This window comes from Streptomyces sp. NPDC030809 (assembly GCF_055572195.1).
Genome location: NZ_JBVIDV010000025.1, coordinates 1 through 41,203, shown reverse-complemented (window position 1 = coordinate 41,203; position 41,203 = coordinate 1). Strand labels below are relative to the sequence as shown.

42 protein-coding genes and 1 riboswitch are annotated in these 41,203 nt (G+C 73.0%); of the genes, 21 read left to right on the top strand and 21 right to left on the bottom strand.

The window, feature by feature from the left end; all coding sequences use genetic code 11:
• Nucleotides 1-530: 530 nt before the first annotated feature.
• Nucleotides 531-1,013: a GNAT family N-acetyltransferase gene (locus tag ACZ407_RS28445; protein WP_468133156.1), complete on the top strand. Its 483-nt coding sequence runs from the start codon at nucleotides 531-533 to the stop codon at nucleotides 1,011-1,013.
• On the opposite strand, the gene ACZ407_RS28440 is transcribed toward ACZ407_RS28445, so the two are convergent.
• Together ACZ407_RS28440 and ACZ407_RS28435 are read right to left on the bottom strand one after the other, a co-directional pair.
• Nucleotides 1,003-1,530, bottom strand: coding sequence for a hypothetical protein (locus ACZ407_RS28440; protein ID WP_468133154.1), 528 nt, complete (start codon nucleotides 1,528-1,530; stop codon nucleotides 1,003-1,005). The genes ACZ407_RS28445 and ACZ407_RS28440 overlap by 11 nt on opposite strands.
• Before the next feature lie 219 nt (nucleotides 1,531-1,749).
• Nucleotides 1,750-2,739, bottom strand: coding sequence for a zinc-binding dehydrogenase (locus ACZ407_RS28435; RefSeq protein ID WP_468133152.1), 990 nt, complete (start codon nucleotides 2,737-2,739; stop codon nucleotides 1,750-1,752).
• A gap of 174 nt (nucleotides 2,740-2,913) precedes the next feature.
• Between ACZ407_RS28435 and ACZ407_RS28430 the strand changes: the two genes are divergently transcribed.
• Nucleotides 2,914-3,594: a pentapeptide repeat-containing protein gene (locus ACZ407_RS28430; RefSeq protein WP_468133150.1), complete on the top strand. Its 681-nt coding sequence runs from the start codon at nucleotides 2,914-2,916 to the stop codon at nucleotides 3,592-3,594.
• A gap of 55 nt (nucleotides 3,595-3,649) precedes the next feature.
• On the opposite strand, the gene ACZ407_RS28425 is transcribed toward ACZ407_RS28430, so the two are convergent.
• From ACZ407_RS28425 to ACZ407_RS28415, 3 genes are all read right to left on the bottom strand, one after another.
• Nucleotides 3,650-4,153, bottom strand: coding sequence for a hypothetical protein (locus ACZ407_RS28425; RefSeq protein WP_468133148.1), 504 nt, complete (start codon nucleotides 4,151-4,153; stop codon nucleotides 3,650-3,652).
• A gap of 658 nt (nucleotides 4,154-4,811) precedes the next feature.
• Entirely contained in the window at nucleotides 4,812-5,435 is a 624-nt protein-coding gene (locus ACZ407_RS28420) for a response regulator (RefSeq protein ID WP_468133146.1), read from the bottom strand.
• Nucleotides 5,432-6,652, bottom strand: coding sequence for a sensor histidine kinase (locus ACZ407_RS28415; protein ID WP_468133144.1), 1,221 nt, complete (start codon nucleotides 6,650-6,652; stop codon nucleotides 5,432-5,434). Before ACZ407_RS28415 ends, ACZ407_RS28420 begins: the two co-directional genes overlap by 4 nt.
• 314 nt (nucleotides 6,653-6,966) lie before the next feature.
• On the opposite strand from ACZ407_RS28415, the gene ACZ407_RS28410 reads away from it, so the two are divergent.
• Together ACZ407_RS28410 and ACZ407_RS28405 are read left to right on the top strand one after the other, a co-directional pair.
• Entirely contained in the window at nucleotides 6,967-7,509 is a 543-nt protein-coding gene (locus ACZ407_RS28410) for a GlcG/HbpS family heme-binding protein (RefSeq protein WP_468133142.1), read from the top strand.
• Between the two features lie 96 nt (nucleotides 7,510-7,605).
• Nucleotides 7,606-9,012: a M1 family metallopeptidase gene (locus tag ACZ407_RS28405; RefSeq protein ID WP_468133275.1), complete on the top strand. Its 1,407-nt coding sequence runs from the start codon at nucleotides 7,606-7,608 to the stop codon at nucleotides 9,010-9,012.
• A gap of 517 nt (nucleotides 9,013-9,529) precedes the next feature.
• Here ACZ407_RS28405 and ACZ407_RS28400 read toward each other — a convergent pair.
• A complete protein-coding gene (locus ACZ407_RS28400) occupies nucleotides 9,530-10,042 on the bottom strand; it encodes a GNAT family N-acetyltransferase (protein ID WP_468133140.1) in 513 nt (170 codons plus the stop codon).
• A 120-nt stretch (nucleotides 10,043-10,162) separates the two neighbouring features.
• Nucleotides 10,163-10,738 carry a TerD family protein gene (locus ACZ407_RS28395; protein ID WP_468133138.1) on the bottom strand — a complete coding sequence of 192 codons (576 nt, stop codon included), beginning with the start codon at nucleotides 10,736-10,738 and terminating at the stop codon, nucleotides 10,163-10,165.
• A 150-nt stretch (nucleotides 10,739-10,888) separates the two neighbouring features.
• Here ACZ407_RS28395 and arfB point away from each other — a divergent pair, with 150 nt between their 5' ends.
• Nucleotides 10,889-11,314, top strand: coding sequence for an alternative ribosome rescue aminoacyl-tRNA hydrolase ArfB (arfB, locus tag ACZ407_RS28390; RefSeq protein WP_468133136.1), 426 nt, complete (start codon nucleotides 10,889-10,891; stop codon nucleotides 11,312-11,314).
• Nucleotides 11,315-11,459: 145 nt separating this feature from the next.
• Here arfB and ACZ407_RS28385 read toward each other — a convergent pair whose 3' ends face one another.
• Nucleotides 11,460-12,083, bottom strand: coding sequence for a flavin reductase family protein (locus ACZ407_RS28385; RefSeq protein WP_468133134.1), 624 nt, complete (start codon nucleotides 12,081-12,083; stop codon nucleotides 11,460-11,462).
• Nucleotides 12,084-12,506: 423 nt separating this feature from the next.
• On the opposite strand from ACZ407_RS28385, the gene cdgB reads away from it, so the two are divergent.
• Both cdgB and ACZ407_RS28375 read left to right on the top strand, forming a co-directional pair.
• Nucleotides 12,507-14,207, top strand: coding sequence for a diguanylate cyclase CdgB (cdgB, locus tag ACZ407_RS28380; protein WP_468133132.1), 1,701 nt, complete (start codon nucleotides 12,507-12,509; stop codon nucleotides 14,205-14,207).
• 68 nt (nucleotides 14,208-14,275) lie between these two features.
• Nucleotides 14,276-15,292, top strand: coding sequence for a CBM35 domain-containing protein (locus ACZ407_RS28375; RefSeq protein WP_468133130.1), 1,017 nt, complete (start codon nucleotides 14,276-14,278; stop codon nucleotides 15,290-15,292).
• A 55-nt stretch (nucleotides 15,293-15,347) separates the two neighbouring features.
• Here ACZ407_RS28375 and ACZ407_RS28370 read toward each other — a convergent pair whose 3' ends face one another.
• The 3 genes from ACZ407_RS28370 to ACZ407_RS28360 all read right to left on the bottom strand — a co-directional run bounded on the left by ACZ407_RS28370 (nucleotide 15,348) and on the right by ACZ407_RS28360 (nucleotide 18,506).
• A complete protein-coding gene (locus tag ACZ407_RS28370; RefSeq protein ID WP_468133128.1) occupies nucleotides 15,348-16,283 on the bottom strand; it encodes a 1-phosphofructokinase family hexose kinase in 936 nt (311 codons plus the stop codon).
• Nucleotides 16,284-16,422: 139 nt separating this feature from the next.
• Nucleotides 16,423-17,574, bottom strand: a complete 1,152-nt coding sequence (gene nagA / locus ACZ407_RS28365; protein ID WP_468133126.1) for an N-acetylglucosamine-6-phosphate deacetylase — start codon at nucleotides 17,572-17,574, stop codon at nucleotides 16,423-16,425.
• Nucleotides 17,574-18,506, bottom strand: coding sequence for an ROK family protein (locus tag ACZ407_RS28360; protein ID WP_468133273.1), 933 nt, complete (start codon nucleotides 18,504-18,506; stop codon nucleotides 17,574-17,576). Before ACZ407_RS28360 ends, nagA begins: the two co-directional genes overlap by 1 nt.
• A gap of 200 nt (nucleotides 18,507-18,706) precedes the next feature.
• On the opposite strand from ACZ407_RS28360, the gene ACZ407_RS28355 reads away from it, so the two are divergent.
• The 3 genes from ACZ407_RS28355 to otsB all read left to right on the top strand — a co-directional run bounded on the left by ACZ407_RS28355 (nucleotide 18,707) and on the right by otsB (nucleotide 21,312).
• Complete coding sequence (locus ACZ407_RS28355; RefSeq protein ID WP_468133124.1) at nucleotides 18,707-19,984, top strand: ABC transporter substrate-binding protein; 1,278 nt, start codon at nucleotides 18,707-18,709, stop codon at nucleotides 19,982-19,984.
• A 96-nt stretch (nucleotides 19,985-20,080) separates the two neighbouring features.
• Complete coding sequence (locus ACZ407_RS28350) at nucleotides 20,081-20,332, top strand: DUF3263 domain-containing protein (protein ID WP_468133122.1); 252 nt, start codon at nucleotides 20,081-20,083, stop codon at nucleotides 20,330-20,332.
• 176 nt (nucleotides 20,333-20,508) lie between these two features.
• Nucleotides 20,509-21,312, top strand: a complete 804-nt coding sequence (gene otsB, locus ACZ407_RS28345) for a trehalose-phosphatase (protein ID WP_468133120.1) — start codon at nucleotides 20,509-20,511, stop codon at nucleotides 21,310-21,312.
• Here otsB and ACZ407_RS28340 read toward each other — a convergent pair.
• Together ACZ407_RS28340 and ACZ407_RS28335 are read right to left on the bottom strand one after the other, a co-directional pair.
• The gene (locus ACZ407_RS28340; protein WP_468133118.1) at nucleotides 21,281-22,648 is read right to left on the bottom strand and encodes an alpha,alpha-trehalose-phosphate synthase (UDP-forming); all 1,368 of its coding nucleotides are present in this window, start codon (nucleotides 22,646-22,648) and stop codon (nucleotides 21,281-21,283) included. The genes otsB and ACZ407_RS28340 overlap by 32 nt on opposite strands.
• A 162-nt stretch (nucleotides 22,649-22,810) precedes the next feature.
• The gene (locus tag ACZ407_RS28335; protein ID WP_468133116.1) at nucleotides 22,811-23,776 is read right to left on the bottom strand and encodes a glucosyl-3-phosphoglycerate synthase; all 966 of its coding nucleotides are present in this window, start codon (nucleotides 23,774-23,776) and stop codon (nucleotides 22,811-22,813) included.
• 185 nt (nucleotides 23,777-23,961) lie between these two features.
• A riboswitch (SAM riboswitch) is annotated at nucleotides 23,962-24,118 on the top strand.
• A gap of 17 nt (nucleotides 24,119-24,135) precedes the next feature.
• Between ACZ407_RS28335 and thrC the strand changes: the two genes are divergently transcribed.
• The 4 genes from thrC to groL all read left to right on the top strand — a co-directional run bounded on the left by thrC (nucleotide 24,136) and on the right by groL (nucleotide 28,329).
• On the top strand, nucleotides 24,136-25,419 hold the full coding sequence (gene thrC, locus ACZ407_RS28330) for a threonine synthase (RefSeq protein WP_468133114.1): 1,284 nt from the start codon (nucleotides 24,136-24,138) through the stop codon (nucleotides 25,417-25,419).
• A gap of 34 nt (nucleotides 25,420-25,453) precedes the next feature.
• Nucleotides 25,454-25,732: a MoaD/ThiS family protein gene (locus ACZ407_RS28325; RefSeq protein ID WP_468133112.1), complete on the top strand. Its 279-nt coding sequence runs from the start codon at nucleotides 25,454-25,456 to the stop codon at nucleotides 25,730-25,732.
• Nucleotides 25,733-26,131: 399 nt separating this feature from the next.
• On the top strand, nucleotides 26,132-26,338 hold the full coding sequence (locus tag ACZ407_RS28320; protein ID WP_030009783.1) for a cold-shock protein: 207 nt from the start codon (nucleotides 26,132-26,134) through the stop codon (nucleotides 26,336-26,338).
• Between the two features lie 371 nt (nucleotides 26,339-26,709).
• A complete protein-coding gene (gene groL, locus ACZ407_RS28315) occupies nucleotides 26,710-28,329 on the top strand; it encodes a chaperonin GroEL (protein ID WP_226734284.1) in 1,620 nt (539 codons plus the stop codon).
• Between the two features lie 88 nt (nucleotides 28,330-28,417).
• On the opposite strand, the gene ACZ407_RS28310 is transcribed toward groL, so the two are convergent.
• Nucleotides 28,418-28,654 (bottom strand): hypothetical protein, encoded by a 237-nt coding sequence (locus tag ACZ407_RS28310; RefSeq protein ID WP_468133110.1) that lies wholly within the window; start codon nucleotides 28,652-28,654, stop codon nucleotides 28,418-28,420.
• A complete protein-coding gene (locus tag ACZ407_RS28305; RefSeq protein WP_468133108.1) occupies nucleotides 28,651-29,568 on the bottom strand; it encodes a hypothetical protein in 918 nt (305 codons plus the stop codon). The genes ACZ407_RS28310 and ACZ407_RS28305 overlap by 4 nt, the downstream gene beginning before the upstream one ends.
• Nucleotides 29,569-29,908: 340 nt before the next feature.
• Between ACZ407_RS28305 and ACZ407_RS28300 the strand changes: the two genes are divergently transcribed.
• Nucleotides 29,909-30,382, top strand: coding sequence for a carboxymuconolactone decarboxylase family protein (locus ACZ407_RS28300; protein WP_468133271.1), 474 nt, complete (start codon nucleotides 29,909-29,911; stop codon nucleotides 30,380-30,382).
• 66 nt (nucleotides 30,383-30,448) lie between these two features.
• Here ACZ407_RS28300 and ACZ407_RS28295 read toward each other — a convergent pair whose 3' ends face one another.
• Entirely contained in the window at nucleotides 30,449-31,552 is a 1,104-nt protein-coding gene (locus ACZ407_RS28295; protein ID WP_468133106.1) for a helix-turn-helix domain-containing protein, read from the bottom strand.
• Between the two features lie 129 nt (nucleotides 31,553-31,681).
• Between ACZ407_RS28295 and ACZ407_RS28290 the strand changes: the two genes are divergently transcribed.
• Both ACZ407_RS28290 and ACZ407_RS28285 read left to right on the top strand, forming a co-directional pair.
• Nucleotides 31,682-31,981 carry a hypothetical protein gene (locus tag ACZ407_RS28290; protein WP_468133104.1) on the top strand — a complete coding sequence of 100 codons (300 nt, stop codon included), beginning with the start codon at nucleotides 31,682-31,684 and terminating at the stop codon, nucleotides 31,979-31,981.
• 22 nt (nucleotides 31,982-32,003) lie between these two features.
• Nucleotides 32,004-32,639, top strand: coding sequence for a mycothiol-dependent nitroreductase Rv2466c family protein (locus ACZ407_RS28285; RefSeq protein ID WP_468133102.1), 636 nt, complete (start codon nucleotides 32,004-32,006; stop codon nucleotides 32,637-32,639).
• Here the strand turns inward: ACZ407_RS28285 and ACZ407_RS28280 are convergent.
• Nucleotides 32,626-33,474 carry a LuxR family transcriptional regulator gene (locus ACZ407_RS28280; protein WP_468133100.1) on the bottom strand — a complete coding sequence of 283 codons (849 nt, stop codon included), beginning with the start codon at nucleotides 33,472-33,474 and terminating at the stop codon, nucleotides 32,626-32,628. The genes ACZ407_RS28285 and ACZ407_RS28280 overlap by 14 nt on opposite strands.
• 191 nt (nucleotides 33,475-33,665) lie before the next feature.
• Between ACZ407_RS28280 and ACZ407_RS28275 the strand changes: the two genes are divergently transcribed.
• The 3 genes from ACZ407_RS28275 (at nucleotide 33,666) to ACZ407_RS28265 (ending at nucleotide 36,264) form a co-directional block, all read left to right on the top strand.
• Nucleotides 33,666-35,135, top strand: coding sequence for a hypothetical protein (locus ACZ407_RS28275; RefSeq protein WP_468133098.1), 1,470 nt, complete (start codon nucleotides 33,666-33,668; stop codon nucleotides 35,133-35,135).
• Nucleotides 35,136-35,201: 66 nt separating this feature from the next.
• Nucleotides 35,202-35,537, top strand: coding sequence for a thioredoxin family protein (locus ACZ407_RS28270; RefSeq protein WP_468133097.1), 336 nt, complete (start codon nucleotides 35,202-35,204; stop codon nucleotides 35,535-35,537).
• A 124-nt stretch (nucleotides 35,538-35,661) separates the two neighbouring features.
• A complete protein-coding gene (locus ACZ407_RS28265) occupies nucleotides 35,662-36,264 on the top strand; it encodes a Uma2 family endonuclease (RefSeq protein ID WP_468133096.1) in 603 nt (200 codons plus the stop codon).
• Nucleotides 36,265-36,290: 26 nt separating this feature from the next.
• On the opposite strand, the gene ACZ407_RS28260 is transcribed toward ACZ407_RS28265, so the two are convergent.
• From ACZ407_RS28260 to ACZ407_RS28245, 4 genes are all read right to left on the bottom strand, one after another.
• Nucleotides 36,291-37,238, bottom strand: a complete 948-nt coding sequence (locus tag ACZ407_RS28260) for an FG-GAP-like repeat-containing protein (protein WP_468133269.1) — start codon at nucleotides 37,236-37,238, stop codon at nucleotides 36,291-36,293.
• 88 nt (nucleotides 37,239-37,326) lie between these two features.
• Nucleotides 37,327-38,850: a PTS transporter subunit EIIC gene (locus ACZ407_RS28255; protein ID WP_468133094.1), complete on the bottom strand. Its 1,524-nt coding sequence runs from the start codon at nucleotides 38,848-38,850 to the stop codon at nucleotides 37,327-37,329.
• 208 nt (nucleotides 38,851-39,058) lie between these two features.
• Complete coding sequence (locus ACZ407_RS28250) at nucleotides 39,059-39,328, bottom strand: DUF4031 domain-containing protein (RefSeq protein ID WP_468133092.1); 270 nt, start codon at nucleotides 39,326-39,328, stop codon at nucleotides 39,059-39,061.
• A 7-nt stretch (nucleotides 39,329-39,335) separates the two neighbouring features.
• Nucleotides 39,336-39,707, bottom strand: coding sequence for a hypothetical protein (locus tag ACZ407_RS28245; RefSeq protein WP_468133090.1), 372 nt, complete (start codon nucleotides 39,705-39,707; stop codon nucleotides 39,336-39,338).
• Between the two features lie 272 nt (nucleotides 39,708-39,979).
• Between ACZ407_RS28245 and murQ the strand changes: the two genes are divergently transcribed.
• Nucleotides 39,980-40,897: an N-acetylmuramic acid 6-phosphate etherase gene (gene murQ / locus ACZ407_RS28240; RefSeq protein ID WP_468133088.1), complete on the top strand. Its 918-nt coding sequence runs from the start codon at nucleotides 39,980-39,982 to the stop codon at nucleotides 40,895-40,897.
• Nucleotides 40,898-41,203: the final 306 nt, after the last annotated feature.

Below are 41,203 nucleotides of genomic sequence, written 5' to 3'. Positions count from 1 at the left end.
CCCCCCTCCTCCTCTCCCCCCCCCCCCCCCCCCCCCCCCCCCTCTCTCCCCCCCCCCCCCCCCCCCCCCCCCCCCCCCCGGCGAGGCTGGAAGCGTGCCCCGCGAGTCTGGAGCGTGCCCCGCGAGGCTGGAAGCGTGCCCCGTGAGGCTGGAAGCGTGCCCCGCGAGGCTGGAAGCGTGCCCGGCGGGGCTGGGATGCGCCCGGCTGAGGCTGGAATTTGCCCCGTAAGGCTGGGATGGGCTCGGCGAGGCCTGGGTGGGCTCGGCGAGAGCCCGGGATGGGCTCGGCGAGGCCTGGGTGGGCTCGGCGAGAGCCCGGGGTGGGCTCGGCGAGGCTGGGATGGGCTCGGCGAGGCCGGGGTGGGCTCGGCGAGGCTGGGGGCGTGCCCAGCGGCGAGGCGAACGCGGCACACAGGGACGGCGCGCGGGGTGGTACGCAGGGGCGCACAGCCCCGGCTGTCCACCCGTCAGCCCACGACGCCGGAGCGGCTGTTGCACCGCACACCCCGCCAAGACCTAGGGTGCGGCCCGTGATCAGGCCCGCAACCCCCTCCGACATCCCCGAGATCCGCGCGATGATCCGCGAACTCGCCGCGTACGAAAAGTCCCTGGACGAGGTGCACGTCACCGAAGGCCAGTTGCGCACCGCGCTGTTCGGCCCGGAGCCGGCCGCCTTCGCGCACATCGCCGAGACGGACACCGGCGAGACCGCCGGCTTCGCGCTGTGGTTCCTGAACTTCTCCACCTGGCAGGGAGTCCACGGCATCCACATGGAAGACCTGTACGTACGCCCGCAGTTCCGCGGCGGCGGCCACGGCCGGCAGCTGCTGGCCGCGCTCGCCCGGATCTGCGTGGAGCGCGGTTACGGCCGGCTCCAGTGGATGGTGCTGGACTGGAACGAGCCGACGATCCGCTTCTACGAGTCCCTGGGCGCCGTACCGCAGGACGAGTGGCAGCTGCACCGGCTGACGGACGGCGCCCTCAAGGAACTCGGCGCGCCGGTCAGCCCTTGATGCCGGTGATCTTCTTGGTGGCCAGGTCGGCCTGGACGTAGACCTTGGTGGTGTCGTGGCCCCAGGTCAGGGTGACCGTGGCGTTGGCCTTGCCCATGCCGTTGCCGGTGGAGGTGACCTTCCACTTGAGCGGGACGTCCTGGGCGCGGAGCACCCCGTCGGCGTGGTTGCGCTCCTCCCATGCCTTCAGGCTGCGCTGGAGCGGCTTGGAGAGGTAGAAGCTGCGCAGCTGCTCGGCGGTCCGGCCGTCGTGCGCGTACACGGCGTCGGTGTAGGCCCCGTAGAAGTCGGCGATCCGGGTGAACGCGCCGGCCGGGCTGCCGGAGACGGAGGGCGCGGCGGCCGCTGCCGCCGCCGGGGCGGCCTGGGCCGCGGTCCCGGCGGCGGCGTCGGACCGGCCGGCGGCCGGGGACCCGGTGGCGGTGACGGCGACGAAGGCGAGGGCCGCGGCGGCGGTGGCGGTGATCGCCGCGGTGCGGGCCGTGCGGGCGGTGCGGGTGGTGATGCGGACGGACATCGGTGGCTCCCCCGGGGGTGCGTGGCGGTGAGTGGTCGTGCAGGGCGGCGCGGCGCCTGGCGGCGCGTGACGTGGCCTCGGTGGAGGGGACGCGCGCGGCCTCCTCTCCGGTTCGCCCCGCAGCCCCTTACGCCGCTTCACCCCTTCGGGCTTCCCCCTATGCCCCTCGGCCCCTTCGGTGTTCGCCCCTACGGCCTTCCGCCCCCTCGGCTTGCGCCCCTACGGCTCCAGTACGACCTTCCCCATGGTGCCGCGGGTCTCCAGCGCGCGGTGGGCGGTCGCCGCTTCGGCGAGGGGGAAGCGCTGGACGGCCGGGACCAGGCGGCCCGCGGCGGCCTCGGCCAAGGCGCGGGTCTCCAGGGTGCGCAGGGGGTCGTCCCCGCCGGTCTTCGCGAGCATGGCGGGGCCCAGCACCCGGGTGGAGGTGATGCCGCGTTCGGCCAGCTCCTCCTCCGTGAAGGTGAGCGGCCCGGCGGAGTCGGTCCAGCCGAAGACCAGGTGCCGGCCGCCGGGTCCGAGCAGGTCCACCGCGGCCCGGCCGGTCTCCCCGCCGACCGAGTCGAAGACGACCGTCGCCGCCCGGTCCCCGAGGAAGGCGCGAGCCTGTCGCGCCCAGTCCGGCCGGGTGTAGTCGAGGGCGAGGTCGGCGCCGTTGGCCGCGGTACGGGCCGCCTTCGCGGGGCCGCCCGCCAGGCCGATCACGGTGGCTCCGGCCTGCTTGGCGTACTGCACGAGGAGGGTGCCGATGCCGCCCGCGGCGGCCGGGACCACGGCGACCGCGTCCGGGCCGAGTTCCGCGAACTGCAGGATGCCCAGGGTGGTGCGGCCGGTGCCGATCATCGCGACCGCGGCCGCCTCGTCCAGCCCCTCCGGCACGGGGTGCAGCCGGCGGGCGTCGGTGACCGCGGCCGCCGCGTAGCCGCCGGGGACCGGGCCCAGGTGGGCGACCACCCGGCGGCCCAGCCAGGCCGGATCGGTACCCGGCCCGACCGCGTCCACCGTCCCGGCCACCTCGCGGCCGGGCACGGTGGGCAGTTCGGGCAGCGGGAGCGGCCCGGGCAGCCCGGCCCGCAGGGCGGTGTCGAGCAGGTGCACCCCGGCGGCGGCCACGGCGATCCGCACCTGGCCGGGGCCGGGGACGGGGTCCTCGGTCTCCTCGTACGTCAGGTTCTCGGCGGGACCGAAGGCGTGGAGGCGTACGGCGTGCATGGCGGGCTCCTTCGTGGTCGGGGCGGCTCGGGTCGGTTCGGCCGCGGGGGCCGCACACCAGAGCCAACGACCTCAACCGACCTTGAGGTCAAGCCTTGCGGGTCCATCCCCTCGTTTGCGCAGGTCGGCGGCGGTGCTGTGGGCGTTGTCAGTGGGGGCGGCCACCATGGGGGGATGGTGCGGAACGGACGGCGGGCGACGGGTGCGGTGAAGGCGGCGCGGCGGCCGGAGGTGCGGCTGCCGGCGGAGCTGCCGGCGTACGGCGGCGAGCTGGAGCCCGACGGGGACTACGACGGGCTGGAGTTCAGGGGGTCGGACCTGGCGGGGCAGGAGGGGCCCGGGGCGAGGTTCCTGGACTGTCGGCTGGCCGGGTGCGGTCTCGACGGGACGGGGCTCCGGGGGGCGCTGCTGGTGGACTCCGTGCTGGACGGGGTCCGCGGGGTGGGCACGGACCTGGCCGGGGCCTCGCTGCGGGAGGTGGAGGTCCTGGAGGCGCGGCTGGGCGGGGTGCAGCTGCACGGGGCCGTGCTGGAAGGGGTCCTGGTGCGCGGCGGAAAGATCGACTACGCGAACTTCCGGGCCGCCCGGCTCCGGGACGTGGTCTTCGACGGCTGCGTGCTCGCGGAGGCGGACTTCGGGGGAGCGGAACTGGAGCGCGTGGAGTTCCGCGACTGCTCGCTGCTGCAGGCGGACTTCACGGGCGTGCGCATGAAGGACGTGGACTTCCGCGCGGCGGCCCGGCTGGACGTCGTACGCGGGCTGGACCGGCTCGCGGGCGCGGTGGTCAGCCCGGTCCAGCTGCTGGACCTGGCTCCCGCGCTGGCGGTGGAACTGGGCATCCGGGTGGAGGCGTAGGGCCCCGGCGGGGCCGGGTGGGTCGGCGGGGGGCCGGGTGGGCGGTTCGGCCGGGTCAGGCCGGGACGCGGGGGAAGCGGGACTGGAGGGTCCAGACGACCGGGTTGTCGGCCAGGCCCTCGTGCATGTCCGTGAGGTCCGCGATCAGGTCGTGCAGGAAGTCGCGGGCCTCGCGGCGCAGCAGGCGGTGGCTGAAGGTGAGCGGGGGCTCCTCCGGGGCCATCCAGTCGGCCTCGATGTCCACCCAGCCGAAGCGGCGCTCGAACAGGATGCAGTCGGTGGACTCGGTGAAGTCGAGCTCGGCGTACTGCCGCTCGGAGGAGCGGCTGCCGCGCGGGTCCCGGTCGAGCTGCTCGACGATGTCGCACAACGCCCAGGCGAAGTCCAGCACGGGCACCCATCCCCAGGCTGTGGACACCTCGCGGTCTTCCTTGGTGTCCGCGAGGTACACGTCGCCGCAGAAGAGGTCGTGCCGCAGGGTGTGGACGTCCGCGGTCCGGTAGTCGGTCTGCGGGGGGTCCGGGAAGCGGCGGGAGAGGGAGTAGCCGATGTCGAGCACGTCCTCATGGTGTCACGGGGCCGCAGGGGCGCGGCGCGCCCGCCCCGCCCCCTGCGACCCTGCGCGTCCTCCGCGACCCTGCCGGGCCGCGCCGCCCCGCCCCCTCCGGGCCAGCCCTGACGCTGCGCGTCGAATCCGACCCTGCGGGCCAGCCCTGACGCTGCGCGTCGAATCCGACCCTGCGGGGGCAAAATCCAGCCTCGCCGGCGTTTGAGGCGCGGGGGTGCGGGGGCGGAGCCCCCGAAGGCCGGGGCCGGGACCCTGCGGGGCTTTCCCCTACCCGCCCCTTCCCGAACCGGGGCTCCGCCCCAGACCCCGTGCCTCGAACTCCCCCCAGCCCCAGGGGGCTGGGAGGTACCCCCTGGCGGGGCTGGAGGTACGCCTCAAACGCCGGCGGGGCTGAAAGATCGGGGCTCCGCCCCGGACCCCGTGCCTCGCACTCCTCCCGCCCCAGGGGGCTGGGAGGTACCCCCTGGCGGGGCTGGAGGTACGCCTCAAACGCCGGCGGGGCTGAAAGATCGGGGCTTCGCCCCGGATCCCGTGCCTCGTACTCCCCCCGCCCCAGGGGGCTGGGAGGTGCCCCCGGCCGAGCCGGGAGGTACGCCGCGTGCGCCTCGCGTCCGCGGTGCGGTGCGGTGCGGTGCGGGGCGGGGCCCCGTCAGGGGAGGAGGCGTTGTTCCTTGGCGACTGCCACCGCGCCGGCCCGCGTGTCCACGCCGAGCTTGTCGTAGATGCGGCCGAGGTGCGTCTTGACCGTGGCCTCGCTGATGAAGAGCGCCCGCGCGATCTCCCGGTTGCCCAGCCCCCGCCCCAGCTGCCCGAGGATGTCCAGCTCGCGGTCCGTCAGGGTGGGCCGGGAGCCCCGCATGTGGGCCATCACCCGGCTCGCCACCGGCGGGGACAGCGCGGTGCGGCCCTCCGCGGCGGCCTGGATCGCCGAGAACAGCTCCTCGGGGCGTTCCGCCTTCAGCAGGTAGCCCGTGGCGCCCGCGCCGATCGCCCGCGTGATGTCGGCGTCCGTGTCGTACGTGGTCAGGACGAGGACGTGCGGGGCGCCGGGGGCGGCCGTGATCCGGCGGGTGGCCTCCACCCCGTCGATCCCGGCCCCCAGCTGGAGGTCCATGAGGACCACGTCGGGCCGCAGCTTCGCCGCCAGGGCCACCGCCTCCTCGCCGCTGCCGGCCTCGCCGACCACCTCGAATCCGGGCGCGCTGCCGAGCAGCGCCAGCAGTCCGGCCCGTACCACGGCGTGGTCGTCGCACAGCAGGATCTTCGTGGTCATGGCTGGTCCTCCGGAACCGGGGGGACGGGGATCGAGACGGACAGCACGGTGCCCTCGCCGGGCGCGGACTCCACCGCCAGGGTGCCCCCGAGGGCCGCGACCCGCGCCCGTACGGCCGGCAGCCCGTGCCCGCGTTCCGGCGCGCCGGGGGCGGCGCCGCCGCGTGCGGCCGCACCGGTCGCGGGAGCGTCGAAGCCCCGGCCGTCGTCGGCGATGTCGAGGACGACCTGGTCGCCGAGGAAGGAGAGGGTCAGGGCGGCGGTACGGGCCCCCGAGTGCTCGCGCACGTTGGCGAGGGCGCCCTGCGCGATGCGCAGCAGTGCGGACTCGGTGCGGCCGGGCAGCGGGACGGGGGTGCCCTCCAGGTGGAAGCGGACGGTGACCTCCGGGCCCGCGTCCAGCGCCCGCAGGGCCTCCGCGAGCCCGGCCCCGCCGTCGAGCTGCGGGGGCGCGAGGTCGTGCACGAGGCGGCGGGCCTCGGCGAGCCCGCGGGCGGCGATCCCGGTGGCGGTACGGACGTGCGCGCGGGCGGTGGCCGGGTCGCTGTCCCAGGTGCGGTCGGCGGCCTGGAGCAGCATCTGCTGGCTGGACAGGCCCTGGGCGAGGGTGTCGTGGATCTCCATCGAGAGCCGCTGGCGCTCGGCGAGCGTGCCCTCGCGGCGCTCGGTGGCGGCCAGCTCGCGGCGGGTGCGGATCAGGTCGTCGATCAGCTCCCGCTGGGCCTGCGCCTGGCGCTCCATGTGCACGAACACGGCGGTGGCCAGCGCGGCCACGGCGGGCGGTGCGAGGAGGAGGTTCGGGTCGAAGGAGGTGGCCAGGCGCAGCTGTGCGACCACCACGAACGCGGTGAGCAGGGCGACGAGGACGACGGCCGGGCGGGCGGGGAGGGTGCGCAGCGCGGTGAAGAACAGCGGTACGGCGCACCAGGCGAAGCTGGGTGCGAGCAGTACGAGCGCGACCCAGGTGGCGAGCACCAGCCCGAACCACAGCAGGCGGGGGCGGGTGGGGGGCGCGCCGAGGGCTGCGCCGAGGGCCGGGCCGAGTACGTACAGCAGGGCGAGGGTCAGGCTGAGGGCGAGGATCCAGGGGGTGCGGGGTTCGCCGGGGTGGCGCATCAGGAAGCGGGTGAGGGAGGCGCCGAGCAGGAGGAAGAAGGCGGTGTGCGCGACTGCGGGCAGGGTGCGGGTGCCGGCTGCGGTGCGCAGTGCGGTCGCCATGCGGTGCCTTTCCGGCCGGTGCCCGGCCTGCTGTCCCACCGGCCGTGCCGGCCCGTCCATCTTCCCCCGCGGCGCTCGCCGTGACCTGCGGGGCCTTTCCACGCGCCGACCCTCCCGAACCGGGGCGGGGTCCCGGGAACAGGCGAACACGGGATTCGGGGGGCCGCATCAACCGATCGGCCGACCCCCGGGTCAGCCGGTCCGCAGGCGCCCGGCAGCCGGTACGCCGACGGGGAGGCACCCGCGCCGCGCCCACGATGGGAGGGCGGGCAGGACGCCGCCCCGCCACCACACCCCGTCGCAAGGAGACCGCCATGAAGACCCGTACCCGCGTGCTCACCGGTGCCGCCCTCGCCGCCGCCCTCGGTGCCGGTACCTTCGGGGCCCTGCAGGCCAGCGCCGCGCCGGCCGCGCCCTCGCAGGTGCTCGCCAAGAAGGACGACCGGGGGACCTTCACCACCTCCACGCACCTGTCGATCGAGGCCGCCACCCGCGCCGCCCAGGCCGCGCTGGACGCCGCCGAGGACGAGAACCAGCGGGTCAGCGTGGCCGTCGTCGACCGCAACGGCAACACCGTCGTCACCCTCCGCGGGGACGGCGCCGGTCCGCAGTCGTACGAGTCGGCCCAGCGCAAGGCCTTCACCGCCGTGTCCTGGAACGCGCCCACCTCCGTCCTCGCCGGCCGCCTCGCCCAGGCGCCCAACCTGAAGGACATCCCCGGCACCCTCTTCCTCGGCGGCGGCGCCCCCGTCCAGTTCAAGGGCGCGCCCGTGGCCGGCATCGGCGTGGCCGGTGCGCCGAGCGGGGACCTGGACGAGAAGTACGCCAAGGCCGGCGTCGAGGCCGTCCAGGACTGAGCCCCGGCCCTCCGCCGCGGCCCCGCTTAGGATCAAGGCGTGGACCGCACCCGCACCCGTACGACCCGCACCCGGAGCCGGAGCCGGAGCCGACGCCTGAGCCGTCGCCCCGCCGCCCCCGCAGCCGCCGCCGTGCTCGCGCTCGCCCTCCTCGGCGCGTGCACCGGCGGCTCCGTGCAGGGGCGGCCGGGCGCGTCCGGGCTGCGGGACCCGTACTTCCCGCGGTCCGGCAACGGCGGCTACGACGTGAGCCATTACGGGATCACCCTGGACTACGCCCCGGACACCGGGGAGCTGTCGGGCACCACCGAGATCACCGCCTCCGCCACCCAGGGGCTCAGCTCCTTCAACCTCGACTTCGACGGGATGCGCGTCGACTCCGTGACGGTCGACGGCAAGGGCGCCCGGTTCAACCGCGTGGGCCAGGAACTGACGGTCCGTCCGCCCGACGACCTGAAGAAGGGCCGCACCTTCCGCACCCTCGTGCGCTACTCCGGCCGCCCGAAGACCATCAAGGACCCGGACGGTTCGAAGGAGGGCTGGATCCGGACCGCCGACGGTGCCCTCGCGGTCGGTGAACCGGTCGGCTCCATGGCCTGGTTCCCCGGCAACCACCACCCCTCCGACAAGGCCCGCCACGACGTCCGCATCACCGTCCCCACCGGCTACGAGGCGGTCTCCAACGGCACGCTGGAATCCCGCGTGAACCACGCCTCCGGCACCACCTTCCAGTGGCGCAGCGGCGAGCCGATGGCCACCTACCTGGCCACCGTGGCCATCGGCCGGTACGGGATCACCACCGGGCGCTCCCCGGGCGGTGTGCCCTTGTACTCGGCGGTCGTCCCCGGCGAGGCCAAGAAGAGCCGGGGTGCGCTGACCCGGCTGCCCGAGGTCGTCGACTGGGGCGCGAAGAAGTTCGGCCGCTACCCCTTCGGCTCCGCCGGGGCGATCGTCGAGAGCGGTGGGACCCTGACGTACGCGCTGGAGACCCAGACCCGGCCCGTGTACTCCAGCGCTCCGAACGAGGAGCTGATCGTCCACGAGATCGCCCACCAGTGGTTCGGGAACTCGGTGTCGCCGAAGAGCTGGCAGGACATGTGGCTGAACGAAGGCTTCGCCACGTACGCGCAGTGGCTGTGGGGTGAGGACCACCAGGGGTATACGGCCCAGGAGATGTTCGACGCGTTCTACGAGGGCGACACGGAGGTCGACGAGGAGGCGACGGACGCGGTCTGGGCCTTCCCGCCCGCGGAGCCGCCGAGTGCTGCGCACATCTCGGATCCGCCGGTGTATGCGCGGGGGGCGATGGTGCTGCACAAGATCCGCGAGGAGGTCGGGGACGAGGCCTTCTTCGACCTCGTGAAGGGGTGGGCCGGGCAGTTCCGGTACCGGAACGCGGGCACGGAGGATTTCACGGAGTTCGCGGAGGAGCGGACCGGGCATGACCTGACGGACGTCTGGGACACGTGGCTCTACGGCGAGGACAAACCGCCTTCCCCGTGACACGGCCAAATAAGCTCCACCGGCGCGCTTGAGGCCCGGGGCCGCCTTCCAGCCTCGCCGGCGTTTGAGGCGCGGGGGTGCGGGGGCGGAGCCCCCGAAGGGCCCGGCTTGGATCCCTGCGGGGCTTTCCCCTACCCGCCCCTTCCCGAACCGGGGCTCCGCCCCAGACCCCGCGCCTCAATCGCCGGCGGGGCTGAAAGGCCCGGGGCTCCGCCCCAGACCCCGCGCCTCAAACGCCGGCGAGGCTGGAGTGTGCGCAGCGAGGCTGGAATGTGCCGCGCGAGGCTGGAGGTTGCCGCGCGAAGCTGGAGCGTGCCCGGCGCACCGGGAACGTGCCTCGTGAGGCCGGGGTTTGCACGGCGTGGCTGGGGCGTGCTCAGGCAGGGGGAACCCGCGGGGGCAAAATCAAGCCCCGCCGGCGATTGAGGCGCGGGGGGCCGGGGGCGGAGCCCCCAATCCAAGCCCCGCCGGCGATTGAGGCGCGGGGTCTGGGGCGGAGCCTCCGTGCTGGGGCCCGTCAGGGGAGGGGTTTGCGGAGGACCTGGCAGGGGCGGCCCAGCGAACGGTCCGTGCCCGCCCGCACCCGCTCGTAACCCCGCCCCGTCCAGAACGCCAGCCCCCGCAGGTTGTCGTCGAGTACGGCCAGCCGCACCCCGTCCCGCCCCGCCGCGCGGAACCGGTCCTCGACCAGGTCCGCGACACGCGTGCCGTACCCCTGCCGGTGGACCGCGGAGTCGATGAGCAGCAGCCCGATCCACGGGTCCGGGTCGGCCCCGGCCGGATGGTGGGCGAGGGTCGCGGCGAGGCCGACGAGCCGGCCTTCCGAGCGGGCGAGGAGCACCTCCGAGCCCGGTTCGGCGAGTTCGTCCGCGAGGGCCGCGGCCACCTGCCCGACCGTGATGCGGGCCGGGTCCGGAAAGTCCCCGCTGAGTTCGAAGAACTCCCGGTTGGCCGCGTACAGCGCGGTGACCTCGGTGAGTACGGGCCCGGGCAGCGCGCCGTCCACACGGGCGAGGGATTCCAGGATCATGCGCCCGAACCTATCCCCGCCCCGGCCGGCGCACCTACGCCGAAACCCCCCGCCGCGCGCGGCCGCAGGGGGTTCCGTGCCGTCCGGGGACGGTCAGGACAGTCAGGACGGTCAGGACGGTCAGACGTTGACGCCGAAGTCCTGGGCGATGCCGGTCAGGCCCGAGGCGTATCCCTGGCCGACCGCGCGGAACTTCCACTCCGCGCCGTTGCGGTACAGCTCGCCGAAGACCATGGCGGTCTCGGTGGCCGCGTCCTCGGAGAGGTCGTAGCGGGCGATCTCCGAGCCGCCGGCCTGGTTCACGACGCGGATGTACGCGTTGCGCACCTGGCCGAAGTTCTGGCCGCGGGAGTCGGCGTCGTAGATCGAGACCGGGAAGACGATCTTGTCCACGTCGGCCGGGAGGCCGGCCAGGTTGACGTTGATGGCCTCGTCGTCGCCCGCGCCCTCGCCGGTGCGGTTGTCACCGGTGTGGACGATGGTCTGGTCGGGGGTGGCCTTGTTGTTGAAGAAGACGAAGTGGCTGTCCGAGACGACCTTGCCCATTGCGTTCACCGCGATGGCCGAGGCGTCCAGGTCGAAGTCCACACCGGTGGTCGTGCGGACGTCCCAGCCGAGGCCGACCGTGACGGCGCTGAGGCCCGGGGCCTCCTTCGTGAGCGAGACGTTGCCGCCCTTGGACAGGCTTACCGCCATTGGAGATGTCCCCTTTTTCTCGTCCGTGGCCGTCGGTTCCGGCCACCGTCAAGCTACCGCTGTCTGTCATAACGCGGGGAGGGGCCCGGCGGGTTCCAACCCCGCGAAATCGGAGTGACGCGGCCGCGGCGGGCCGGGATCATAGGGGGCATGCCTGGTCCCTATGTCATCCGCGGTTCGGTCGTCCTTCCGGAGGCCGAGCTCGTCTGGCGTTTCTCGCGTTCCTCCGGGCCGGGCGGACAGCACGTCAACACTTCGGACTCGAAGGCGGAGCTGAGCTTCGACCTCGGCGCCACGAAGGCGCTGCCGGAGGTGTGGAAGCAGCGGGCGCTGGAGCGGCTGGCCGGGAAGCTGGTCGGCGGGGTCCTGACGGTCCGCGCCTCCGAGCACCGTTCGCAGTGGCGCAACCGCGAGATGGCGGCCGTCCGGCTGGCCGCGCTGCTCGCGGAGGCGACCGCGCCGCCGCCGAAGCCGCGCCGGCCGACGAAGATCCCGCGCGGGATCAACGAGCGGCGGCTGCGGGAGAAGAAGGCCCGCTCGGACACGAAGCGGGGCCGCTCCGGCCGCGATTGGTGACCCGGACCTCCGCCACCCTCGCCGTCTGCGCCCCGCCGCCCCCGGCCACCAGCGTGCCGCCGGGACCGACGTGGTCTGCGTGCCGCCGCCACCCCTGCCACCAGCGTTCCGCCGGCACCGTCGCGGCCCGCCCTCACGCCCGCCCTCACGCCCCCAAATGCCGGTACCGCCCCCGGAAGTACACGAGCGGGTCGTCCCCACCGGCTGCCTGCGCCTGACCCTGCGCTTGACCCTGCGCCTGTGCCGTCGCGTGCGTCCGGGCTCCGCCCGACGCCCCCGCCACCGTCCCGGCCGACGCCCCCGCCGACGCCCCCGCCGACGCCCCCGCCACCCCCGGCAGCCCCGCCCCCAGCACCCGGCCGATGACGAGCGTGTGGTCCCCCGCCGTGACCCGGGACTCCGTACGGCATTCCAGCGTGGCCAGGGCGCCGCGGACCAGCGGGGCGCCGCTCAGCGGACCCGCCTCGTGCGGCAGGTCCGCGAAGAGCAGCCGGTCGCTGATGCGGCCCTTCATCGCGAAGCGTGCGGCCACGTGCCGCTGGCTCTGCGCCAGGATCGAGACCGCCCACAGCGGCTGCTCCGCCAGCAGGTCGTCCATCCGGGAGCCCTCGCGCAGGCTCACCAGCACCAGCGGCGGGTCCAGCGACACCGACATGAAGGCGGTGGCGGTCATGCCCACGGCCTCGTCCAGCGGTGCCTCCAGGGCGGTGACCAGGACCACGCCTGCCGCCAGCCGGGACATCGCGGCGCGGAACTCGTCATTGCTCACCCCCTCAGCATGAGGGCTGCCGGGCTCTCCAGGGGCGGAAGGGCCCGCGGGGCGGCCCGCGGAGTGGCTCGCGGCAGGTCCCGCGGGGTGGCCCGCGGAAGGGGCCGTCAGGGGTCTCGTCTTCAGCACACCCGGAACGCTAGTCTCGCCCTCCCGCGCGGCACATCGGACCCGAGTCCGAGCCGCGACCTAGGGCCGCCGACCTACCCGTCGGCGTATCGTTTGCTCTCGGGAACGAGGGGGAGCGCTCCCAGCCATCCGGGCGGCCGTAATTCATCTGATGTGACTTGAGTCACAGAGGGCAAGATTTGTTGACCCTGTGTACCGGCGGAACAGCTCACTGTGATTCAGTGGAATGGACACCGCAACGAAACGACGATGACAAACCTGGAGTTGCTGTCGAGGTCTCGGGGAGAGCGAGCAATGGAGACCGAGTCGGAGCCGTACGTCCGTCTTGCGACCCTGCGGCAGCTGCACCAGGTGGTGGCCGAACTCAACACGGCCCGCAGCCTGGCGGACACTCTGCAGACCGTCGTGGACGGCATTGTCGTGGGCCTCGGCTACGAGCTCGCCTGTGTCAACCTCGTCCGCCCCGACGGTGATCTCGTCGTCGCCGCCTTCGCGGGCAACCCCGCCGCCGAGGCGCTGATCACCGGACGCGTGGGTTCCCGCACCTCCTGGGAGCGCCGGCTCGCCATGGGCGAGTCCTGGGGCGGCCTGCGGTTCATCCCGCACACCGAGGGCTGGGTCCTGCTGGAGGACGACGTGCCCCAGTGGCACACCGAGGGCCCCGATCCGCGCTTCGAGGACGAGTGGCACCCCGAGGACCGCCTCTACGCACCGATGTACGCGACGGGCGGGGAGCTGCTCGGGGTCATCTCGGTGGACAAGCCGCGCAACGGGCGCCGACCGGGCGCCTGGGGCCGCGAAGCCCTCCAGATGTACGCCTTCCAGGCCGCCATTGCGATCAGCAATGCCAGGCTGCGCGCGAACATGCAGCGGGCCCTGGTCCGGCTGGAGCGCGAGCAGCAGGCGCTGCGGGCCAGCGAGGAGTCCTTCCGGCAGGCCTTCGAGTACGCGCCCAGCGGCATGGCCATCGCCGAGATGGGCGGGGACCAGCACGGCCGGCTGCTGCGCACCAACGACGCCCTGTGCAGGCTGCTGGGCCGGCCCGCCTCCGTCCTGCGCCGCTACTCCTTCTCCGACCTGGTCCACCCCGAGGACATCGGCACCCTGCTGCGGACCTCCGCCGAGGGCGGCCGCGCCGAGCTGCGGCTCGGCCGCCGGGACGGCACGTACGTGTGGGTCTCGCTGCGCAACTCCGTCGTCGCGGACGCCGCCGACGGGCCGCGCTTCCTGCTCACGCACGTCGAGGACATCGAGGAGCGCAAGCGGCACGAGCTCCAGCTCGCACACCGGGCCAGCCACGACTCCCTGACCGGGCTGCCCAACAGCGCCGAGCTGCGGGCCCGGCTCGGGGCCCGGCTGTGCCGGCGGCCCCAGTCGGTGCGGGCCACGGCCGTGGAGGCCCTGGACGCGGCCTACGAGGGCGCGGAGACCGGCGAGGGCTACCGGAGCCACGGGTTCCAGAGCGAGGGCTTCCAGGGGGACGGCTTCCCGGACCCTTTCGAACCGGCGGGCGGGTCCGCGGCGGGCGGGCCCGGGGTCGCGGGCTACGACCACCACGTGCACACCGTGGCCCCCGCCACGGACCTCGACGACGGCACCAAGGGCCTGGCGGTCCTCTTCTGCGACCTCGACGGCTTCAAGTCGATCAACGACCGCTTCGGGCACCACACGGGTGACGCGGTGCTGATCGAGGTGGCCCGCAGGCTGACGACCGGGGTGCGCGACGGTGACACGGTCGCCCGGCTGGGTGGTGACGAATTCGTCGTCCTCGCCGACGGGCTCGGCGCCGCCGACGCCGCCGATCTCGCCGTCCGGCTGCGCAACGCGATCATCCCGCCGATCCGGGTGGACGGCCGGGCGGTGCGGGTGGGCGCGAGTTTCGGCATCGGCTGGGCCAGCTGCGGAATGTCCGCGGACGAGGTGCTGCGCTCCGCCGATCAGCGCATGTACATCGAGAAGCGCTCGCGTTCCAAGGCCCACCGCAGGGCCGGCTGAGGTCATCCGGAGCCCGGGGGAGCGCCTGTTCGAGGTAGGCTCCCCGGGGTCGAAAGGAGTGACCTGCGATGACGACGCCCGCGAACAACGGCCCGAACAACGGCGCGAACACGCCAGAAGACGACGACCCGTTCGGTTACCTCTACGCGGACGGCCAGGCGGCCGGCGCCACCCCGCCCACGCAGGGCGGCGGTTACGGCTACCCGGGCCAGGGCGGTGCACAGCCGCGCGTCCCCAGGACCTCGTACAACCAGGTGCGGACCGTCGGCGAGCGGACCTACGGCGGCCAGCGCGGCCAGGTCCCGCAGCAGCAGACCGCGCACCAGCCGCAGCCGCACTACCAGGCCCCCGAGGCCATACAGGCGGCCGGCGGCTACGGGGTCCCGCCGCAGCAGCCGTACGGGCAGCAGCCCCCCTACGCCCCGCCGCAGCAGCCCGCCCGCGGCTCCAGCCGCCGCGGCCTGCTGATCGGTGCGATCGCGGTGGTCGGCGCGGTGGTCATCGGCATCGGTGTGGCCCTGCTCTCGGACAAGGGCAAGGACAAGGGCGACGGCGGCGACCTCGCGAACCAGCCCACCCACCAGGTCACCGAGGCCCCGGCGACCCCGGGCAAGAAGGACCCGACGAAGAAGCCGACGAAGAGCGCCGAGATCCCGGTCACGGACGCGGCGGCCGGCCAGGGCATAGTGCTCAGCGGCGGCGCGACCCCGCAGAACCAGGTGCCGGGTGCCAAGGGCGCCGGCGGCCAGTACGTGGGCGGGTTCAACCAGGTCGGCGCGGCGATCACGTGGACGGTGGACGTGCCCGAGACCGGCCAGTACACCTTCCTCGTGAACTACTCCGTGCCCGGCAAGGACGGCGACGGCACGCTGACGATCAACGGCGTGCACCAGGACCGCCCGATCCGGTTCAGCAACTTCTCGAAGGCGGCCGAGAACGACTGGGAGAAGGGCTGGACCTACAGCTACTCGTACATCGAGCTCTCCAAGGGCACCAACGCCCTGAAGCTGTCGTGCGAGGCGAACAACAAGTGCGAGGCGATCATCGACCAGCTCCGGCTGATCCAGGGCCAGGTCAAGCCCTGACCCTCCTCGCCGAAACGGGTCCGACCCGCCGCGGAAGCGGCGGGTCGGCGGCGTTTCAGGGCCGACCCGGCTGACCCGCCGTCACCGTGACCGTGCCCCGCAGCCGTTCGTAGGTGCCGGCGTCGAACTCGCCCGCTGCGGGCGCCTTCACCGTGGCCGCCGAGAGCGCCACCGCGTGGGTGAGCCGGGTGGGCCAGTCCTCCCCGCGGGAGAGCCCGGCCAGCAGGGCGGCGACCGCCGAGTCCCCCGCGCCGGTCGGGTTGCCGGGGATCGGGGCCGGGGGCGCGGCCTGCCAGATGCCCTGCGGGGTGGCGGCCAGCAGGCCCGCCGGACCCAGGGAGGTGACCACCGCGTGCGCCCCGCGCCGGCGGGCGGCCAGGGTGGCGGGCAAGGGCTCGCGGGAGCCGGTCAGTTGGGCCAGCTCGGCGGCGTTCGGCTTCACGATGTCGGGGCGGGCGGCGACCCCGCGGCGCAGCGGCTCCCCGCTGGTGTCCAGCAGGACGGCGGCCCCGGCGGCGCGGGCGGTGCGGATCAGGGTGGCGTAGGCCCCGACGGGCACCCCGGGCGGCAGGCTGCCGCACAGGGCGACGGCGCGGGTCCCGGCCCCGAGCAGCTCCTCGTAGCGGACCAGGAAGGCGGCCCACTCGGGGGCGGTGATCAGCGGCCCGGCCTCGTTGAACTGGGTGGTGTCCCCGGTGGTTTCGTCCACCACGGCCAGGGTGCGGCGGGTGTTGCCCGCGCAGGGCACCAGGGCGTCGCGGACCCCGGGGGAGCGGGTCAGGGAGGAGCGCAGCACCTCGCCGGCCGGACCGCCCGCGAACCCGGTCGCGGTGACCTCGTGCCCGAGGGCCGCCAGCACCCGGGCGACGTTCACGCCCTTGCCCCCGGGGCGCTCGGTGACGTCGGAGACGCGGTGCGAGCTGTGCGCACGCATCTGCGGCACGTGATACGTCACATCCAGAGCGGTGTTCAGCGTCACGGTCAGGATCATCGGCGCACCCCCGGGTCCCGATTCGGCGTTCGGAATTTCGTGTTCGGTGCCGGGATCATGCCAAACGGCAGGCGGGCAGCCCAGTGCAGGGGCTGCCCGCCTCCGTGTTCCAGCCGGGTGGATCAACCCGTACGGGCCCTCAGGTGCGCGGGTCCACGATCCACTCGCCGCGCCGCATCACGCCCTTGAGCGCGAAGGAGTCGTCGAGGACGACCAGGTCGGCGTACTTGCCGGGCTCCAGGGAGCCGACCTCGTCGTAGAGGCCGAGGAGCTTGGCGGGGTTGGCGGAGATCGCCTGGACCACGGACTCCACCGGCAGCCGGTCCACGGTGACGGAGCGCTTGAAGGCGGTGTCCAGGGTGAGGGTGGAGCCGGCGATGGAGCCGCCCTCGACCAGGCGGGCCACGCTGTCCTTGACCTCCACGGCGAGCGGGCCGAGGTGGTAGGTGCCGTCCCCGAAGCCGGCCGCGTCCATGGCGTCGGTGATCAGCGCGACCCGGTGCGCCCCGGCGTGGTGGAAGGCCAGCTCCAGCATGGCGGGGTGCAGGTGGGTGCCGTCGTTGATGAGCTCGACGGTGACCCGCTCGTCCTCCAGCAGGGCGGCGATCGGGCCGGGCTCGCGGTGGGCCAGGGCGGGCATGGCGTTGTACAGGTGGGTGGCGACGGTGGCGCCCGCGTCGATGGCCTCGCGGGTCTGGTCGTAGCTGGCGTCGGTGTGCCCGATGGCCGCGATCACCCCGTGCTCGGCGAGCAGGCGTACGGAGTCCAGTCCGCCGGGCAGCTCGGTGGCGAGGGTGACCATGCGGGCCTGGCCGTGGGCGGCGTCGATCAGCTTGCGGACCTCGGCCGGGTCGGGGTCGCGCAGCAGGCCCTCGGTGTGGGCGCCCTTGCGGCAGGGGGAGATGAACGGGCCCTCGAAGTGGATGCCCGCGATGTCGCCCTGCTGGGCCAGCTCGGCGAGCAGGGAGGCCCGGCGGGCCAGCTCGGCGAGGTCCTCGGTGACGGTGGAGGCGACCAGGGTGGTGGTGCCGTGCTCGCGGTGGGTGCGCACACCGGTGAGGACGTCCTCCGCGGTGCCGGAGGTGAAGGAGGCGCCGCCGCCGCCGTGGTTGTGCATGTCCACGAAGCCGGGGACCACCCAGTGTCCGGACAGGTCGGTGACCTGCGCGTCCTCCCGGGCGGCGCCCGCGATGCGGGGGCCTTCGACGATGACGCGGCCGTTCTCGACGATCCCGGTCGGCAGCACCACCCTCGCGCCGGAGAGGACGGTGCAGTGTGCGCTTCCGGACATCAGGCGGATACCTCCGTGGCGAGTAGGTCCCAGGCGAGCAGGCCCGCGCCCAGGCAGCCGGCGGTGTCCCCGAGGGCCGCCGGCACGATGTTCGGCAGCCGCTGGAACGTCACGCGTTCCTTGACGGCCGCCCGCAGGGGGGTGAACAGGGTTTCCCCGGCCTCCGCCAGGCCGCCACCGATGATCAGGGTGCGCGGGTCCAGCAGGGTGAGGGCGGTGACCAGCCCGTCGGCGAGTGCGCCGATGGCCCCGGACCAGACGGCCAGGGCGCGGGCGTCGCCGGATTCCACGGCCTTGGCGCAGTCCGCGGCGTCCGCCTGCGGGTCGCCGGAGGCGGCGGCCCAGGCGCGGGTGACGGCGGCGGCGGAGGCCAGGGTCTCCAGGCAGCCGCGCTGGCCGCAGCCGCACGCGGGGCCGCCGGGGCGGACCACGATGTGCCCGATCTCGCCCGCGTAGCCGTGCGCGCCGGCCTCGATGGCCCCGGCGATGCCGATGGCGCCCGCGATGCCGGTGCCCAGGGGCACGAAGAGGAAGCGGTCGGCGCCCCGGCCGGCGCCGATGCGGCCTTCGGCCAGGCCGCCGGTGCGGACGTCGTGGCCCAGGGCGACCGGGATCCCGTCCAGGCGCTCGCTGAGCATCGCGCGCAGCGGCACGTCACGCCAGCCGAGGTTGGCGGCGTAGACGGCGATGCCCTCCTCGGCGTCGACGATGCCGGGCACGGCCACGCCGGCGGCGGCCGCCGGCTGTCCGTACCGCTCCTGCCCGAGGGCGTGCAGCTCGGCGGCGAAGGCGAGGATCGACTCGACGACGGCCTCGGGGCCGCGCTCGCGGCCGGTGGCCCGGCGCGCCTCGTGGAGCAGCGTGCCGTCCGCCCCGACCAGGGCGGCCTTCATCCCGGTGCCGCCCACATCGAGGGCGATGACGTGTTTCACGGGTTTCACGGGGGACAGTCTCGCGCGTGGGAAGGGGAAAGGTCTAGTCCACTGATCGGGATTGTTGAGCCGCCATACAAATCAGCTGCCCAGCTCGCGGACGGGAAGTCCTCTGCATGGGCACCTCACTTGTAAGCGGAGCGGCCGGGTGGTGTAGACCTTACGGACGAGGAACGGGAAGAGAACCGGGGAAGACAAGGGTGGGAACAGCAGTGAAGCCGCGCTACCGGAACCTGGCCGCCGCAGCAGCGGCACTGTGCATGACGGCGACCCTGACCGGCTGTGGAAGCCTCACCGGGGACAACGAGGTGACCCTGCGGCTCGTGGCGGCCGACTACGGGGACAATCCCTCGAATTCCTCCAAGCAGTACTGGGAGGACCTGGCCGCCGCCTTCACCGCGGCCAACCCCGGCATCAAGGTCGAGGTGAGCGTCTACTCCTGGGAGGAGGTGGACGCCAAGGTCGCCGAGATGGACAAGGCCGGCAAGGCCCCCGACATCGCGCAGATCGGCGCCTACGCCGACTACGCGGCCGCGGACAAGCTGTACACCACCGACCAGCTGCTCTCGGTGACCACCGAGGCCGACTTCCTCGGCCCGCTCGCCGACGCCGGCAAGATCCGCCGCGTCCAGTACGGCATGCCCTTCGTCTCCAGCACCCGCCTGCTCTTCTACAACCAGGAGCTCTTCGACAAGGCGGGGGTCAAGGCCGCCCCCAAGACCTGGGACGAGCTGGAAGCCGCCGCCAAGAAGCTCAAGGGCACCGCCAAGACCCCCTTCGCGCTGCCGCTGGGCCGCGAGGAGGCCCAGGCGGAGACCATGATGTGGCTGCTGGCCGGAGGCGGCGGCTACACCGACAACGACGAGACGTACAGCATCGACTCCACGGAGAACACCAAGACCCTGGAGTGGCTCAAGGGGCACCTCGTCGAGCCCGGGCTCACCGGCGCCACCCCGCCCTGGGAGCTCAACCGGCAGGCCGCCTTCGACGCCTTCACCCGCGGCGAGGTCGGCATGCTCAACGGCCACCCCACCCTCATGAAGCAGGCCGCCGCCAAGGGCGTGAAGTTCGGCATGGTCCCCATGCCCACCGAGGACGGCCGCGAGCAGCCCACGATGGGCGTCGCCGACTGGGTCATGGCCTTCAAGAGCGGCGGCCACCCCAAGGAGGCCGGCAAGTTCCTCGACTTCATGTACGAGGAGAAGAACGTCACCAAGTTCACCGGCACGTACGACCTGCTGCCGGTCACCACCACCGGCTACCGCGCCATGCAGGCGAGCACCGGGGCCTCGGCCGAGCAGCTGAAGACCTTCCTGAGCGCGCTGCCGGGGTCGCGGCTGTACCCGGTCGGGAAGAAGTCGTGGGCGCGGGTGAGCGAGGACATCAAGCAGAACGTGGGCAAGGCCCTGCAGCCGGGCGGGGACCCCGACAAGGTCCTCGACGCGATCGCGGACACGGCGCGGCGCAACGACGGCTGACCGGCCCGCTTCCGGGGGCTCCGCCCCCGGACCCCCGGGGCGGGGCGGGATTCGGCTCCGCCGGGGCGTGTCCGAGCGGCCGGTTATGTTGGGGGCATGACGGATCACGAGCAGGGGCGGGACGGCGCGCTCTCGGAGCGCGAGGCCGCCGTGCTCGCGTACGAGGGGCGCAGCTGGGCCGGGCCGGGGGCCAAGGAGCGGGCGATACGGGAGGGACTGGGCATGTCCCCGGTCCGCTACTACCAGCTGCTGAACGCGCTCCTGGACGACCCCCGGGCCCTGGCCCACGCCCCCGGCACCGTCAACCGCCTCCGCCGGATCCGCGAGGACCGGCGCGCCCGGCGCTGAGTCCCAGTAGGGTCGGACCCATGGTGAGCCATCCGCACGTCCCGGATCCGCCTGTCCCTCCCCGGGGCTCCGCCCCGGACCCCGGCCCCCACGCGCCGGACGGGCCGGATTTTCCCCCCGAAGCCGGGGCGCTGCCGCGCCCGCGGACGGCCGCCGGGCGGCACGGGCTGGAGGCCATGCTCCGGGACCCCGCCGGATCCGTGGTCGCGCTCGACTTCGACGGCACGCTCGCAGAGATCGTCCCGGACCCGGAGCGGGCGAGGGCACACCCCCGGGCGGTGGCGGCCCTGGCCGCCCTCGCCCCGCAGGTCGGCTCCGTGGCCGTGATCACCGGCCGCCCCGCCGGGGTCGCCGTCCGCTACGGCGGCTTCGCCGGGATCCCCGGCCTGGAACACCTCCGCGTGCTCGGCCACTACGGCTCCGAGCGCTGGGACGCCGCCACCGGCCTCGTCCACGCCCCCGCCGAACACCCCGGCGTCGCCGCCGTCCGCGCCGAGCTGCCCGGCTGCCTCGACGCGGTCGGCGCCTGGCAGGGCACCTGGATCGAGGAGAAGGGCCAGGCGGTCGCCGTGCACACCCGCCGGGCCGCCGACCCGGCCGCCGCCTTCGAGGCCCTGCGCGACCCGCTCGCCCACCTCGCCCACAAGCACGGCCTGATCCTGGAGCCCGGCCGCGCCGTCCTCGAACTGCGCCCCCCGGGCATGGACAAGGGCGTCGCCCTCGCCGGCTACCTCGCCGAGACCGGCGCCCGGGCCGTCCTCTACGCCGGGGACGACCTCGGGGACCTCGCCGCCTTCGCCGCCGTCGAGAAGCTCCGCGCCGACGGCCTGCCCGGACTGCTCGTGTGCAGCGGCTCCTCCGAGGTGCCCGAGCTGGCCGCCCGGGCCGACCTGGTCCTCGACGGCCCGGCCTCGGTCGTCGCGTTCCTCGCCGCCCTGGCCGCGGAGATCAGCGCAGCAGGTCCGCCAGCTGCCGGGTGAACCAGCGGGCCGGCGGCAGCGCGGTGGCCGCCGCCGCCAGGCGCTTGGTCCGCTCGGCCCGCTCCGGCTCCGGCAGGGACAGCGCCGCGTGCAGGGCCGCCGCCGTCTCGGACACGTCGTACGGGTTCACCGCGAAGGCGTCCTCGCCCAGCTCCGGGAAGGCCCCCGCCTCCCGCGACAGCACCAGCGCGCACCCGGCCTCCGAGACCACCGGGATCTCCTTCGCCACCAGGTTCATCCCGTCGCGCACCGGGTTCACCAGCGCCACGTCCGCCATCCGGTACGCGGCCAGCGAGCGGGCGAAGTCGTCCTGGACGGACACCAGCACCGGCTGCCAGTCCGCCGTCCCGAACTCCTCGTTGATCCGCTGCGCGAGCGCGGACACCTCCGCCGTGTAGTCCCGGTAGACCGCCAGGTCCTGCCGCGAGGGGTAGGCCGAGGCCAGGTGCACCACCCGGCCGCGCCACTCCGGCCGCTCCGCCAGCAGCTCCCGGTAGGCCAGCAGCCCGCGCACGATGTTCTTCGACAGCTCGGTCCGGTCCACCCGCACCACCGTGCGCCGGTCCCCGACCTCCGCCCGCAGCCCCGCAAGCCGGTCGTTCACGTCCGGCCGGTGCGCCAGCTCCCGCAGCTCCTCGCCGTCCACCCCCAGCGGGTGCACCGCGACCTCGGTCCGGCCCAGCCGCTCGGGACCGGCGCACCGCCGGAACAGGTCCGCCCACACCTCGGTGTGGAAGCCCAGCCGGTCCGCGCCGAGCATCCCCCACAGCAGCCGCTCCCGGATGTCCTCCGGCAGCATCCGGAAATAGGCCGGATCCGCCCACGGGGTGTGCGTGAAGTGGCCGATCCGCAGGTCCGGGCGCCGCTCCCGCAGCAGCCCGGGCACCAGCGCCAGCTGGTAGTCCTGCACCAGGACCGCCGCCCCGGGGGCCGCCTCCGCCGCCAGCGCCTCGGCGAAGGCCAGGTTGTACGCCTCGTACGCCTGCCACTGGCGCCGGAACGCGGAGTCGAAGACCGGCTCGCGCGGGATGTCGTACAGGTGGTGGTGGACGAACCACAGGACCGAGTTCGCGATCCCGTTGTAGGCGTCCGCGTAGACCTCCTCCGGGATGTCCAGCATCCGGACCCCCGGTTCGGAGACCCCGCGCCGGACCGCCTCCCGGTCCGCCGGGCCCAGGGCCGCGCACACCCACAGGGCCTCCGGCTGCCCGGCCAGGGCCGCCGACAGGCCGGAGACCAGCCCGCCCCCGCCGCGCCGGGCCGTCAGGGCCCCGTCCTCGGAAAGCGTGTAAGACAGCGGGCCACGGTTCGCTGCAACGAGCACGTGAGAAGCCATGCGGCCAACCTAGCCCGGCCCGCTCCCGCTCAAACGTTTCCGGCGCGCGGGCCGCCGCACGGCGCACGCCTCAGGCCACGCGCCGCACCGGGCGCCCCCGGGCCCGCACCCCGTACGCGCGGTACGCCGTCCGGCCGGTACGCCGCGGTGCCCGCGGGCCGGTCAGGCCACGCGCCGCTGCCCGTACTCCTCGATCTCCCGCATCGGCGGCCGCTCCTCCGTGTCCACCGGGTACGTCCGCGGCACGAAGCCCTCCGGGCCCCGCTCGAACTGCACCAGCTCGGGCCGCACCAGGTGCGCCCGCGAGAGCCGCACCTGCGCGGTCCGGTAGATCGCGGCGGCCATCCGGCCCAGTGCCTGCCCGTCCTGGTGCCGGTGGATCCGCACCCCCACGTCCACCTGCGCCAGCGCGTCCAGCCCGACCGTGTGCAGGGCGTCCACCAGCAGGCCCAGCTCCACCCCGTACCCGACGGGGAACGGCAGCCGCTCCAGCAGGGACCTCCGTACGGCGTACTCCCCGCCCAGCGGCTGCACGAAGCCGGCCAGCTGCGGCCAGTGCAGGTTGAGCAGCGGGCGGGCCACCAGCTCCGTGACCCGGCCGCCCTGCCCCGGCGAGTCGCCCTGCGCCGACCCGGCCAGCCGCAGCGGCCGGTCGTACATGGCCTTCACGAAGTGCACGTCCGGGTCGGTCAGCAGCGGGCCGACGATCCCGGACACGAAATCGGCCGAGAAGTCCCGCAGGTCGGCGTCCACGAAGCACACGACGTCCCCGGTGGTCGCCAGCAGCGAGCGCCACAGCACCTCGCCCTTGCCCGGCAGGGCCGGGATCCGCGGCAGGATCTCGTCCCGGTGCACCACCCGGGCGCCCGCCTTCGCGGCCACCTCGGCGGTCCGGTCGGCGGACCCGGAGTCCACCACGACCAGCTCGTCCACCAGCGGAACCGCCTCGATCAGCTCGCGCCGGACCACCTCGACGATCTGCCCGACCGTCTCCTCCTCGTCGAGCGCGGGCAGCACCACGCTGACCGTCGTCCCCGCCGCCCGTTTGGCTGCGAGCAGCAGGTCGAGCGGACGGTCGGCGGCCGACCAGGAACGGCCGGCCAGCCAGCGCTCCACCTCATCCAGCACGGTCGGTACTCCCCTGTTCCTGACCGTTTTCCGGCCGAAAAGTGATCCATCTCGCGGTTCGGACACCCGTCTCAACGGTCCGCACCTTCGGTTACAGTCTTGAACAACGCGGACGACCATCGCATGTCGGGGTCGCCCCGCGCACAAACGCCCGGCCGCGCGCGAGCGCAGCGCCGGAGCCATACCGCTCATCCAGAGGGGCAGAGGGACACGGCCCGTTGAAGCCCCGGCAACCCTCCAGTCGGTTCACTCGCGATCTCCGCAACAGAAGCGAGGCCACCACCGGCTAGGGAAGGTGCCAATTCCGTCTCATGGCGACGTCCGCCATGGGGAAGATGAGGAGAAAGGGCCTCGCCATCATGGCTGTACAGACTGTTACCCCTACGCCGGTCGCCTCCGTCGATCTCGGTCCCGCCGCCGCCCTGTCCTGTCGCGAGTGCGGCACGCGGTTCGACCTCGGTCCCATCTTCGCCTGCGCCGAGTGTTTCGGCCCCCTCGAAGTCGCGTACGAGCTGCCCGCCGGTGATCCCGAGGCCCTCCGGGCGCAGATCGAGGCCGGCCCGGACAGCATCTGGCGCTACGCCCCCCTCCTGCCGGTCCCGGCGGACGTGGCGGACAAGCCGAACCTGAACCCCGGCTTCACCAAGCTCGTCGACGCCGCGAACCTGGCCAAGGAGCTGGGCGTCACCGGCAAGCTCTACGTCAAGGACGACTCCGGCAACCCGACGCACTCCTTCAAGGACCGCGTCGTCGCGATCGCCGTCGAGGCCGCCCGCGCCTTCGGCTACACCACCCTCTCCTGCTCCTCCACCGGCAACCTGGCCGGCGCCGTCGGCGCCGCCGCCGCCCGCGCCGGCTTCCGCTCCTGCGTGTTCATCCCGCACGACCTGGAGCAGGGCAAGGTCGTCATGGCCGCGGTGTACGGCGGGGACCTGGTCGGCATCGAGGGCAACTACGACGACGTGAACCGCTTCTGCTCCGAGCTCATCGGCGACCCGCTGGGCGAGGGCTGGGGCTTCGTCAACGTCAACCTGCGCCCCTACTACGGCGAGGGCTCCAAGACCCTGGCGTACGAGATCTGCGAGCAGCTCGGCTGGCAGCTGCCCGACCAGATCGTCATCCCGATCGCCTCCGGCTCCCAGCTCACGAAGATCGACAAGGGTCTCCAGGAGCTCATCAAGCTGGGCCTGGTCGAGGACAAGCCGTACAAGATCTTCGGCGCCCAGGCCGAGGGCTGCTCCCCGGTCTCCACCGCCTTCAAGGCCGGCCACGAGGTGGTCCGCCCGCAGAAGCCGAACACCATCGCCAAGTCCCTGGCGATCGGCAACCCGGCCGACGGCCCGTACGTCCTGGACATCGCGCGCCGCACCGGCGGCTACGTGGAGGACGTCAACGACGAGCAGGTCGTGGACGCGATCCGGCTGCTCGCCCGGACCGAGGGCATCTTCGCCGAGACCGCGGGCGGCGTGACCGTCGGCGTGACGAAGAAGCTCATCGAGGACGGCCGCCTCGACCCGAGCCTCACCACCGTCGTCCTCAACACCGGCGACGGCCTCAAGACCCTGGAAGCGGTCTCCGGCACCGGCCAGACCGCGACCATCCGCCCGAGCCTGGACGCGTTCCGCGCCGCCGGCCTGGCCTGACCATCCCCCTGCACCCCGGAAGGGCAGTAGAGCCATGAGCGTCAACGTCCGCATCCCCACCATCCTGCGCACCTACACCGGCGGCCGGGCCGAGGTCCCCGCCGAGGGCGCCACCCTCGCCGAGGTCATCGCGTCCCTGGAGAGCAACCACCCGGGCATCGCCGCCCGCGTGCTCGACGACCAGGGCAAGCTGCGCCGCTTCGTGAACGTCTACGTGAACGACGACGACGTGCGCTTCGAGGGCGGCCTCGCGACGGCCACGCCGGACGGCGCGGGCGTGTCGATCATCCCGGCGGTCGCGGGCGGCTGCTGACCCCTTCCGGAGTTCCGAAGACTTCTTCTGAATTGCCCCTTCCGCAAAAGCGGAGGGGGCAATTCTGCTTGATTGGGCGCGGTAGGGTTGGGGTAGCCCCCGGCGTTGTTTGTGTTCCTCGTGTGTGAGTACGGTCGGCGAGGGGCGACATCGGGCCAATGTGCGTGCGCCGTATGTCACTTGGGGTGGGATTTGTCCTGCCCGACTTGCCCGGGAATCTACGCGGTTTTCGCGTGATGTCGATGTATTGACGTGTCTTGAATTCTCGTCGGAATGACCTGTTGCAGACCGCGGTCGGGCAGATACATTCAGCCGCGGTCGAAGCGTTCCGGCGCACTTTCTGACCCGGGACCGCGAAGTGCGGTCCTGTTGCAAGGGCCAGTAACAGGGGAGTTAGCCATGGCTCAGGGCACCGTCAAGTGGTTCAACGCGGAGAAGGGCTACGGCTTCATCGCGGTCGACGGTGGTGCGGACGTGTTCGTCCACTACAGCGCGATCCAGATGGACGGGTACCGCACCCTTGAAGAAGGTCAGCGAGTCGAGTTCGAGATCTCGCAGGGCCAGAAGGGTCCGCAGGCGGACATGGTCAAGCTCGCACTCGGCTGAGCCCGGGCGATCGACCGACCACCGACGCTTACACGCACGAGGGGCCTGCATCCACACCGGATGCGGGCCCCTCGTGCGTGTGCGGGGCGCCTTCGGCAGGCGTACGCCGCACCGGGGGCACGCGCACCTTCCGGACGGGTGCGCGGACCTTCGCTGCGCCCCCGCCGAGTCGTGAGAGCCGCTTGCACTCGGAGGGGTCGAGTGCTAATCATTGGCGTTAGCACTCTCCGGGTGAGAGTGATAAAGACGAGGACCGGGTCGGTGAGGCCCGCAGGCCTGCGGGGCAAGGAACCGCACGGCATGCAGGCCGTCCGTCGCGGGCGCCAGGCGCGGTCCGAAGCAATCCACCCCAGTCCGGGAGGACCACTTCAATGGCCAAGATCATCGCGTTCGACGAGGAGGCCCGGCGCGGTCTCGAGCGCGGCATGAACCAGCTCGCCGACGCCGTCAAGGTCACCCTTGGCCCCAAGGGTCGCAACGTCGTCCTTGAGAAGAAGTGGGGCGCCCCCACGATCACCAACGATGGTGTGTCCATCGCCAAGGAGATCGAGCTGGAGGACCCGTACGAGAAGATCGGCGCCGAGCTGGTCAAGGAAGTCGCCAAGAAGACGGACGACGTCGCCGGCGACGGTACGACCACCGCCACCGTCCTCGCCCAGGCCCTGGTCCGCGAGGGCCTGCGCAACGTGGCCGCCGGCGCCAACCCGATGGCCCTCAAGCGTGGTATCGAGAAGGCCGTCGAGGCCGTCTCGGGCGCCCTGCTGGAGCAGGCGAAGGATGTCGAGACCAAGGAGCAGATCGCTTCCACGGCCTCCATCTCCGCCGCCGACACCCAGATCGGCGAGCTCATCGCCGAGGCCATGGACAAGGTCGGCAAGGAAGGCGTCATCACCGTCGAGGAGTCCCAGACCTTCGGTCTGGAGCTGGAGCTCACCGAGGGCATGCGCTTCGACAAGGGCTACATCTCGGCGTACTTCGCCACCGACATGGAGCGTATGGAGGCCTCGCTGGAGGACCCGTACATCCTGATCGTGAACTCCAAGGTCGGCAACGTGAAGGACCTCCTTCCGCTGCTGGAGAAGGTCATGCAGTCCGGCAAGCCGCTGCTGATCATCGCCGAGGACGTCGAGGGCGAGGCCCTGTCCACCCTGGTCGTCAACAAGATCCGCGGCACCTTCAAGTCCGTCGCGGTCAAGGCCCCGGGCTTCGGCGACCGCCGCAAGGCCATGCTGGGCGACATCGCCATCCTCACCGGTGGCACGGTCATCTCCGAGGAGGTCGGCCTCAAGCTGGAGAACGCGGGCCTCGACCTGCTCGGCCGCGCCCGCAAGGTCGTCATCACCAAGGACGAGACCACCATCGTCGACGGTGCCGGTGACAGCGACCAGGTCGCCGGTCGCGTGAACCAGATCCGCGCCGAGATCGAGAACTCCGACTCGGACTACGACCGCGAGAAGCTCCAGGAGCGCCTGGCGAAGCTCGCGGGCGGCGTGGCGGTCATCAAGGCCGGTGCCGCGACCGAGGTCGAGCTCAAGGAGCGCAAGCACCGCATCGAGGACGCCGTTCGCAACGCGAAGGCGGCCGTCGAGGAGGGCATCGTCGCCGGTGGTGGCGTGGCCCTGCTGCAGGCCTCCCAGGTCTTCGAGAAGCTGGAGCTGGAGGGCGACGAGGCCACCGGTGCCGCCGCCGTCAAGCTGGCGCTCGAGGCCCCGCTGAAGCAGATCTCCGTGAACGCCGGCCTCGAGGGTGGCGTCATCGTGGAGAAGGTGCGCAACCTGCCCGTCGGCCACGGCCTGAACGCCGCCACCGGCGAGTACGTGGACATGATCGCCGAGGGCATCATCGACCCGGCGAAGGTCACGCGCTCCGCGCTGCAGAACGCGGCCTCCATCGCCGCGCTGTTCCTCACCACCGAGGCCGTCATCGCCGACAAGCCGGAGAAGGCTGCTGCCGCTCCGGGCGGCATGCCGGGCGGTGACATGGACTTCTGATCCACCCCTGCGGGTAGATCGGCTGTTCTCACCGAGGGCGGTATCCCTTTCGCGTCACGCGGAGGGGGTGCCGCCCTCGGGCGTTTGCTCACGGCAGGAGAGTGAAGGGAACGGGGCGGTTGGGTCGCACCACTGTGATGTCGCCGGAGCGTTCGGCGAGGTCGCCCTTGCCGCTGTGCAGCATGCCGACGAAGTCGGGCAGCGGCCATTCCTCCGTGCCGTCCTCGCTCATCGTGCTCTCTCGCACGATCGCCAGTATCGGAGCGACCTGCTCATCGGGAAGCCGGTCGATGAGTGCATGCAGTTCATCCCGCAAAGTGCTCATGCTCCCAGCGTACGGCGGCACTGGTCTGCACGGGTGCGGACCTGGGCCGGGGTGAGGGTGGGGGTGAAGACCGGCGGGCGGGGGGTGTCCGGGCGGCAGGCGCGGCAGCGGCCTTCGGTGAAGGCGGCGGCGGGGCCCGGGGCCTGGCATTCGGTGCACTCGGCGCGGGGCGGGGCCTCGGGGGCCTGCGGGGCCGGGGCGGCCGGGGGCGGGGCGGGGAGTTTGGACTCCAGGCGCTTGCGGATGAGGGCCGCCGGGTGGTGGACCACCGGCGGCAGGCCCGCGGTGAGGGTCAGCCGGATGCGGTCGGGGGAGATGCCGCGGTCCAGCCAGGGGACCAGGAGCGGGGCGAGGGCCGTGCAGTCGGCCTTGGAGAGCGCCAGGGCGGGGCTGCTGCGGCCCAGCGAGGAGAGGATGCCGTACGCGTCCGAGGGCGGGGGTACGGGTGGCTCCGGGGCGGCGGCGGCCGGGGGCGGTGCGGTGGGCACCGGGGAGGGCGGCGGTTCCGGGGAGGGTGGTGGAGGGGCGGCCGGTGCGGGGGACTCCCTGCGGGTGAACGTGGTCCACCAGGCGCCGTCGCGCGCGGTCCGGGAGAAGAAGGTACGGGTGACCCAGCGGGTTCCCTGGCCGGGCAGTTGCTGCCGGACGCGGTGCAAGTGCCCCGCTGTCGTCAGGCGGTTGAGTGCGGTGCGCAGGGCGCACTGGCCCCACAGGGGCAGGACCGCGGCGAGGGTCTTGACGCTGATGTCCGAGCCCTCGGGCAGCCGGTCGATGTACGCGGCGACGGCCGCCTCGCGGGCCGGGAGGCGCGCGAAGTCGTCGGCAGAGCGGGGCCGTTGCTCCGGTGCGGCGATTTTTCCGTAACCGGGCTTGGCGAGGGGGTGCGGGGCAGCCCTAAGCTGGGTGTCGTCCACGGGGATCCTTGCTCGATCTCTCGCTGGTCTGGCCCTCGTCGGTGTTTGTGGCACCTGCGGGGGCCTTCTACGTTTCCAGCCGCAAGTTAGAGCCCCGTGGCACTCCGTTGCAAGCCGATCACGGATTGTCATACCGCATGCTGTGGTGGGCGGTTGGGAGGGTGGTGGGGGGTGGTGGGCTCCGCCCACCACCCATTCCGAACACAAACGGCTCGACCGCCGGAACTTGAGCTTCGGGCCCCGAGCCGGGGGTGACGGGCGTCACATCGGGCCGTGTCACATCCCGCCGACCCGATCCGTCATAGAGGTGAAGTCGCCGATCACGACGAAGGAGTTCACCATGGACGCCCGCCTCAACCTCCACGCCAGCGCCATCGCCGGCAAGGCCGGCAAGCACCTCGTCGCCGCCGGGCGCGCCCTGCACGGTTCGACCCTGCCGCACGCGGTCCAGGAACTGGTGAAGATCCGCGCCAGCCAGATCAACGGCTGCGGATTCTGCACCGACATGCACGTCAAGGAGGCAACCGCCGCGGGCGAGACGGCCCTGCGCCTGAGCCTGGTCGCGGTCTGGCGCGAGGCCACCTGCTTCACCGAGGCCGAGCGCGCGGCCCTGGAGCTCGCCGAGGAAGGCACCCGGATCGCGGACGCGGCCGGCGGGGTCCCGGACGCGGTCTGGGCGAACGCGGCCAAGCACTACGACGAGGAGCAGCTCGCCGCCCTCGTCGCGCTGATAGCGATCATCAACGCCTTCAACCGCCTGAACGTCATCGTCCAGCAGCCGGCGGGCTCGTACCAGCCGGGCCAGTTCGCGTAACCGGGGCGCGGCGCTGCCCGCGAGGCCCGGCCGGGGCTCAAGCCCCGGCCGGGCCTCGCCGTGTGGTCAGAGCGCCCCGGTTCCGGCGGCCCGCACGAACGGCGCCCACGCGGCGGCCCGGAACACGAGCACCGGGCCGGTGCCGCGGCGCTTTGAATCCCGCACGGGGACGACACCCTCGACGGTGGCGACCTCCACGCAGTCGTCGCCACCGCCACCGCTGTACGTGGACTTGCGCCAGGCTGCGTCCGGGAAGTCGTGCCCGACCTCGACGCAGTCGCCTCCGTCGCCGCCGCTGCGGCTGGACTTGCTCCAGATGGCCTGGCTCAGGTCGTAGTCGTTGTGCATCTCGTGTGCCTCCGCTGCCGCTTCGAGCATGGCCAGGGATGTGTCCGGGGACTTGGCCGCCGCCCTTGCAAGATCGTAGAGGTGGCGGCACTGAGCCACCACGGGCGGGTCGTCCAACAGCCGCCCTGTTTCGATGCTTTGAACGTAGGCGACCGGTGGCGCGTCGGGGAAGGACATCAGCTTCACCGAGCCTTGCATGGCTCCGTGCGCGCCCTCGCCGTACGGCAGCACCTGAACGATGATTCGCCCGCTCTCGACGAGGCCCGCGATGTGGCGCAGCTGCGCCCCCATGGCCGCGTGACCGCCCACGGGGCGGCGGATGACGGCTTCGTCCAAGACCACCCACACCCGCACCTGGCCCCGGCCGGCGAGGATGCGCGCCCGCGCCAGCCGCGCATCGACGGCCTCGGTGATCTCGTCCGGCGGCCAGGTCGGATTCGCCGACCGGAAGATGGCGCGGGCGTACTCGGCGGTCTGGAGCAGTCCCGGAACGAGTATCGGCGCGTACTCCTGGATCTCGTTGGCCTCCCCCTCCCGCTCGACCACGTTTGCAAAATGGTCGGGGTAGCGCGAGGTCTGCCCGGCCGCCAGGTTGCGGACGAAGAACCCCTTCGCGTCCAAGACTTCGTCCAGCCGTCGCGCGTACTCCTCCTGAACGCGCCGTGTCCCGGCCTCCAGTTGGCCGATGAACGAGCCGCTCACGTACAGCGCCTCGCCCAGCTCTTGCTGGGTGAGCCCGGCGCGCTCGCGGTGGTGGCGGAGTTCGGCTCCGTAGAAGGCCCGTGGGGACCGGGAGGGGTCGATCTTGCGCGGCTCCGGCATCCGGGATCTCCCAACGCAGCATCCAACAACGGGTTTGTTGGGCCCGTCGCCCTGTTCCCACCGTAGCGCCGCCCGCCACGCTGTGTGCGTGAACGCACTACTCAGAGTGCGGGGTGAAAGGAGAGGCGCATGGGTACGGACTGGGCGGCGCGGATGCGGCTGGCGGAGGAGGTGCTCGGGGACCTGCGGGCCGAGCTGGAGGAGGCGGGGATCGCCCTGCCCTCCGTCCGGCTGGACCCCGTATCGAGCGCCGGGAACGACCCGCGCCCGCTGATCGACCTGGGCCGGTGCAATCCGGCCACCGCCGCACAGCTCGCGGCGACCCTCCGCGGGGCGCGGCTGTTCATCGATGCGGCGGCGCTCGACCCTGACCCCAGGGATATGTGCAATGCGGCGACCCGAGCCATGGGGACGGTGGTGGCGGAGTGACCCCCGGTGGCAGAGTCGAGGGGTGACGAGCGCACCTGACGTACGGAACGAACAGACTGCCGCGGAAGTCGACTTCTACTTCGATCCCGCCTGCCCCTTCGCGTGGATCACCTCGCGGTGGATCACCGAGGTGCAGGCGCACCGCGAACTGGACCTGCGGTTCCGGGTGATGAGCCTGTACGTGCTCAACGAGGGCCGGGAGCTCCCGGACTGGTACCGGGACCTGGTGGACCGCTCGCTGGCGCTGACGCGGATCTGCGCGGCGGTCGCCGAGCGGCACGGGGAGCAGGAGCTGCCCGCGCTGTACACGGCGATGGGGACGCGGATCCACAAGCTGGGGAACAAGGACTTCCTGGCGGTCGCCAAGGAGTCCCTGGAGGAGACCGGTCTGCCCGCGGAGCTGCTCGGCGCCGCGGACACCGATGCGTACGACGAGGCGCTGCGGCGCAGCCACCGCGAGGGCATGGAACCGGTCGGCGAGGACGTGGGGACGCCCACGATCCACATCGACGGGGTGGCCTTCTTCGGGCCGGTGCTCAATTCCATCCCGCGCGGGGAGGAGGCGGCGCGGCTCTTCGACGCCGCGCGGACCCTGGCCTCGTACCCGGACTTCTTCGAGCTGAAGCGGACCCGGACGGGGGCGCTCAGGTTCGACTGACGGCCGGGTCGGCACCCGTCGGCTCCGCGGGGCACCGCGGGGCGGTCTCGCGGCCGATCAGGAAGCCTAGCTGGAAGCGGTGTGCGGCGCCGTACTCCGTCTTCAGGTGGGAGACGTGCGACTGGAGCGAGCGCAGGCTGAGACCCAGCCGGCGCGCGATCTCGCGGTCCGACCGGCCCTCGGCGAGCAGTTTGGCGATGGCCTCGCGGATCGCGGGGACCACGTCGGCGGCGGCCTCGGCGGCGCGGACGGGGACGAAGGGGTAGGGGGCGGCGCGGTCCCAGGCCCGTTCGAAGATGTCGGTGAGGAAGCGGACCACGGCGGGCTCGGTGACGACGGCGGCAATGGAGCGGTCGGCGTTGGCGGGCAGGAACGCCGCCTTGCGGTCCACGATGATCAGGCGGTCGAAGAACTCGTCCAGGGTGCGGATCTGGGCGCCGTACGACGTGGCCGTGCGGACGTACTCCTTGGTGGCCTCGTCGAAGCGGGTGCTGTGCTGGTACAGCGTCCGCATCGCGACCCCGGCGGAGATCCGGCCGCGGACGGCCTCCAGCGCGGCCTGGAGGACCGCGCCCGGGCGGGGGCCCTCCGGCTGGGCGGTGAGGATCTCCTCCTGGGCGGCGTCCAGGTGGTCCTGCATGGCGGCGAGTATCTCCGGCTTGCCGTGCACGTAGCTGAACCCGGGCCCGTCGCCGGGTGGTTGCGGCCCCTTGCCGGCGCGGGCGATCGAGTCCGCTCCGGCCGTGAGCCGGCGTGCCAGCTCACCCAGGTGCCAGGCGGCTTCCCTCAGCGCCTGTTGCGGATCTGCGGCACTCGTTTCCCTCTGCTGCGGCATCCGTATCCCCCCGGATCTGCGTCTACGTCCGGGACCAGGATGGCCGAAGGCTCCACGGGGGTGGGCCTTCGGCCCCCCTGGTGACGTGCTTGTGACCAGGCAGTGTTCGGAATCCGACGGTCCGTTAGCCGTCTTCTTTTCGTGATCACCGGACGTACAACGTCCGGCGGGCCGAACCGGTCGAACCGGGCATGAAGACTCGTCTCCTCCTGCCGGCCGCGGCCGGCCTGGCGGCCCTCGCCCTGTCGGCGCCGGTCTCCGCCGCCGAGCCGGCGGCCCCGGCGGCGGCCTCCGCGCCCGCCACCCCGGCCCCGGCCCCCGCTCCCGACCCCGCCGAGCCGCCCATCACGCTCTCCTCGTGGCCCGTCAACGTAGGCCTCGGGTACTGGCGGCGGCTGGAGGTCCGCTACGACAACCCGGGTGCGGCCGTCCCTGCCGGGTACACCATCACCGTGGACCTCGCGGGGGTCGACGCCTTCATCAGGGCCGAGCCCGACGAGCCCAGGTCGGTCTACTGCAAGACCACCGGCACCAAGATGATCTGCAAGCCGCAGTTCGGCCTGATCCGCAAGAACACCGCCGACGGCTGGCTGGCCTCGATCGCCCTGTACCCCCGGCCCGGCGCCAAGGTCGGCGACAAGGGGGCCGTGACGGTGTCGGTGGACGCCCCCGGGCGCACGGTGGAGTCCGTCACCACCACGGTGGAGGTCGGCGGCCCCGACCTCGCCATGACGATGCCCAAGCACAACCGCACGCCCAAGCGGGGCGCGAAGATCCCGCTGCCGTTCACCTTCACCAACAAGGGCACCGAGCCCGTCACCGACGTCCTGCTGACCGCGGAGGCCACGTACGGCGTCCAGACGGGTGACACCCACCGCAACTGCTCGTACCGCCTCGGCGGAATGCTCGGCCGGCCGGAGAGCGACCTCGACACCGTGGCCACCTACCAGTGCCGCATCAAGGGCACCTTCGAGCCCGGCAAGACCTACCGCCTGGCGTCCCCGATCGCGATGCGCGTCGCCGACTGGGCCCGGTACTCGGAGCACTTCGAGATCCGGGTGGACGAGGACAACGCGGAACACCGCAGGATCTGGCGTCAGGACGCGCACAAGGCCCGCCCGGGCACCGGACCCGAGCTCGCGTTCGTGCAGGTGCCCACGGCCGCGGCGCAGCAGATCGGCGAGCACGGCCGGGACGTGAACCCCTACAACAGCCACTACTGGGGGTCGCTGGAGGTGCAGGACGCGTGGGCGGACTTCGGCACCGTGGGCACCACCGTGCGCGGCAAGGCCGGTGACACGGTGAAGGCCACGGTCAGGCTGCGCAACCACGGCCCCGCCTACTTCTACTCGGCGCGGCAGGTCCTGGGGATCCTGAAGCTGCCGGAGGGGGTCAAGGTGGTCAAGGCCGACCCCGCGTGCACGGCGGTCAAGCGGGCGGACGGCACCGTGAAGCACCACTCCTGCACGGTGGTCCCGCCGGGCGGCCGCAGCTACGTGAAGCCGCAGGAGGAGTTCTCGTACACCTTCACCCTGAAGCTGACCCGGACGCTCAGGAACGTCTCCGGCACGTTCTCGGTGCGGGTCCTCACGGACGACTTCGAGGACCGGAACGTCGCGAACGACAAGGCGCCGGTGCGGGTGAACCCGACGACCCGCTGACCCGCGGGCGGGGGAGGATGGGGGCGGCGGCCGGCGGGCCGGCCGCGACACGGAGGAGAGAGCCGCATGGCAGCAGTCGGAATGCACCACCCGAAGGAGGACGCGGAGTTCGACTTCGTCCTCGCCCACCTGCCCGGTCGGCCGGTGCTCGCCTTCTTCTGGGGCGTCTGGTCCGCCCCCTGCAAGACCCTGGAGCCCCTCGTGCGCGACCTGGCCCGCGAGTACGCCGGCCGGGTCGCGTTCGTCCGCACCGACATCGTCCGCTGCCCGGCGGCCACCAAGCGCTACGAGGTCCTGGGCGCCCCCACCTTCGTCCTCCTCCGCGACGGCGAGCCGGTCGCCCGCACGGACGAGGCGGTGGACGCAGCAGGCGTCCGCACCTTCCTGGACGCGCACCTCTAGCAGGAGCCGGGCGGGGGTTGCTGCACGCGTCGCCCGATCGTGGGACGCTGAGGGAAGGCGGTCCCGGGCCGCCTGACCGCTGATCTACGTTCACGCCCATGGGCCACAGGAGAGGGGACCCGCGATGACCGCTGCCATGGTCGAGCCCGGCCGGAACACCGGTGGCCGTGCGTGGGAGTACCTGCTGCAGAGCTGGCGTGAACTGGACGTGCCGGAGGGCTGGCGCGCCGAGATCGACGGAGGACAGATCACCTTGGTGCCGCCGCCCCACCGCCACCACAACGGGATCGCCGCGAGGGTGCAGCGCGCACTCTACGGAGTGCTGCCCTCGGAGTGGGAGGTCTACCAGACGCTCGGCATCGAGATCGCCCCGCTGGCGAAGCTGTACGTGCCGGACCTGGTGGTCATGCCCTCGGAACTGGTCGAAGGCGTGGACCCGGATGCGAGTGCGCCGGTCGACGCTGCCGAGGCGAAGCTCGTCGTCGAGATCACCTCGAAGGGGAACGCCGACGACGACCGCAAGAAGAAGCTCTGGGCCTACGCCCATGCTCCGGTCCCGCTGTACGTGCTGATCGACCGCTTCGACCCGCACGGCCCCACCGCCACGCTCTTCAGCCACCCCAGGAACGGCGCCTACCAGGACACCCACCGGGTGCCGTTCGGCAGCCCCCTGGAGCTCCCCGCCCCCTTCGAGCTGAAGCTCGACACGGGGATCTTCCCGGGCTGACCTGCCCTGGTGTCCCTGCGAAGGGTTCAGCGGGCGAACGAGCGCCCGAGACCGACCCCGGATCCCGGCAGCCGGAGGTCGGCTGCGGTTGCCTGCCAGGTGTCCGTGATACGCCCCGCTGTGTAGGAGAGGCAGGTCAGCGAGGGGCGGTCGAGGTCGGTGACGTACGCGTTGCCCGAACCCACGAACAGCTCGGCACGCCGGTCACCATTGGTGTCGGCCATGTGCACCGCACCGCCGAACTGCTCCCCGACCCGGGCCGATCCCGGAACCGGCCCGGTTTCGCGGTCCAGTGAACGGGCGCCGTAGGCCGTGTCCAACCCGTGGGGAGACCCCTGGATCACGGTGACGCGGCCGGCCAGTGCTCTGCCGGAGACGGTCTGGCCGAATGCACCGACCAGCAGGTCCGCGAAGCCGTCCGCGTTGACATCCCCCAGGCTGACATCGCTTCCGAACCGGTCCTCGGGCTCCGAGACGCCCGGAACGCCCGCGGTCTCCTGGTGCACGAGACGAGGCGTTCGGGAGGGGCCGGTGGCGGAACCGGGGAAGACCCGGACCTGGCCTGCCCCGTTCCGGGCGCCCGGCTCAGCAAGGACAAGCTCGTCCTTGCCGTCTCCGTCGAAGTCGCCGGCCGCGAGCTTGGAACCCCACATGCGGAATTGACTTGGGTCGGCAGGCGGAGCCGGCAGGGGGTGTGGGTCCTTGACCGTCACGGCTTTCGCGAGTCCGCCGAGTGTTCCCCAGACGACCGTGACTTGTCCGGAATGCTGGTTTTCTCCGGTCGCGCCAATGGCCAGATCCGACAGGCCGTCTCCGTCGAAATCGCCCACGGCAGAGGTCTCGCCGAAGTTGTCCCGGCAGCGGACAGCGTGGTGGCCACCGCGAGTGTGCGGAGGAAAGGCGCCTGCATGCGAGACCTTTCGAGTGGGAGCACGAACAGGTCGGGAACGTACTGCTGCGCCGCATGCTTGCAGAGGCGTGGGCCGTCACCGCGTGGAACCAGCCTGTGCCCGGCCTTGTCCGGACCGAACGTCCCGACGCGGCCTGCTCCGAACGGTGACGTCAGGTCCGGGCCGGGGACGGTTCCGGGTCGGGGGGCGTGGGGGCGGTGGCCGAGGGGGCGGGGGGTGCGGGGTTGAGGTCGGTCAGCATCTGGGGGGTGAAGCCGAAGAAGTAGGTGGCCAGGAAGCCCGTCAGGTAGGCGGTGAGGAGGCCGCCGGCGTAGAGGGCGAGGGTGGTCAGGGGGCCGGCGGAGCCGTCGAGGAGGGGGAAGAGGGCCCAGCCGGAGGGGCCGATGGCGGTGGCGCCGAAGGAGGCGCCGAGCTGGTGGAACAGGCCCACGAACGCGCCGCCCGCCGCCCCGCCCGCGCACGCCGTGACGAACGGGCGGCCCAGCGGGAGCGAGACCCCGTAGATCAGCGGCTCGCCCACCCCCAGGAGGCCCGCGGGCAGGGCGGACCGGATGGTGGCGCGGACGGAGGGGTTGCCGGGCAGCCGGAACCAGACCGCGACCGCCGCACCCACCTGCCCGGCGCCCGCCATCGCGAGGATGGGCAGCAGGACGGTGTGGCCCTGCTGCTCGATGAGCGTGGTGTGGATGGGGATCAGGGCCTGGTGCAGGCCCAGCATCACCAGGGGCAGGAACAGCCCGCCGAGGACCAGGCCGGCGAGGGCGCCGCCGTACGCGAGCAGGCGGTCGGCGAAGAGGCCGATGGCGTGGGAGACCTCCCCGGCCAGGAACATCAGGCCGTACAGGGTCACCAGGCCGGAGACGAGGACCGTGACGGTCGGGGTGACCAGCACGTCCACGGCCTCCGGCACCCGGCGCCGGCACCACTTCTCCACCCGTACGGCGAGCAGGGCCGCGGCCAGGGCGCCCAGGACCCCGCCCTGGCCGGGGGCGAGGGGCTGCCCGAAGGCCTCGATCTTCGCCACCCCCGGGAAGACGATCACGGCCGCCACGGCCCCGCCGAGCACCGGCGTGCCGCCGAACTCCCTGGCCGTGTTGACGCCGACGAAGACGGCGATCAGCGACATGAAGCCGGAGGCGATGGCGGCGAGGGACGGGACGATGCCGGGGAGCAGGTGCGCGTTGAGGAGCAGGCCGTTCAGGCCGGCGATGATGCCGCAGCCGATGAGGGCGGGGATCAGGGGGACGAAGACGTTCGCGATGCGGCGGAGGAGGAGTTTGAGGGGGGTGGCGTTGCGGGCCCGCTGGGCGTCCTTGAGGGCTGCGCCGCGGGTGGCGAGGTCGGGGGCGGCGAGGTCGGGGGCGGCCTGAGCGGGGGGAGCGGCGGCCTCCGCGAGGAGGGCCTCGAACTCCGGGGTCACCCGGGCGACCGTGCCCGGGCCGAGGACGATCTGGTACGTGCCGCCCCAGGCCCCGCCCCCGCCCCCGTCCCCGCCGTCGACCACGCCCAGGACGGCGGGGACGGCCCGCAGGGCTTCGTCCTGGACGAGGGAGCGGTCGCGGAGGCCCACGCGGAGGCGGGTCATGCAGTGGGCGACGGTGAGGATGTTGTCCGGGCCGCCGAGGAGGGGGAGGAGGGCCTCGGCGGTGGTGCGGTGGGGGGTGTCCGGTGCCATGGGGTGCCTTGCGCTCGGGTGTGCGGGGCGGGCTGTGCCCTGCGAGGCTTTCCCCCACCCGCCCCTTCCCGTAACAGCGGGACCCGCCGCTTGACCCCCGCGCAGCGCCCGAGGGGCGGGGCGGGCGGCGGCTGCGGGGTCGGGCGGCCGGCGACTGCACGGTCTGGCAGCCGGCGGCTACGGGCCGGGCGCCTACGGGGTCTGGCGGCTACGGGGCCGGGCGGCCCTTCGGCCGGCGGAGGCCCGCCTGCGTCAGGCGTCGGACCAGCTCCTTGCTGCCGACCTCGACCGCCCCCGCCGCCACCGCGTCCCCGTACCGCTCCGACGGCACGTCGTAGTGGTCTCCGTCGAAGGCCCGCTCCGGCGCCCCGATCCGCGCCGCGAACGCGTGCAGCTCCTCGTACGAGACATCGCTGACCAGGTGCGACCACATGCGGCCGTGACCCGGCCAGGTGGGCGGGTCGATGTAGACCGTCACGCGCCGGTCACCGGCCGAACACCCCGCCGAGCGCCCCGACCGACGCCACCTTGACCCCCGCCTTCCCGCACACCCAGTGCGGATCGGGCCCCAACTCCGGTTCCACGTCCAGCGCGTGGGGATCGCCGTGCGAGCACACCGGGCACAGCGGCCAGCGACCGTACTTCTCCAGCAGGGCGTCCTGCACGTCCTGGGCTATGAGGCCGGCCAGGTAGTCGATCCCCTCGGGCCACTGCTCCACCCACCAGCGGCGGTGCACGACCGAGTCCTCGACGAGCGTGACGACACCGGCGTCGGCGACCTCACCCGCTACGAGGTCGGCCAGCACCAGGGCACGGGCGGCGTGAAGCGCCTTCTCCAAAGAGGTCGCGTGGTCCATGGGCCCATTTTCACCCCATGGGACCAGTGGGGCGAAGGCCCGCTTTCCAGAGTGCCGGGATGTGCCCTTTTATCCGCACTTGTGCCGCCTTGACGCCCCCTCCGGCCTGAAAATACGGTGCGAAGCGGACCGCAGGCAGGAAGAAATTCTTCACCGTCCGTAGTCCGTACGGGGCGCGCTCCGCAGCCCCGGCCGTCAGGACCGGACCGCACCGGACCGGACCGGACAGGACAGGACCGCACCGGACCGGACAGGACAGGGGACGACCGCGCATGTACGCCGAGCTCCGCGCCCAGCTGGAATCCCTCACCACGGAGGCCTTCCGCCCCGAACTCGCCGAGATCGACCGGCAGTCCACGCTGGACATCGCCCGCACCATGAACGCCGAGGACGCCGCCGTCCCGGCCGCCGTCGCCGCGCAGCTCCCGCGGATCGCCGAGGTGATCGACGCGGTCGCGGCCCGGATGGCGGGCGGCGGGCGGCTGCTGTACGCGGGCGCCGGTACGGCCGGCCGGATGGGCGTCCTGGACGCGAGCGAGTGCCCGCCGACCTTCAACACCGACCCCTCGCAGGTCGTGGGCCTGATCGCGGGCGGGCCGGAGGCCGTGCTCCGGGCGGTGGAGGGGGCCGAGGACTCGCGGGAGCTGGCCGAGTCCGACCTGGCGGCGCTGGGCCTGACCGCGGCCGACACGGTCGTCGGCATCTCGGCCTCCGGGCGCACGCCGTACGCGCTCGGGGCGGTCGCGTACGGGCGGGCGGCGGGGGCGCTGACGGTGGGGCTGTCCTGCAACGAGGGCAGTCCGCTGGGGGAGGCGGCCGAGTACGGGATCGAGGTCGTGGTCGGTCCGGAACTCCTCGCCGGATCCACCCGGTTGAAGGCCGGCACGGCCCAGAAGCTGGTCCTCAACATGATCTCGACGATCACGATGATCCGGCTGGGCAAGACGTACGGGAACCTGATGGTCGACGTACGGGCCACGAACGAGAAGCTGCGGGCGCGGTCGCGGCGGATCGTCGCGCTGGCGACGGGGGCGGGGGACGGGGAGATCGAGGCGGCGCTGGAGGCGACGGGCGGCGAGGTCAAGCAGGCGATCCTGGTCATCCTCGGGGGCGTCGACGCGCCGACCGCGGCGCGGCGCCTGTCCGCGACCCAAGGCCATCTCCGCAACGCCTTGCCCAACTCCCCCTGACCCCGCGCCTCAATCGCCGACGAGGCTTGATTTCACCCGCAGGGTCTGTCTGCGGGGGGCCATTGCAGCCCCGCCGGGCACACTCCAGCCTCGCGGGGCAACCTTCAGCCTCGCCGGCGTTTGAGGCGCGGGGTCTGGGGCGGAGCCCCGGGCTTTTCAGCCCCGCCGGCGATTGAGGCGCGGGGCACGGGGCGGAGCCCCGGTTCGGGAAGGGGCGGGTAGGGGAAAGCCCCGCAGGGTCACGGCCCGGGCCCTTCGGGGGCTCCGCCCCCGCACCCCCGCGCCTCAATCGCCGGCGGGGCTTGG

Excerpts from the sequence above, each read along its gene's own strand:
- ACZ407_RS28400 (WP_468133140.1), bottom strand. The coding sequence starts at position 10,042 with ATGATCCTGGAATCCCTCGCCCGTGTGGACGGCGCGCTGCCCGGGCCC.
- otsB (WP_468133120.1), top strand. The coding sequence starts at position 20,509 with ATGCTCCGGGACCCCGCCGGATCCGTGGTCGCGCTCGACTTCGACGGC.
- ACZ407_RS28410 (WP_468133142.1), top strand. The coding sequence starts at position 6,967 with ATGAAGACCCGTACCCGCGTGCTCACCGGTGCCGCCCTCGCCGCCGCC.
- cdgB (WP_468133132.1), top strand. The coding sequence starts at position 12,507 with ATGGAGACCGAGTCGGAGCCGTACGTCCGTCTTGCGACCCTGCGGCAG.
- murQ (WP_468133088.1), top strand. The coding sequence starts at position 39,980 with ATGTACGCCGAGCTCCGCGCCCAGCTGGAATCCCTCACCACGGAGGCC.
- ACZ407_RS28370 (WP_468133128.1), bottom strand. The coding sequence starts at position 16,283 with ATGATCCTGACCGTGACGCTGAACACCGCTCTGGATGTGACGTATCAC.
- ACZ407_RS28320 (WP_030009783.1), top strand. The coding sequence starts at position 26,132 with ATGGCTCAGGGCACCGTCAAGTGGTTCAACGCGGAGAAGGGCTACGGC.
- ACZ407_RS28310 (WP_468133110.1), bottom strand. The coding sequence starts at position 28,654 with ATGAGCACTTTGCGGGATGAACTGCATGCACTCATCGACCGGCTTCCC.
- ACZ407_RS28325 (WP_468133112.1), top strand. The coding sequence starts at position 25,454 with ATGAGCGTCAACGTCCGCATCCCCACCATCCTGCGCACCTACACCGGC.
- ACZ407_RS28440 (WP_468133154.1), bottom strand. The coding sequence starts at position 1,530 with ATGTCCGTCCGCATCACCACCCGCACCGCCCGCACGGCCCGCACCGCG.
- nagA (WP_468133126.1), bottom strand. The coding sequence starts at position 17,574 with ATGTCCGGAAGCGCACACTGCACCGTCCTCTCCGGCGCGAGGGTGGTG.
- ACZ407_RS28435 (WP_468133152.1), bottom strand. The coding sequence starts at position 2,739 with ATGCACGCCGTACGCCTCCACGCCTTCGGTCCCGCCGAGAACCTGACG.
- thrC (WP_468133114.1), top strand. The coding sequence starts at position 24,136 with ATGGCTGTACAGACTGTTACCCCTACGCCGGTCGCCTCCGTCGATCTC.
- ACZ407_RS28280 (WP_468133100.1), bottom strand. The coding sequence starts at position 33,474 with ATGCCGCAGCAGAGGGAAACGAGTGCCGCAGATCCGCAACAGGCGCTG.
- ACZ407_RS28415 (WP_468133144.1), bottom strand. The coding sequence starts at position 6,652 with ATGGCGACCGCACTGCGCACCGCAGCCGGCACCCGCACCCTGCCCGCA.
- ACZ407_RS28300 (WP_468133271.1), top strand. The coding sequence starts at position 29,909 with ATGGACGCCCGCCTCAACCTCCACGCCAGCGCCATCGCCGGCAAGGCC.
- ACZ407_RS28255 (WP_468133094.1), bottom strand. The coding sequence starts at position 38,850 with ATGGCACCGGACACCCCCCACCGCACCACCGCCGAGGCCCTCCTCCCC.
- groL (WP_226734284.1), top strand. The coding sequence starts at position 26,710 with ATGGCCAAGATCATCGCGTTCGACGAGGAGGCCCGGCGCGGTCTCGAG.
- arfB (WP_468133136.1), top strand. The coding sequence starts at position 10,889 with ATGCCTGGTCCCTATGTCATCCGCGGTTCGGTCGTCCTTCCGGAGGCC.
- ACZ407_RS28350 (WP_468133122.1), top strand. The coding sequence starts at position 20,081 with ATGACGGATCACGAGCAGGGGCGGGACGGCGCGCTCTCGGAGCGCGAG.
- ACZ407_RS28245 (WP_468133090.1), bottom strand. The coding sequence starts at position 39,707 with ATGGACCACGCGACCTCTTTGGAGAAGGCGCTTCACGCCGCCCGTGCC.
- ACZ407_RS28420 (WP_468133146.1), bottom strand. The coding sequence starts at position 5,435 with ATGACCACGAAGATCCTGCTGTGCGACGACCACGCCGTGGTACGGGCC.
- ACZ407_RS28430 (WP_468133150.1), top strand. The coding sequence starts at position 2,914 with ATGGTGCGGAACGGACGGCGGGCGACGGGTGCGGTGAAGGCGGCGCGG.
- ACZ407_RS28265 (WP_468133096.1), top strand. The coding sequence starts at position 35,662 with ATGACCGCTGCCATGGTCGAGCCCGGCCGGAACACCGGTGGCCGTGCG.
- ACZ407_RS28395 (WP_468133138.1), bottom strand. The coding sequence starts at position 10,738 with ATGGCGGTAAGCCTGTCCAAGGGCGGCAACGTCTCGCTCACGAAGGAG.
- ACZ407_RS28375 (WP_468133130.1), top strand. The coding sequence starts at position 14,276 with ATGACGACGCCCGCGAACAACGGCCCGAACAACGGCGCGAACACGCCA.
- ACZ407_RS28270 (WP_468133097.1), top strand. The coding sequence starts at position 35,202 with ATGGCAGCAGTCGGAATGCACCACCCGAAGGAGGACGCGGAGTTCGAC.
- ACZ407_RS28295 (WP_468133106.1), bottom strand. The coding sequence starts at position 31,552 with ATGCCGGAGCCGCGCAAGATCGACCCCTCCCGGTCCCCACGGGCCTTC.
- ACZ407_RS28340 (WP_468133118.1), bottom strand. The coding sequence starts at position 22,648 with ATGGCTTCTCACGTGCTCGTTGCAGCGAACCGTGGCCCGCTGTCTTAC.
- ACZ407_RS28275 (WP_468133098.1), top strand. The coding sequence starts at position 33,666 with ATGAAGACTCGTCTCCTCCTGCCGGCCGCGGCCGGCCTGGCGGCCCTC.
- ACZ407_RS28290 (WP_468133104.1), top strand. The coding sequence starts at position 31,682 with ATGGGTACGGACTGGGCGGCGCGGATGCGGCTGGCGGAGGAGGTGCTC.